Below are 57671 nucleotides of genomic sequence, written 5' to 3' on the forward strand. Positions count from 1 at the left end.
CGCATCAGCGTGCTGTTCGCCATGCTCCGCGACAGCACCCTCCACGAACCCCGAACCCCACGCCTCGCTTGACGAAAGACATAGAGGCACCCCCCGGGCCCCAACCGGCCCTTGCCGTACCCGAACGCTCAGTACCACGACCCCCGCCCCGGCGGCAGCGAGCCGATCTCCGCCAGGTCCCGCCGGTCCAGTACGAGCCCGGCCGCCGCCGCGTTCTCGGCGGCCCAGTGTTCCTTCTTCGTCCCCGGTACGGGCACGACGTGCGGCCCCTGCGCCAGTACCCACGCCAGCGCCACCTGCCCCGGTGTGGCCCCGTGCCGCGCGCCCACCCGGCGCAGCCCGGCCACCACCGGCTGGTTGGCGGCCATCATCTCGGCCGTGAAGCGCGGGTGCCGGGCCCGTATGTCCTCCGGTTCGAAGCCCTGACCGGGTGTCAGTGTGCCGGTGAGGAAGCCGTTGCCCAGCGGCATGGCGGCGAGGAATCCCACGCCGCGTGTGACGCACCATGGCAGCAGGGCCTCCAGCGCCTCCTTCGACCACACCGACAGCTCGGCCTGCACGCTGCTGACCGGGAACACCTGCTGGATGCGTTCCAACTGCCGCAGTGTCCCGTCGTACAGCCGCGTGCCCCGGCGGCGCCCGGCGCGCGCGCCCACCGCGCACAGTCCCAGTGACCGCACCTTCCCGGCCGCCACCAGCTCCGCCATCGCGCCCCAGGTCTCCTCGATCGGTACCTCGGGGTCGGTCCGGTGCAGTTGGTACAGGTCGATGCAGTCGGTCTGCAGGCGGCGGAGCGAGGCGTCGCAGGCCCGCTTGACGTAACCGGGACGCCCGTTGGCGACGATGTGCTGTTCGCCGACCAGCAGCCCGACCTTGGTCGACACGAAAGCTTCCGCGCGGCGCTCCTTCAGGGCCCGCCCGACCAGCAGTTCGTTGGTGAACGGCCCGTACATGTCGGCGGTGTCCAGCAGGGTGCAGCCCCGGTCGAGGGCGGTGTGCACGGTGCGCAGCGAGCTCTCGCCGTTGCGCTGCGACTCGGTGTACCCCCAGCTCATCGGCATACAGCCGAGTCCGATTGCACCCACTTCGAGCGCTGTAGCCCCGATTGTCCTGCGCTCCACGTGGCCGTGCCTCCATCCCCTCGCCCCCGATCAAGGGCCTGACCAAACTAACGTCTGAGGACGGAGAGGCATCGCATAGCCTCTGGCCATGGCACCTGCAGACCCGCGCACCGCCGCGAACGACGTATGGCTCCCGATCCCTCCCGACGAGGTCGGCGGACTGCCGGACGGCTTCGACTACGTCCATTGGGACGCCGGGCCGGAGTTCCCCGCCGACCCCGCGCGCTGCGCCTTCTACGTGGTCCCGTACATGAAAAGTCCGGAGGCGTGTGTACGCCCGCTGCCGGAGATGACGGGGCTGCGCGCCGTACAGACCTTGACCGCCGGCATCGAGCACATGCTGCCCGCGCTGCACCAGATGCCTCCCGGGACCCGGCTGTGCAACGCCCGCGGCCTGCACGACGCCAGCACGGCCGAGCTGGCGCTCACCCTGACGCTCGCCTCGCTGCGCGGCATCCCGGACTTCGTCCGCGGCCAGGATGCGGAGCGGTGGCTGGCCGGGTTCCGGCCCGCCCTCGCCGACCGGACGGTGCTCATCGTGGGTTACGGCTCGATCGGCAGTGCGATCGAGGACCGGCTCACACCCTTCGAGTGTGCGCGGGTGGCGCGCATTGCGCGCACCGCACGTGAGACCGTGCGCGGGCCCGTGCTTCCGCTCGCCGACCTGCCCGCCGAACTGCCCGGGGCGGACGTCGTGATCATCACCACGCCGCTCACCGACACCACCCGCGACCTGGTCGGTCGCGATTTCCTGGCCCGCATGAAGGACGGAGCGCTGCTGGTGAACGTCGCGCGCGGCGCCGTCGTCAACACGGAAGCACTTCTCGCGGAACTGAAATCCGGGCGGCTGCGGGCGGCCCTGGACGTCACCGATCCGGAACCGCTGCCCGCCGGGCATCCGCTGTGGCACGCTCCCGGCGTGCTCATCACTCCACACGTCGGTGGCCCCAGCTCTGCCTTCCTGCCCCGCGCGAAGCGCCTCGTGAGGGATCAGCTGGCGCGCTTCGCCTCGGGTGAACCCCTGGACCACGTCGTGGCTACGGCCGGGTGAAACCTTCCCGAACCCCTTGCGGGTAGCTCTACGGGGCCGTACGACTGCACTGGGTATCCGCATCCCGCCAACAGTCACGCTGCGTAGAGAGGCTATGTCCCTGAGTGACGAACCTGGTGTATCGTCCGAGCGGGGGCCGTGCCGGGCAGTGATACGGCGCAGCGCGAAAGACCGGAACCGAGGGGGGCGACGGGCGATGTACGGCCGATGGGCGATTCGCGAGACAGGCAATCCGCGATCTCCCGGGGGGACACCTCCGGGTCCCTGGGCGCGCCGGGCGCCGGGCGCGCACCGACCACCACGAGGTCGTGCGGTGGACGGGAGGAGAGGGCGGTGAGCGCCACGGGCGCGGTCCTCACCCGGCCGCCGGTGCAGACCGGCGGCGCACCGGGCGTGGTCCCGCAAGTCGTGCTCGCGGTGGTCTGCGGCGGCTATGCCGTCGGCGCCGCACTGGGCTGGGGCTCTCCCGAACTGGCGCTCTTCATGGGCGACTTCGGGCTCAGCGTGGCCGCCTTCGCCGCGGCCGTTTCCTGCTTCCTGTACGCCCGCAGGCACCACGGCCGGTTTCGACCCGCGTGGCTGCTGTTCGCCGCCTCCTCCACGATGGCGGGGATCGGCAACGGCGTCTGGGGCTGGTACGAAGTCGTGCTGCGCGAGCCGGTGCCGAGCCCGTCGCTCGCCGACTTCTGCTTCCTGCTCTTCGCCCCACCGGCCATCGTCGGCCTGCTCGTGCTCGCCAAGAGGCCCGTGAGCAAGGCCGGCTGGGTGTGCCTGGGACTGGACGCCTGGCTGATCGGCGGCTCGCTGCTGACGCTCTCCTGGAGCCTGGCGCTCGCGCACACCGCGCACTTCCAGGGCCAGAGCGTGCCGCAGGGCGCGCTCGCGCTGGCGTATCCGCTGCTGGACATCGTGCTGGTGAGCATGGTGCTCGCGCTGCACTTCAAGCGCTCCTCGGCGCACCGCTCGGCCATCAACACCGCCATCGCGGCGCTGGCCCTGACGGTGCTGTGCGACGCGCTGTTCAGCTCGCCGCTGCTGCGCGAGCACTACCGCTCCGGACAGATCCTGGACGCCGGCTGGTTCGCCGGTTCGATGCTGCTCACGTACGCGCCCTGGGTGGCCCGGCGGCTGCCCGGCGGCGACACCGCGGCCGCCGCTCCCGAGCGCGCCGCACCCCGCACGCCGCCGGCCACGGCCACTTCCGCGGCGGCGGCCGCCGCCACCCGGCCCATCGCCGGTTCGCTCGCGGCGCTCACCCCGTATCTGGCCGCCGCCGTCTGCACCCTGGGCATCCTGTACAACGTCCTGGACGGCCGCCGCATCGACCGCGTGGTGCTCTTCACCGGCTGCACGGTCGTCCTCGCCCTGGTCGTACGCCAGGGCATCATGCTCCTCGACAACATCACCCTCACGCAGGAACTGGCCCAGAAGGAGAACCACTTCCGGTCACTGGTGCAGGGCTCCAGCGACGTCATCATGATCGCCGCGCCGACCGGGATACTGCGCTACGTCAGCCCCGCCGCCGCGGGGGTCTACGGCCGGGACGCGGAGGATCTGGTCGGCTCCGAGCTGGCCTCCCTCATCCATCCCGAGGACCTGGGGCGGGTGGTGCACGAGGTGCGCAGATTCCTCGCCGCCCGGCCCGAGGACGAGCCGACCACGCGTATCGAGTGCCGTTTCCGTGCGGGGGAGCACCGTGCGGGCGGCGAGAAGTGGCTGAACGTCGAGTCCACGGTCAACCGCCACCACGGCGGCCTCATCTTCAACTCCCGTGACGTCACCGAACGCGTCCGCCTCCAGGCCCAGCTCCAGCACAACGCCTCGCACGACGCGCTCACCGACCTGCCCAACCGGGCCCTGTTCACCGAACGGGTCAGCCAGGCGCTGACCGGCCGCCGCGCCACCGATCCGGGCACCGCCGTGCTCTACATCGACCTGGACGGCTTCAAGCAGGTGAACGACACCATCGGCCACCAGGCGGGGGACGAGCTGCTGATCCAGGCCGCCCGCAGACTGGCCGAATCCGTACGGGCCGGGGACACCGCCGCGCGGCTGGGCGGCGACGAGTTCGCCGCGCTGATCATGGGCGACGGCTCCCGGGACCACACCGTCCGCGAGCACCGCATCCTGGAGGTCGCCGACCGGCTGCGCATCCGGCTCTCCGACCCGTACAAGATCGACGGCCGGGACGTACGGGTCGCCGCCAGCATCGGTGTCGCCTTCGCCGAGCCGGGCATCACCCCCGGCCCGCTGATGCGCAACGCCGACCTGGCCATGTACCGCGCCAAACAGGCCGGCAAGGGCTGCGTCAAGCTGTACGCACCCCAGATGCAGGCCGATGTGGTGCGCCGCGCCGAACTGGCCACCAAACTGCGCACCGCTCTGCACGACGGGGAGTTCGCGCTGCTCCACCAGCCCGTGGTGGAACTGGCCGGCGGCCGGATCACGACGGTCGCCGCACTGGCCCGGTGGCGCTCCGCCCAGGGCATACTCTTCACCCCCGCCGAGTTCCTGCGGGTCGGCGACCGCGGCCGGCTCAAGGAGGACGGCGACCGCACCGCCGAGCTGGGCCGCTGGCAGCTGGAGGAGGCGGTGCAGCAGGCCGCCGGCCGGCACCGGGCGGGCCATCCGGTCCCGGTCGCCGTCCGGATCTCCGCGCACCGGCTGCTCGACCGGGCGCTGCCGCCCAAGAGCATCGAGGCCCTGCTGTCCCGGCACGGCCTGCCGTCCGGGTCGCTGGTCCTGGAGCTGGCGGACACCGATCCGCGGATACCGCTGGAGGAGCTGGAGCGGCGCCTGGTCGCGCTGCGCCGCCTGGGGGTGCGGATCGCCCTGGACGGCTTCGGCAGCGGCGCGGCCGCCATCGGGGCGCTGCGGCGGCTGCCCGTCGACGTGCTGCGGCTGGACCGCGACCTGGTGGACGGGGTGGTGGACTCCGCCCGACTGCACAAGATCACTTCCGGCCTGCTGCGGATCGCCTCCGACCTCGGTATGCAGTCCGTCGCGGACGGCGTCGACCTGCCCGAGCAGATCGTCGCGCTGCGCTCCATGGGCTGCACGCACGGCCAGGGCATGGCCTTCTCCGGACCGCTGGACGAGCACCGGCTGCGCCGCGCGCTGACGCAGGGCGGCTATCCGGTGCCGGGTCCGGGGAGCGAGGGCCGGGCGGTGGTGCTCAGCGGTACGGGCCTGCCGGTACGCCACGTCAAGACGGGCCGCGAACCGGTGTCACCCGGACGGGTGCTGGGCGAACTGCCCAGGCGATTCGGGCCTGGTGACGGCCGGGACGGCGCGGAGGCGGCCATGGTGCGGCCGCCGCTGCGCCCAAATAGTGAGACCTCCGTCCCACCCACTTGACACTCCCCAGGCACCAGGGGGAGGGTCAGTTCCATGCGCACCCGAATTCTCGTACTTGGACAGCGCGTCGGCTGAAGCTGGGTCACCTGAGAATCCCAGCGCTCCGCACCGGCGCGCTCCCCTCGCTTGCCTCACGGCACGAGGGGTTTTTTGTTGCATAACCACCCCCATACCCCACCAAAACCCTCAGCTTCGAGAAGAGACGCAGATGACCGAGCAGGCCACCGGGGCCCACCATCCGCAGCCGCGGGCCCGTAACTCCGGCGGAGCACCCACCACCGCCGTGGAGCACGTCACGGGCGCGCAGTCCCTCATCCGTTCGCTCGAAGAGGTCGGGGCCGACACCGTGTTCGGCATTCCGGGGGGCGCCATCCTCCCCGCGTACGACCCGATGATGGACTCCTCGAAGGTCCGCCACGTCCTGGTCCGCCACGAGCAGGGCGCGGGCCACGCCGCCACCGGATACGCGCAGGCCACCGGCAAGGTCGGCGTCTGCATGGCCACCTCGGGACCCGGTGCCACCAACCTCGTCACCCCGATCGCCGACGCCCACATGGACTCCGTCCCGATGGTCGCGATCACTGGCCAGGTCGCCTCCAAGGCGATCGGCACCGACGCCTTCCAGGAGGCGGACATCTGCGGCATCACGATGCCGATCACCAAACACAACTTCCTGGTCACCGACGCCGCCGAAATCCCCCGCACCATCGCCGAGGCGTTCCACATCGCCTCCACCGGCCGCCCCGGACCGGTCCTGGTGGACATCGCCAAGGACGCCCTCCAGGCGCAGACCACCTTCTCCTGGCCGCCGCACACCGACCTGCCCGGCTACCGCCCGGTGACCAAACCGCACGCCAAGCAGATCCGCGAGGCCGCCCGGCTGATCACCGAGGCCCGCCGCCCGGTCCTGTACGTCGGCGGCGGGGTGATGAAGTCCGGCGCCACCGCCGAACTGAAGGTGCTGGCCGAACTGACCGGCGCGCCCGTCACCACCACCCTGATGGCCCTGGGCTCCTTCCCCGACACCCACCCGCAGCACGTGGGGATGCCGGGCATGCACGGCGCGGTCGCCGCCGTCACGGCCCTGCAGAAGTCCGACCTGATCGTGGCGCTCGGTGCCCGCTTCGACGACCGGGTCACCGGCAAGCTGGACTCCTTCGCCCCGTTCGCCAAGATCGTGCACGCCGACATCGACCCGGCCGAGATCGGCAAGAACCGCGCGGCCGACGTGCCGATCGTCGGCGACGCCCGCGAGGTCATCGCCGACCTGGTCGTGGCCCTCCAGGCCGAGCACGCCGCCGGCCACGCCGGCGACTACACCGCCTGGTGGAAGGACCTCAACCGCTGGCGCGAGACCTACCCGCTGGGCTACGACCACCCCGACGACGGCAGCCTGGCCCCGCAGCAGGTCATCCAGCGGCTGGGCGAGCTGGCCCCGGAGGGCACGATCTACGCGGCCGGCGTCGGCCAGCACCAGATGTGGGCCGCGCACTTCATCGACTACGACACGCCGTCCACCTGGCTGAACTCCGGCGGCGCCGGGACGATGGGCTACGCCGTCCCGGCCGCCATGGGCGCCAAGGCCGGACAGCCGGACCGTACGGTCTGGGCGATCGACGGCGACGGCTGCTTCCAGATGACCAACCAGGAACTGGTCACCTGCGCGCTGAACAACATCCCGATCAAGGTCGCGGTCATCAACAACGGCGCCCTCGGCATGGTCCGCCAGTGGCAGGCCCTCTTCTACAACCAGCGCTACTCGAACACGGTCCTGCACCGCGGCCCCGAGGACTGCCTGGCGACCGCGGAGGTCTCCGGCGGCGGCACCCGCGTGCCGGACTTCGTGAAGCTGGCCGAGGCGATGGGCTGCGTCGCGATGCGCTGCGAGGACCCGGCCGAACTGGACACGGTGATCGCCAAGGCGAACGCGATCAACGACCGTCCGGTGGTGGTGGACTTCATCGTCCACGAGGACGCCCAGGTCTGGCCGATGGTCGCGGCCGGCACCTCCAACGACGAGGTCATGGCGGCCCGCGGGGTCCGCCCGGACTTCGGCGACAACGAAGACGACTGAGACGCCGGGACGCGCGAGACACGCGGATAACAAGAGAGAAGACCGACCATGTCCAAGCACACGCTCTCCGTCCTGGTGGAGAACACCCCCGGCATCCTGGCCCGGATCGCCGCCCTGTTCTCCCGCCGCGGATTCAACATCGACTCGCTCGCCGTGGGAGTCACCGAGCACCCCGACATCTCCCGCATCACCATCGTGGTGAGCGTCGAGTCGCTTCCGCTGGAGCAGGTCACCAAGCAGCTCAACAAGCTCGTCAACGTGCTGAAGATCGTCGAGCTGGAGCCCGGCGCCGCGGTCCAGCGGGAACTGGTGCTGGCGAAGGTGCGCGCCGACAACGAGACCCGCTCGCAGATCGTGGAGATCGTCCAGCTCTTCCGCGCCAAGACCGTCGACGTCTCCCCGGACGCGGTGACCATCGAGGCGACCGGCAGCAGCGACAAGCTCGAAGCGATGCTCAAGATGCTGGAGCCGTTCGGCATCAAGGAGTTGGTGCAGTCCGGCACCATCGCCATAGGGCGCGGCGCCCGCTCCATCACGGACCGCTCGCTGCGGGCCCTGGACCGCTCCGCGTGAGTGGTCAGGCGCCCGCCGGACCGCATCGCGAGACCCCCGAACCCTTCCTTCCCCGCCCGACGTAATGTGTCGGGCAACCAGCTAGATCCAAGGAGATACCCGAAGTGGCCGAGCTGTTCTACGACGACAACGCCGACCTGTCCATCATCCAGGGCCGCAAGGTCGCGGTTCTCGGCTACGGCAGCCAGGGCCACGCCCACGCCCTCTCCCTGCGCGACTCCGGCGTCGACGTGCGCGTGGGTCTGCACGAGGGCTCGAAGTCGAAGTCCAAGGCCGAGGAGCAGGGGCTGCGCGTGGTCAGCCCCGCCGAGGCGGCCGCCGAGGCCGACGTCATCATGATCCTGGTGCCGGACCCGATCCAGGCGAAGGTCTACGAGGAGTCCGTCAAGGACAACCTGAAGGACGGCGACGCGCTGTTCTTCGGCCACGGTCTGAACATCCGCTACGGCTTCATCAAGCCCCCGGAGAACGTCGACGTCTGCATGGTCGCCCCCAAGGGCCCGGGCCACCTGGTGCGCCGCCAGTACGAGGAGGGCCGCGGCGTGCCGTGCATCGCGGCCGTCGAGCAGGACGCCTCCGGCAACGCCTTCGCGCTGGCCCTGTCCTACGCCAAGGGCATCGGCGGCACCCGCGCCGGCGTCATCAAGACCACCTTCACCGAGGAGACCGAGACCGACCTCTTCGGCGAGCAGGCGGTGCTCTGCGGCGGCGCCTCGGCGCTGGTCAAGGCGGGCTTCGAGACGCTGGTCGAGGCCGGCTACCAGCCGGAGATCGCGTACTTCGAGTGCCTGCACGAGCTGAAGCTGATCGTGGACCTCATGTACGAGGGCGGCCTGGAGAAGATGCGCTGGTCGATCTCCGAGACCGCCGAGTGGGGCGACTACGTCACCGGCCCGCGGATCGTCAACGACGCCACCAAGGCCGAGATGAAGAAGGTCCTCGCCGAGATCCAGGACGGCACCTTCGCCAACAACTGGATGGCGGAGTACAACGCCGGCCTGCCGAAGTACAACGAGTACAAGAAGGCCGACGAGGACCACCTGCTGGAGACCACGGGCAAGAAGCTCCGCAAGCTGATGAGCTGGGTCGACGACGAGCAGTAAGCCGTCCGGCACGGGGCCGTGGCAGCCGCCGCGGCCCCGTTCGCCATGACCGGCCACGTCAGCGGCCGGTCAGCGGTCCGTCAGCGTCGTACGCGACGTTGTCCATCCCGGCACACCACTACCGGGTGATCCTTCCGAAACGGCGGATGAACGGACGGGGGCCGCCACTACACTGCACACCACAAGCGCGTCAGGCTCACAGCGTCGTGCGTCTTCTCGCGGCTGCCCCCTTCACCGCCTTCGGCCGTCGGGACGGCCGTCCTCCCCCGTAGCCACAAGGGGCACGGGAGGGGCCCCCAGGACTAGTGAGGACTGAAGACCACGTGAGCTCGAAACCTGTCGTTCTGATCGCCGAGGAACTGTCGCCCGCCACCGTCGACGCCCTCGGCCCGGACTTCGAGATCCGGCACTGCAACGGCGCCGACCGCGCCGAGCTGCTGCCCGCCATCGCCGACGTCGACGCGATCCTCGTGCGCAGTGCGACCAAGGTCGACGCCGAGGCCATCGCCGCCGCCCGCAAGCTCAAGGTCGTCGCCCGGGCCGGCGTCGGCCTGGACAACGTCGACGTCTCCGCCGCCACCAAGGCCGGCGTGATGGTCGTCAACGCGCCGACCTCCAACATCGTCACCGCCGCCGAGCTGGCCTGCGGCCTGCTGCTCGCCACGGCCCGCAACATCCCGCAGGCGAACACCGCCCTGAAGAACGGCGAGTGGAAGCGCAGCAAGTACACCGGCGTCGAGCTGTCCGAAAAGGTCCTCGGCGTGGTGGGCCTCGGCCGGATCGGCGTGCTGGTCGCGCAGCGCATGTCGGCCTTCGGCATGAAGATCGTCGCGTACGACCCGTATGTGCAGCCGGCCCGCGCCGCGCAGATGGGCGTCAAGCTGGTCTCCCTGGACGAGCTGCTGGAGGTCGCGGACTTCATCACCGTCCACCTCCCCAAGACCCCCGAGACCGTCGGTCTGATCGGCGACGAGGCGCTGCACAAGGTCAAGCCGTCGGTACGCGTCGTCAACGCCGCGCGCGGCGGCATCGTGGACGAGACCGCGCTGGCCAGCGCCCTGAAGGAGGGCCGGGTGGCCGGCGCGGGCCTGGACGTGTACGCCACCGAGCCCTGCACGGACTCCCCGCTGTTCGAGTTCGACCAGGTCGTCGCCACCCCGCACCTCGGTGCCTCGACCGGTGAGGCGCAGGAGAAGGCGGGCATCGCGGTCGCCAAGTCGGTGCGTCTGGCGCTGGCGGGCGAGCTGGTACCGGACGCGGTCAACGTCCAGGGCGGCGTGATCGCCGAGGACGTCAAGCCGGGCCTGCCGCTGGCCGAGCGCCTGGGCCGGATCTTCACCGCGCTGGCCGGCGAGGTCGCGGTCCGCCTGGACGTCGAGGTGTACGGCGAGATCACCCAGCACGACGTCAAGGTGCTGGAGCTGTCCGCGCTCAAGGGCGTCTTCGAGGACGTGGTGGCCGAGACGGTCTCGTACGTCAACGCCCCCCTGTTCGCGCAGGAGCGCGGTGTCGAGGTACGCCTGACCACCAGCAGCGAGTCGGCCGAACACCGTAACGTCGTCACGGTGCGCGGCACCCTCTCCGGCGGCGACGAGATCTCCATCTCCGGCACGCTGGCGGGCAACAAGAACCAGCAGAAGATCGTCGCGGTCGGTGAGCACTCCATCGACCTCGCGCTCGCCGACCACATGGCCTTCCTGCGCTACGGCGACCGCCCCGGCGTCGTCGGCACGCTCGGCCGGATCCTCGGCGAGGCGGGCATCAACATCGCCGGGATGCAGGTCTCGCGGGCAGACGCGGGCGGCGAGGCACTGGTCGCGCTGACCGTGGACGACACGATCCCGGCGCCGGTGCTCGCTGAGATCGCGGACGAGATCGGCGCCACCTCGGCGCGTGCGGTCAACCTCGCGGACTGAGCCGCGGAGGACGCGTTCCACCACCGGGCCCGGGCCCCGCTGCGGCGGAGTCCGGGCCCGTTGCCGTGTGCGCCCGGCCACGGCGGGTGAGGGATGGCCCGTCACCCGTTCGGCGTAGTGCCCGCGGAGGCCGGGTGCCGCGCAAACTCGCCGTGGCGCCGGTGTTCCGGGGGTCTCGCGGGGTTTTCCGAGTCGCTGCGTGCCGCCAGGCGGCGCGCAATGGGAACTGCGCGTGCCCCCTGCCGGCGCGCGCGGAAGGAGAGCGACGCCATGAATGCACCCCTGGGTGAGAACCCTCAGGATCTGGCCGGCATGAATGTGGTCGACAAGGAGGGCACCAAGGTGGGCTCGGTCCAGCAGGTCTACCGGGACGATGCCACCGAAGCGCCCGAGTGGATCACTGTGCGCACCGGCCTGTTCGGCATGAAGGAGACCTTCGTACCGCTCGCCGGATGCCGGCGTGTGGGCGACGAGATGCAGGTCCCGTACACCAAGGACCAGATCAAGGACGCGCCGCGGATCGAAGCGGACGGCCATCTGGAGCCGGCCGAGGAGGAACGGCTGTACCGGCACTACGGCATGGCGCGGCCGGGCACCGCACCGTCCGGCACGGTCCCGGGACGCACCACGGCCACCGGCGCCGGGATGGGCACCGCCGGCGCGGCGGGCGCGGCCGGTATGCGCCGGCCCGAGGAGCGCCGCCGGGAGCGGACCGAGTCCGCGCCGCTGGCCGGCGCGGGTGCCGGTGCGATGGCCATGTCCCGCGGCCGGGACACGGACGCCAAGCGCGCCAAGGAGCAGAACCCGGAGATGCTCATCTCCGAGGAGCACGTGGAGCTGGGCACCGAGTCGCACGAGAGCGGCCATGCCCGGCTGCGCAAGCATGTGACGGCCGAGGAGGTGCACCGCTCCGTACCCGTCAGCCATGACGAGGCCCGCATCAGGCGCGAGAAGATCAGCGAAGAGGACCGCCGCAAGGGGCGCACCCAGCAGCCCGAGCTGGGCGACGGCGAGCTGGACGTCACGCTCTACGAGGAGCAGGTCGTCGTCCGCAAGGAGAACGTGCCGGTGGAGCGGATCCGGCTGGAGACCGAGCGGGTCACCGAGCAGCAGGAGGTCAACACCGAGGTCCACCGGGAAGAGGTGGAGTTCGACGACGGCAAGGGCACCGGCCGGCGCGACCGGCGGGGCCGGGGCGGCCAGGGGCCCGAGCGGGGCCGCGGCGGTCCGGGGCCCGAGCGGGACCGGTAGGCCGCAGGCATCCGCGGCGCCGCCGCTCTCTCGGCCGTCGCCGTATCACGGGCCCGGCCCGCCGCCTGTACAGCGCGGCGGGCCGGGTTCCGAACTGGCGGGGGGCCGGGAGCGAGCTGGACGTCTGTATGAGACGCCCGTCCGGTACAGCTGCCCGCCGGGCATAGGCTGACCGCATGGGACACCGTGAAGACCTGCTGGAAGGGGCCAAGCGCTGCCTCCTGGAAAAGGGGTACGCGCGCACCACCGCCCGCGACATCGTGGCCGCCTCCGGCACCAATCTGGCGTCCATCGGCTACCACTACGGCTCCAAGGACGTCCTGATGCGCAAGGCGCTGATGGAGTCCGTCGAGGAGTGGGGGACGGGACTCTCCGCCGCGGAAGAAGCCGGCGGCGGGGAACCGGCCGGTGACCCCGTGGAGCGCTTCGCGGCCGTGTGGGACCGGATCCTGCGGAGCTTCCTGGACCAGCCCGGTTTCGTCGCCTCCCAGGTCGAGGTGCTCGGCCTGCTGCCCCGCGACCCCGAACTGCGCGCGGCGCTGGCCACCGTCCTGCCGGAGGGCGGCGAAGGCCTGGTCGCGGTCTTCGAGAACGTACCGGACACCGAGGTGGACGCGGAGACGGCGCGGGTCGTCGGGTCCTTCTACCAGGCGCTGCTCACCGGCCTGATGGTGCAGTCCCTGGTCGACCCGGCGGCGCTGCCTTCGGGCGGCGAACTCGTGACGGCGATGCGGCGGGTGCTCTCCGGCACGGTGCTGGGGCCGGGTGCGGACGGTGCCGGGGACGAGGCCGGCGGACCGGCCGGTTCCTGACCGTACGCGGGCCGTCGGCCGGCCCGGTCCGTGTCCGTCTGCGTCGGTCAACCGGCTGAGAGCGTTCGGTATTTGACCGTTCAGCACTTGTCCGGCCGTGTCGCCGCGTTCTAGGCTCCCCGTACGGGACCAGGCAGCAGCTGCCGTCGGGCCCGGATCTCCCAGACCCAGAGGTCGCCGAGCACCACGCACCCAAGATCGGCCGGAGATCCGCGCCACGCAGCGAACAAGCGACTCCGGCCCCGCCCTTCCCGGCCTGTCCAGCCAGGGGTCCTCCCGCGCACCCCCGGCCCACCAGGAAGGGCGGCCACTGCCAGGCGAAGGGGAAGAGGAGCCCCGGCGTCCGGCAGCCGGTCGCCGCCGGTTTTCCGGTTCTTCTCCCGGCGGCGGCCGCACCCTCACGGGTACGCCGTGGCCCCACCGGGGCCCGGGTCCCCGCAGACTCATATGGTCCGTCCGGATGCGCCGTCTGTCCAGTACTCAACAACCGGCCTGTTGACGGCCGGAAGCGCGATGCCACGGTACGCGGGCGGACGCTCACAGACGTGCCGTCTTCAGCGCCATGTGGAGCAGCAGCCGGTCGCCCCCCTCGTCCAGATCGAGCCCGGTCAGCTTCTCGACGCGGCCGAGGCGGTAGTACAGCGTCTGGCGGTGGATGCCGAGCGCCTGGGCGGCGCGGCCCGCCTGTCCCGCGCAGTCCAGGAACACCTCGGCCGTACGGGCGAGTTCGCTGTGCGAGGGCGTCAGCAGCGGACGTACCGTCGCGTCGGGTTCGGCCGACGGCAGGCCCGTCAGCAGGCGGTACGAGCCGATGGCGCCCCACTCGGCCACCGGGCCCAGCCGGGGTTCCGCGCGCGCGGCGCGTGCCGCGGCCAGCGCCTCCTGCCAGGCGGCGGGCAGGTCGGCCAAGTCCCGTACCGGCGTGCCGAGTCCGGCGGCTCCCGGCAGGGTACGGGCTTCCGCCCCGGCCGGTGCCAGGCCCCCGACGGCGCGGGGCGAGCGCAGCAGGTGCTCGGCCACCGTGTGGGCCGCTGCGAGGGTGGACGGCGAACGCAGCCGTACGAGAGCCGCCAGCGACGGGGCGTCGGCGGTCGCGCGCGACGGCGCGGTGGGGGCGGAGCGCCGCCCTCCGGAAGCGGCCGACGCGGCAGCCAGGGCCGGGCCCTCCTCGGTGGCCCCGTTCGCGGCGGGCAGCGCGCAGGCTGCCAGCAGCCCCGGCAGGTTGGGCAGCGGCGCGTGATCGGATTCCGGGACGTCCCACGGCGTCACCGCCACCACCATCAGAGGCGCGTCCGCCGCGGACCGCAACCCGTCGCGCAGCGCGCCCGCCGCGGCGCCGCGCTGCGGGGTACGCGAGACCAGCAGCGCGCGCAGCAGGTCGCCCAGCTCGGCGCCCGCACGGGCCTCCGCCGCCAGCAGGGCGCCGATGCCCGCTGCCGACTCCATCGCCTGCTCGATACGGGGGTCCGGCGGCGCGCCGCCACCGCCCAGCTCCAGGTCGGTCAGATGGCCGTCGTCCAGCAGCCACACATACCCGTGCACGATGCCGCGGTGGCGCACGGGCAGGCAGATCCGGCCCTTGAAGACCCCGGCCGCCGGATCGGGCGGGATGCGCAGCGCCGTCTTGGCGCGGGCGATGCCGAACGCCTCGAACCAGGCCCGTACCGCCGCCGTCGAGCGGCGCTGGAGGATCGACCGGGTCCGTACCGGGTCCATGACCAGGTCGTCGTCGCCCTCGTGCGCGCCGAAGGCGATCAGCCCGAAGTCGCGGTCCTCCAGGGTCGCCGGGGCGCCGAGGGCGGCCGAGATCTCGTCCACGAGCTGCTGGTAATCGCCCCGCATCTGCCGCGTGGCTCCCTTCCGGTCGCGCGGCAGGCCCGTACGGCCGCCGGTGTCCGTGCGGTCACCGGGGGAGAGGGTCCCGCCGGTGCCGTTGTGGTCATTCCCCATTCTCATACATCTGTCTGAGATCCCGGCCACGAAGGCCAGACAGCTGTCGATGGCCGCGAAGTAGCGAGATCCTTAAGTTTCAGGTGGCTCATCTCGCCGTCGCGCCCGCCTGCCAGGCGCCCGCCCGGCTTGTCATCTTGAATCGTGGAGGTGCCCCGTGCTGGGTCCCGTGCTTCTCGCAGCAGCCCGCAGCGACAGCATCCGCCGTGTCGTCTCGGCCGCCCCGGTCACCCGTCCGGTCGTCGACCGGTTCGTGGCCGGTGAGCGGCTCGACGCGTCCATGGCCGCCGTGCGGTCCCTGGCCGACCGCGGCATGGAGGTCACCCTCGACCACCTCGGTGAGGACATCACCGATCCGGCCGAGGCGCTGCGCAACCGCGACGCCTACCTCCAGCTGACCGCCGCCCTCAAGGACCTGGGCCTGGGCGCGCGCGCCGAGATGTCCGTCAAGCTCTCCGCCTTCGGACAGGCCCTGCCCGGCGGCCACGAGCTGGCCCTCAAGAACGTCACGCCGGTCGTCGAGGCCGCCGCCGAAGCCGGCACGACGGTCACCCTGGACATGGAGGACCACACCACGGTCGACTCCACCCTGGCGATCCTCGGCGAGCTGCGCGCCCGCTTCCCGCAGACCGGCGCCGTGCTCCAGTCCTACCTCTTCCGCACCGAGGACGACTGCCACGCGCTCGCCGGGGAAGGCTCCCGCGTGCGCCTGGTCAAGGGCGCCTACAAGGAACCCGCGACGGTCGCGTTCCAGGACAAGCGGGAGGTCGACAAGGCGTACGTACGCTGCCTGAAGATCCTCATGGCCGGCAAGGGCTACCCGATGATCGGGTCGCACGACCCGCGCATGGTGGCGATAGGCCAGGAGCTGGGCCGCCGCTTCGGCCGCAAGCCCGCCGAGTACGAGTTCCAGATGCTGTACGGCATCCGCGAGACCGAGCAGCAGCGCCTGGTCGCGGAAGGCCACCGGATGCGGGTCTACATCCCGTACGGCACCGACTGGTACGGCTACTTCATGCGCCGCCTCGCCGAGCGCCCCGCCAACCTCGCGTTCTTCCTGCGCTCGCTCCTCACCAAGAGCTGAGCGGCGGCCCCGGCCCCGCCGGACCGCACGCGCCGGGCCGCCGTACGCGGCCGGGCGCCCACAACTTGACGCACCCGCACACCCCCGACCGAAGGAGACGGCCGACATGGACGCCGTGACCCACGTCCCCGCCCCGTACAACGAGCCGGTGCACGGCTACGCCCCCGGCTCCCCGGAGCGCGCCCGCCTGGAGGCCAAGCTCAAGGAGCTGGCCGGCAACCCGATCGACCTGCCGATGACCATCAACGGCGAGAAGCGGATGGGCGGCGGCGAGCGCTTCGACGTCGTCCAGCCGCACAACCACAAGGCGGTCATCGGCACGTACGCCAACGCCACCCGCCAGGACGCCCAGGACGCGATCGACGCCGCCCTGGCCGCCGCCCCGGCCTGGCGCGCCATGTCCTTCGACGACCGCGCCGCGATCCTCCTCAAGGCCGCGGACCTGCTGTCAGGACCGTGGCGCGAGACCATCGCCGCCTCCACGATGCTCGGCCAGTCCAAGACCGCCCAGCAGGCCGAGATCGACGCGCCCTGCGAGCTGGTGGACTTCTGGCGCTTCAACGTCCACTTCGCGCGCGAGCTGCTCCAGGAGCAGCCGCCCATGCAGCCGAACGGCGTCTGGAACCGCCTGGACCACCGCCCGCTGGAGGGCTTCGTCTACGCGATCACGCCCTTCAACTTCACCGCCATCGCCGGCAACCTGCCGACCGCGCCCGCCCTCATGGGCAACGTCGTCGTCTGGAAGCCGTCCCCCACGCAGACCCACTCCGCGATCCTGCTCATGCAGCTCCTGGAGGAGGCCGGCCTGCCCAAGGGCGTCATCAACCTGGTGACCGGTGACGGCAAGGAGGTCTCCGAGGTCGCGCTGCCGCACCCGGAGCTGGCCGGCGTCCACTTCACCGGCTCCACCGCCACCTTCCAGTACCTGTGGAAGGCGGTCGGCGAGAACATCACCAACTACCGCTCGTACCCGCGCCTGGTCGGCGAGACCGGCGGCAAGGACTTCATCGTCGCCCACCCGACCGCCGACCCGGCGATCCTGAAGACCGCCATCACCCGCGGCGCCTTCGAGTACCAGGGCCAGAAGTGTTCGGCGGCCTCCCGCGCCTACATCGCGCGCTCCACCTGGGACAACGGCTTCAAGGACGACCTGGTGGCCGAGGTCGAGGGCCTCACCATGGGTGACGTCACCGACCTGTCGAACTACATCGGCGCCGTCATCGACGACCGCTCCTTCGCCAAGAACAAGGCCGCGATCGACCGCGCCAAGCAGGACCCGACCTGCGAGATCGTGGCCGGCGGCACGTACGACGACTCGGTCGGCTACTTCGTGCGCCCGACCGTGATCGCCTGCTCGGACCCGGAGAACGAGGTCTTCAAGACCGAGTACTTCGGCCCGGTCATCGCCGTCCACGTCTATGAGGACGCCGACTTCGACACGATGCTGGAGCAGATGGAGTCCGCCTCGGCGTACGCCCTGACCGGCGCCGTCCTCGCCAAGGACCGCCAGGTCCTGGCCGCCGCCTCCGAGAAGCTCCGCTTCGCGGCCGGCAACTTCTACCTCAACGACCGCCCCACCGGCTCGATCGTCGGCCAGCAGCCCTTCGGCGGCGGCCGCGCCTCGGGCACCAACGACAAGGCGGGCTCCAAGTTCAACCTGATCCGCTGGATGTCCCCGCGCGCCATCAAGGAAACGATGGTCGCCCCGACGGACTACCGCTACCCGCACATGGGCTGATGCGATAGCCGTACGACGCCGACGGCCCGGCGCCCCCACCGAAGGGGGCGCCGGGCCGTCGGCGTACCGGCGTCCGATCAGCCGTCGCCGCGTGGCGGGCCGGTGATCGAGGCATCGATGACGAAGCCTTTGGCGGGGCCTTCGGGGATGGCGATGCCGGTGCCGTAGGGGACGCGGTGTTCGGCGGCGTAGCCGGCTTCGCGGGGGCGAGGGGTGGTGAATACGGTGACAGTGCCGCGACGGTCGTGGGTGTCCAGGAGGACATAAACGGGGATGCCCGCTCGCGCGTAGGCCCGGCGCTTGCGGTCGCGGTCGCGGGTGATGCCGTCCTGGTCGGGGGCGACCGCTTCAGCGATCACGGGCACGGCGGACGCACGGATGCCGATGTCGTCCTGGACGTCGTCCTCATCGGTGTCCCTGAGCGCGATCAGGACGTCCGGGATCCAGGCATCGCGGCGGTGCACCACGTACATGCACTGGTAGGGCACGTACAGGGTGCCGGCCAGGTGCTCGCTGAGCGCATCGCGGAGCCTGTTGGCTCTCCCGGCCTGCGCGAGGTGCCCGGTCCGCCACACTTCGATGAACCCTTCGACGATCTCCGTGCGGAAGCCTTCGGGGGTCTCCAGAGCTTTCCACGCCTGCCACCGGGCCTCTTCGAGTTCCGAGGGAACGTCGGGGTCGAGCAAGGCCATGGCGTGGCTCCTCCGTGCGTCGGGCGCGCCCGGCCCCATGGCACAAGCCACGCCGCCACGCTACGGAGCCGTGTCCCCGGGCCGCCGCCCGACCTCGACCGATCACTCGAATGTGCACCTCAGGCCAGAGCTTGTCTCAAATAGTAGGAAGCCCAAGTAATTGTGCAGACATCACGGCTCCGCTGGCCTAGCTTTGTAGGAGCTGAACGTTCCGCTCCATCGAGCGGTGGCGGGTGCGGCCCGGTGTGTGCGTGCAGGTGATCCCTGCTGATGCCGTGGCCCCCGCCGATGTCGGCCGATTCCGGAAGGACGCTTCCGTTCATCTCTCTCGGAGCTTTGGCGTTGGAGGCGCATCATGACCAAGACCGCTGTCCGCAGGATCCGGCACTCCGCCCGTGCGACCGGCGAGGCCGACCGCAAGAACGCCGCCGCCGCGCTCCAGCGGGCGCTCGACCGCCGGGACAACGGCGGCTCGACCGGGCACTGAGCCCGGGAGCCGTCCGTGTGGGCGGGGGCGCGGCGCGCGACCGCGCGCCCGCGCCCGCCTCAGCCGCGCCGGGTGACCTCGAAGCGGTCGATGCTCTCGCCCGACTCGGCGAGCGCGGTGACCTTCATCCGGGGCCGGTGGCCCGGCAGCACCTCGACCGCGATGAAGGAGTAGCCGGTGTAGCGCACCCGCGACCACTGCACGGCTTCCTTGACCTTCACCTTGCCCTTGGCCCAGTGGTACGTGTCCACGTGGTCGAGGTCCTTGACGTGGCCCTCGTAGCTGTCCGGCACCGGGAAGTCGTACAGCGACTTGCCCGCGCCGCCGGCCGTGACGTACACGATGCCTTCGCGCGAGGAGTCCACCGTCTCGCCGATGGGCATCTTCTTGGAGACCCGGCCGCCCTTGATGGCGTCGGTCCGCTCGTAGACATGGTTGTGGCCGTTGACCACCAGGTCCACCTGGTGCTTCTCGAAGAGCGGCAGCCAGGCGTCGCGCACTCCGCCCTCGGAGGCGTGCGAGTTGGTGGTGGAGAAGGCGCAGTGGTGGAAGAAGACGACGATGAAGTCGATGCCCTTGGCGGCGCGCAGTGCGGCCAGCTTCCGGTCCAGCCACTTGGTCTGCTTGCCGTCGGTCACGCCCAGGTTGGCGGGGATCTCGTACGAGACGTCGTTGGCGTCGAGCGCGACGACGGCGACGTTGCCGTACGTGAAGGAGTAGACGCCCGGCGCCTTCTCGGCGTCCGGGCCGTTGTCCGGCAGGCTCCAGCGGGCGTTCTGGCCGCCGTATCCGTTGGGGGAGTACCAGGCTTCCATGTCGTGGTTGCCGGTGGTCACCATCCACGGCACGGTCTTGGCCACCGACTCGGTCTGCGCGAGGAACTGGTCCCACTGGCGCGCGTCGTAGGTGTCGTGGTCGGTGCCGGTGCCGTCCGGGTCGGCGTAGCAGATGTCGCCGGCGTGCAGGTGGAAGGACGGGTTCTGGCCCAGGATGAGCTGGTCGTTGGCGAGTGCGTGGTAGCTGACGCCCTGGTCGCCGAAGGCGGTGAAGACGAACCGTTCGGCACGGGCCGGGGCGGTACGGAAGGTGCCGAGGGTGCCGAAGTGGCGGGAGTCGGCGGGGTCGAAACCGTCGTGGCCGACGCCGTAGTAGTACGTCGTGCCCGGCCGCAGGCCGTCGAGCGCGGCGTGCAGGTAGTACTGGTCCACCGCGGGCAGCTTCTTGCTCAGCGCCGGCGTGTGCAGCTCCCGTACCTCGGCGTGGATCTTCCGGCTCAGGTCCCAGGGGCGCAGCCCCACCCGCAGGAACGGCCGCTTGACCGCGAACGGCACCTGCCAGGAGACGCGCATCTGGTGCCTGGGGTCCGCGCCGAAGGCGAGGTGCCGGCCGAACGGCGCGACCACCGAGCCGTGGACCGCGCCGGTGGCGGGGGAGGAGAGCAGGGTGGGGGAGGCGGCGGCCTGGGCCGGGCCCGCCAGCAGGCTGCCGCCCGCGACGGCGCCGGCGGTGGCGGCGGAGGTGCGCAGCAGTCCGCGGCGGGTCAGTTTCGTACGGAGGTACTCGTGCTGCTCGGGCATGCTCATACGGCTCGCGAGCGGTTCGGGAATGCCCACGCGTGGTGTGTCCATGAAGCGCAACGTCGCATTCTCGTTCGACGGGCCGGGGCCTTGCGGGTGAACGGCAGGTGTCCGCCTGCTCATGTGTCCGCATGCCGGACGGCACGTGTCAAGAAATGGGACGGAGAGTAGGGTCCAGACATGTCTCGCAGCATTCGCCTCGCAGTGATCCCCGGTGACGGTATCGGCCAGGAGGTCGTGGCCCAAGGACTGAAGGTCCTCGGCGCGGTCCTCCCGCAGGACGTCAAGCTGGAAACAAAGGAGTACGACCTCGGGGCCCGGCGATGGCACGCCACCGGCGAGACCCTGCCGGACGCGGACCTGGAGTCCCTCAAGGAGCACGACGCGATCCTGCTCGGCGCGATCGGCGACCCGTCCGTACCGTCCGGCGTCCTGGAACGCGGCCTGCTGCTGAAGCTGCGCTTCGCCTTCGACCACTACGTCAACCTGCGCCCCTCCAAGCTCTTCCCGAACACCGCGACGCCGCTCGCCGGCCGTCCCGACATCGACTTCGTCGTCGTCCGCGAGGGCACCGAGGGCCCGTACACGGGCAACGGCGGCAGCCTGCGCACCGGCACCCCGCACGAGGTCGCCACCGAGGTCAGCCTGAACACCGCGTACGGCGTGGAGCGGGTGGTCAGGGACGCGTACGAGCGGGCCGACGCGCGGCCGCGCAAGAAGCTGACGCTGGTCCACAAGAACAACGTGCTGGTGTACGCCGGCCACATGTGGAAGAAGATCTTCGACAAGGTGGGCGAGGAGTACCCCGAGGTCACCACGGACTACCTGCACGTGGACGCCGCGACGATCTTCTTCGTCACGCAGCCCGAGCGGTTCGACGTGATCGTCACCGACAACCTCTTCGGCGACATCCTCACCGACCTCGCCGCCGCCGTGACCGGCGGCATCGGCCTGGCCGCCTCCGGGAACATCAACCCCACGGGCGCCTTCCCGTCCATGTTCGAGCCGGTGCACGGCTCGGCGCCGGACATCGCGGGCACCGGCAAGGCCGACCCCACGGCCACCGTCCTGTCCACCGCCCTCCTCCTGCGGCACCTCGGGTACGACGCCGAGGCGGCCCGTATCGAGGAGGCCGTCGCCGCCGACCTCGCGGAACGGGGCGAGACCCCCCGCACCACCGGCGAGACCGGCGACGCGCTCGCCGCCCGAGTAGCCGGCTGAGGCCCGCCGCTCGCCGAGCGAACAACCGCTGACCCACAGCGCCGGGCCGTTCCCAGCCCGGCGCTGTACGGCATTTCTGCGACTGTGCTACCGCCGGGTTGGGTGCGACCATCGACCCCTGGCAGGCGCACACGGAACCGCCTTCGGCACCCCGGCGTCCCACCCTCCCCGCACCACGGCATTTCCGTCCCCGGTACCTCGGGAGCGATAATCGAACGTGGAGCCGCTGTACGAGGGGAATACCGGACGTCCTGTACCGACAAGGACTCCGTGAGCGCGGCCCCACAACCTCACCGGTGAAGGACACGCACTCATGACGACGCCCACGATCGAGCTCAAGCCCTCCTCCCACCCGCTCTCCGACGCGGAACGGGAGCGGGCCCTGGCCAGCCCCGGCTTCGGCCGTTACTTCACCGACCACATGGTGACGATCAAGTGGACGGAGGGCCGCGGCTGGCACGACGCCCAGCTGGTGCCGTACGCCCCGCTGTCCATGGACCCGGCCAACATGACGCTGCACTACGCGCAGACGATCTTCGAGGGCCTCAAGGCCTACCGCCAGCCCGACGGCACCGTCGCCACCTTCCGCCCGGACGCCAACGCCCGGCGCTTCCAGGCATCCGCGCGCCGCCTCGGCATGCCCGAGCTGCCCGTCGAGACGTTCATCGAGGCCTGCGACGCCCTGGTCAAGCAGGACAAGGACTGGGTGCCGACCAACGGTGAGGAATCCCTCTACCTGCGCCCCTTCATGATCGCGAGCGAGGTCGGCCTGGGCGTCCGGCCCGCCAACGAGTACCTCTTCATCGTGATCGCCTCGCCGGCCGGCGCCTACTTCACCGGCGGCGTCAAGCCGGTCTCCGTCTGGCTCTCCCGGGAGTACGTGCGCGCCGTGCGCGGGGGCACCGGCGCCGCCAAGACCGGCGGCAACTACGCCGCCTCCCTCGTCGCCCAGGCCCAGGCCGCCCAGCACGGCTGCGACCAGGTCGTCTGGCTGGACGCGATCGAGCGCCGCTGGATCGAGGAGATGGGCGGCATGAACCTGTACTTCGTGTACGGGAACAAGATCGTCACCCCGGAGCTGTCCGGCTCCCTCCTCCCCGGCATCACCCGTGACTCGCTCCTGAAGATCGCCACCGATCTGGGCTACGAGGCCGCCGAGGGCCGGATCTCCGTCGAGGACTGGAAGGCCGCCACCGAGGACGGCTCGCTGACCGAGGTCTTCGCCTGCGGCACCGCCGCCGTCATCACCCCCGTCGGCTCCGTCAAGTCCGAGGCCGCCTCCTGGACCGTCGGCGACGGCAAGCCCGGCGAGGTCACCATGAAGCTCCGCAAGGCCCTCCTGGACCTCCAGACCGGCGCCACCCCGGACACCCACGGCTGGATGCATCCCCTGGGCTGATCCCGGTACCTGATCACTGAACGGCCGCCCGGCACTGTGCCGGGCGGCCGTTCAGTGTTTGGGGAGCGGTTGTTCGGCGGGTGGGGAGCGGTCTTGGGTGACGAGTGCACGTATTTGAGTGCTGATCAAAAAATGAGGGCTAGGTATCGTCAGACTATTGGCAATAAGGGCCCTACTAGTTAGAGTGACGCACCAAAGTGCGCCGCATCGAAACGGCGCCACCGCGCCGCGCACGAACCGCGGGGCGGCCCGGACGGGGGCCGCCCCGCCCCGCTCCGCCCCGGCCTGCCGCCCCGCCCCGAGTCCGGAGGACCCCATGACCACCCCCGCCGCCGACGGCTTCCGTATGCCCGCCGAGTGGGCGCCGCACGAGCGGACCTGGATGGCCTGGCCCGGGCCGAACGCCACCTTCGGGGAGGAGGACGGCGAGGCGCTGGAGCGGGCCCGCCGGGCCTGGGGCGCCGTCGCCCGTGCCGTGCGCCGGTTCGAGCCGGTCACGGTCGTGGCGGGCGCCGGGCAGGCGGACGGGGCGCGGCAGTTGGTCGGGCCGGGGATCGAGGTGGTCGAGCGGGCTCTCGACGACGCGTGGATGCGGGACATCGGGCCGACCTTCCTGACGGACGGGAAGGGGCGGCTGGCCGCCACCGACTGGGTGTTCAACGGGTGGGGCGGGCAGGACTGGGCCCGCTGGGAGCGGGACGCCGGGGTCGGCGGGTACGTGGCCGGGCTGGCCGGGGCCCGTACGTACCGTTCGTCGCTGGTCAACGAGGGCGGCGGGCTGCACGTGGACGGCGCGGGAACGGTCCTGCTCACGGAGACCGTGCAGCTCGACCCCGGGCGCAACCCGGGGCGGACGAAGGAGGAGGTCGAGGCAGAGGCGCATGCCTGCCTCGGAACGACGAAGGCGGTCTGGCTGCCGCGTGGACTGACCGCCGATTACGGGCAGTTCGGCACCCGCGGGCACGTGGACATCGTCGCCGCGTTCGCCCGGCCCGGCGTCGTCGTCGCGCACACCCAGCCCGACCCGGCCCACCCCGACCACGAGGTGTGCAAGGAGATCGTCGGGCTGCTGCGCTCCTCGACGGACGCGTGCGGCCGGCCGCTGGAGGTGGTCGAGGTGCCTGCGCCGACCGTCGTGGAGGCGGACGGCGAACCGGTGGACTACTCGTACATCAACCACTACCTGTGCAACGGCGGTGTGGTGCTGTGCGCGTTCGGCGACCCGCGCGACGAGGAGGCCGTCGGGATCTTCCGGCGACTGTTCCCGGAGCGGACGGTGACGCCGGTCGACGCCCGTACGATCTTCGCAGCGGGCGGTGGCATCCACTGCATCACCCAGCAGCAGCCCAAGGTGGGCACCGTGTGACGATCCCGGAGGTTCCCGTGCCCGGACCGGCCCGCCGACCACGGCGGCGGCTCAGCCAGCCGCGCGAGCAGGTTCTCGCCGCGGCCATGGCCACCATCGCCGAAGCGGGCCTGGACCGGCTGACCATGGCCGGGCTGGGCCGCGAGGTCGGGATGAGCAGCGGGCACATCCTCTACTACTTCGGTACGAAGGACGAGCTGCTGCTCCAGACCCTCCAGTGGAGCGAGGAGCAGCTCGGCGTCCAGCGCCGGGCCACGCTCGCCCGCCGCGTCCCGGCCCGCGAACGGCTCGACGCGCTGGTGGAGCTGTACCTCCCGGCGGGGCCCCGGGATCCGCGCTGGACCCTCTGGCTGGAGGTGTGGAACCGCTCGCAGTACGCGGACGACGACGCCCGCGAGCGCCAGCTCGACCTGGAACTGGCCTGGCACCGCGACCTGGTGGCACTGCTGGCCGAGGGCGCTTCGAAGGGCGAACTACGGGCCGTGGACGCGGACCGCTTCGCCACCCGTACGCGCGCGCTGCTGGACGGCTTCGGCACGCACCTCGTCGTCGGTCTGCCGGGCCTGGACCGGGAGCAGGTGCTACGGCACGTGGGGGAGTTCCTGGACGAGGCGCTGCGGCCCGCGGAAGGGCCGTGAGCGCAGACGCCCGACGCCCGGCCCAGGTTGTACGGAAAAGAGCGCGTTGACCCTGTCGTGGCTGATGCGGTTGTATCCCCTGGCGCTCCGGCGCAGGGCCGGAGGCGGGTGTTTCCGGGGGGAAACATGGGCGTGGGGACGACGGACAGCGGCAGACGCCGGCTCTTACCCGGGGCCGTCGTGGCCGCCGCCCTCATCGGGGCGGTGGCACTGAGCGGTATGGACGCGCCCGCGGTGGCGGCGGGCGGCCACGGGCCGCGCACCGAGCGGGTGAACACCGCGCCCGACGGATCGGAGGCGGTCGGCGGCGGTTCGTTCAACGCCGCGATCAGCCCCGACGGCCGGTACGTCGCCTTCGACTCGGAGGCCGACAACCTCGCGCCGGGCGACGACAACGACGGCACCCTCGTGCACGACGTCTTCCTGCGGGACCGCCGCACCGGCACCACCCGCCGCCTCAACGCCCCGCTCGGACCGGGCAACGCCGACTTCGCCACGATCAGTGCGGACGGCCGCTACGTCGCCTTCAACGCCGAGACGAACGGCACGTACCACGTCTACGTCCACGAGATCCGCACCGGCCGCCTGGAGCGCGCCGACCTGGACATGGACGCGGGCTTCACCGGCGGCGAGACCCCCGCGCTCAGTGCCGACGGCCGTTACGTCGCCTTCCTGGGCCGGCAGGCCACCGACCCGCCGCCGAACGAGGAGTTCGGCCGGATCTACGTACGCGACCGCCGGACCGGGACCACGCGCCGCGCCAGCAGGGTCCCCGCCAAGGAGGGCCGCGGCTACGACTCGCCGCGCATCAGCGCCGACGGCGGCAAGGTGGCCTACCGGGAGCGCAGCCGGCGCGGCGGCGGCCCCGGCGGCGAGCGCGACTGGGCCGACATCCACCTCGCCGACCTGCGCACCGGCGAGCAGCGCCAGATCGACACCACCGCCGACGGCCTGCCCGCCACCTCCGGCTCCACCGACCCGCTGATCAGCGCCGACGGCCGTACCGTCGCCTTCAACTCCGCGGCCAAGAACATCGTGCCGGTGCCCGACGAAGCCCGCTCCTACGTCTTCGTACGCAACGTCCGCACCGGCGCGGTCCGGCGCGTGGACGGCATCAACGGCGACCAGTACGCCACGGCGGACGCGATCAGCCCGGACGGCCGGCGTCTGCTGCTGCACTCGTACGGCGCCGAGTACGGGCTGTACGTCAAGGACCTGAGGACCGGGCAGGACACCCTGGTCAGCCCCGGCACGGACGGCAAGCCCCGGGCGGCCACCGCCGGGCCCGACGCGATGACACCGGACGGCCGCGAGGTCGTCTTCGAGTCGCACCTCGACGACCTGGTGGCCGGTGACACCAACTACGAGACCGACGTGTTCCTGCGGCACGTCCGCTGAGGGGTGGCGCCATGCCGTACGCATCCGGGCGCGGCGCGGTCCTGACCGCCGCGCTGACCACCGTGACCGCCATAACCCTCACCGGCGCCAGGCCCACGCCACCCGCGACCGCCGCTCCCGTACCGCCACCCGGCTACCGCATCGCCTTCGCCTCCGACGCGGCGAACCTCGTGCCCGGCGACACCGACAAGCTCCGGGACGTGTGCGTCCGCGACTCCCGTACGGGTGAGCTGACCAGGGTGCACGCGGCGTCCGCCGGAGCGCCGGCGGGCTCCTGGGCCCACGAGCCCGCACTGAGCGCCGACGGCCGTACGGTCGCCTTCACCGCGTCCCACCGGGTCTGCGACGGCCACGGCCCGTGCGGCGAAGCCTCCACCGTCCACGTCCGCGACCTGCGCACCGGCCGCACCGAACGGGCCGACGTGGACCTCGAACCGGGCTTCGGCATCGCCTCGTACCAGCCGGCGGTCAGCGCCGACGGCCGCCACGTCGCGTACCGGACCAGCGTCCCGAAGGTCTCCGGCAAACCGCAGACGGACGTGTACGTCACGGACCGCGCGACCGGCGCGGCGCGCCAGGCCGACGTGCCGTACGACGGCACCCCCTCCGACCGCTACTCGACACTCGACGACATCAGCGCCGACGGCCGGTACCTGGCTTTCCAATCCGCCGACGGGCTGTCCGTACGCGATCTGCGCGACGGCGGTACGCGGATCGTGCAGCCCGCCACCGACCTCCGCGACGCCGCACTGGACGCGCACGCCCGCACCGTCGTCTTCGCCTCGTGGGCGGACGGCCTGGTGCCGGGCGACACCAATGGGCGCGGGGACGTGTTCGTACGCCGTTCGCGCGCATCCCCCGCAGGTAACGAAGCGTGATCGTTGCCCGCCGGGCTCTTGCCGCGGCGGGCGCCGTCGGAGAGCGTGATCCCTCATGGGACGAGAGCAGTGGAAGAAGATCTGGGTCGGCTCGGCCGGCAACATGGTCGAGTGGTTCGACTGGTTCGTGTACGCCAGCTTCGCGGTGTACTTCGCCGACTCCTTCTTCCCGAAGGGGAACGACACCGCCAACCTCATGAACACCATGGGGATCTTCGCGGTCGGCTTCTTCATGCGGCCGGTGGGCGGCTGGCTGCTCGGCCGGGTCGGTGACCGCAAGGGCCGCAAGGCCGCACTGACCCTCACCGTCACGCTGATGTCCGCCTCGGCCGTCCTCATCGCCGTCGCACCGACCTACGCGGCGGCCGGGTACGGCGGCGTCGCCGTCCTGCTCATCGCCCGCATGCTGCAGGGGCTCTCGGTCGGCGGCGAGTACGCGGCCAGCGCCACCTACCTCACCGAGGCGTCCGCACCCGGCCGGCGCGGCTTCGCCTCCAGCTTCCAGTACGTGTCCATGACCGCGGGCCAGCTCCTCGGCCTCGGCCTGCAGATCCTCCTCCAGCGCACCATGTCCGAGGAGGCGCTGCACAGCTGGGCCTGGCGCATCCCGTTCATCATCGGCGCGCTCGGCGCGGCCGTCGTCTTCTACCTGCGGCGCAACATGCTGGAGACCGAGGTGTACGCGCAGGACGACAGCGCGCACAGCGACCCGGCGCGCGGCACGATCAAGGCACTGTGGGCGCACAAGCGCGAGGCGTTCCTCGTCATGGCCCTCACCATGGGCGGTACCGTCGCGTACTACACCTACACGACCTACCTCACCAAGTACCTCTCCGGCAGCGCCGGGATGGACAAGCCGACCGCCTCGATGGTCAGCTTCTGCGCGCTGTTCGTCTTCATGTGCATCCAGCCGCTGGCGGGCCGGCTCTCCGACCGCATCGGGCGCCGCCCGCTGCTGATCACCTTCGCGGTCGGCTCCACCTTCCTGACCGTCCCGATCATGACGCTGCTCAAGCACGCCGGCAGCTTCTGGCCCGCCCTCGGCCTTGCGCTGCTCGCGCTGCTCGTCGTCACCGGCTACACCTCGATCAACGCCTGCGTGAAGGCCGAACTCTTCCCCACCGGCATCCGCGCCCTCGGCGTCGCCCTCCCGTACGCCATCGCCAACGCCCTCTTCGGCGGCACCGCCGAATACGTCGCCCTGTGGTTCAAGAAGGGCGGCATCGAATCGGGCTACTACTGGTACGTGGCCGGCTGCGCGGCGGTCTCCTTGATCGTCTACATCACGATGCGCGAAACAAGGACCATCGACCTGAACCGGGTGAAGCAGGCGGAGGAGCAGAGCACGTCCGTGCCCGCACAACCGGCCGAATCAAGCCCGTCCGGGGGCACCTCCCAGCGGTAGCTGGGGGAGATTGAGGACACAGGAACGGTCACCCCCGGCGGCCCGCACTGTGAGACACCCGGCCCCCCTCCGGGAACGTATGGCAAGATGCCCCCATGCTCCCGTTCGCCACGATTATTGGCAGCAGGCGCGCCGGTCCGCAGTGACCGCCCCGTACGCACCGAGTACGGCGCGGTCACCGTCGCCCCAGACCCGCGCGCAGACCTCTCGCATCCGCGAGGGGTTTTTTCGTTTCCGGCCCACCTTCCGCCGGAGGCGGAGCGCGCGGGACCACGAGGGGGCGGTGGAACCGGTCATTCCGGTAAACCGAGACCCCGACAGGAGCCAGACCAGCCATGACGGACGCACCCGAACCCGAACCCGCGTTGTCCGACGCCTTCCACGTCTTCGACACGACGCTGCGCGACGGGGCCCAGCGCGAGGGCATCAACCTGACCGTCGCGGACAAGCTGACCATCGCCCGGCACCTGGACGACTTCGGCGTGGGCTTCATCGAGGGCGGCTGGCCCGGCGCCAATCCCCGGGACACGGAGTTCTTCGAGCGGGCCCGTGCGGAGATCGGTTTCCGGCACGCCCAGTTGGTCGCGTTCGGCGCGACCCGTAAGGCGGGTGTGCGGGTCGAGGACGATCCGCAGGTCGCCGCGCTGCTGGAGTCGCAGGCGCCGGTCGTCACGCTGGTCGCCAAGTCGCATGTGCGGCATGTGGAGCTGGCGCTGCGCACCACGCCGGAGGAGAACCTCGCGATGGTGCGGGACACCGTCGCCCACCTGCGCGCCCAGGGCCGCCGGGTCTTCCTGGACTGTGAGCATTTCTTCGACGGGTACGCCCTCGACCCGGCGTACGCCAAGGAGGTCGTCCGGACCGCGAGCGAGGCGGGCGCCGATGTGGTGGTGCTCTGCGACACCAACGGCGGCATGCTCCCCGCGCAGGTCGCGGCCGTCGTGCGGACCGTGCTGGCGGACACCGGGGCGCGCCTGGGCATCCACGCGCAGGACGACACCGGCTGTGCGGTGGCCAACACTCTCGCCGCCGTGGACGCGGGCGCCACGCACGTGCAGTGCACCGCGAACGGGTACGGCGAGCGGGTCGGCAACTCCAACCTCTTCCCGGTCGTGGCGGCTCTGGAACTGAAGTACGGGCGCCGGGTGCTGCCCGAGGGGAAGCTGGCCGAGACCACCCGCATCTCGCACGCCATCGCCGAGGTCGTCAACCTCACGCCGTCCACGCACCAGCCGTACGTCGGGGTCTCGGCGTTCGCGCACAAGGCCGGGCTGCACGCCTCCGCCATCAAGGTCGATCCGGATCTCTACCAGCACATCGATCCGGCGCTGGTCGGCAACAGCATGCGGATGCTCGTCTCCGACATGGCGGGCCGCGCCTCCATCGAGCTGAAGGGCAAGGAGCTGGGCTTCGACCTGAGCGGCGACCGGGAGCTGGTCGGCCGGGTCGTGGAGCGGGTCAAGGAGCGTGAGCTGGCGGGGTACACGTACGAGGCGGCCGACGCCTCCTTCGAGCTGCTGCTGCGCGAGGAGGCGGAGGGGCGGCCGCTCCGGTACTTCCGGGTGGAGTCGTGGCGGGCGATCGTCGAGGACCGGCCGGACGGTACGCACGCCAACGAGGCGACGGTGAAGCTGTGGGCCAAGGGCGAGCGACTGGTGGCCACGGCCGAGGGCAACGGTCCGGTGCACGCGCTGGACCGGGCGCTGCGGGTGGCCCTGGAGCGGATCTACCCGCAGCTGGCCGGGCTGGAGCTGGTGGACTACAAGGTCCGCATCCTGGAGGGCCGGCTGGGCACCGGTTCGATCACCCGCGTCCTGGTGTCCACCAGTGACGGGCAGGGGGAGTGGTCGACGGTCGGCGTGGCCGAGAACGTCATCGCCGCGTCGTGGCAGGCGCTGGACGACGCGTACGCGTACGGGCTGATGCGGGCCGGGGTCGAGCCGCAGGAGTAGACCGCGCTGCGCGGGAGTGACCGCGGCCCCGTACCGGTCCTTGGGGGAGGAGCCGGTGCGGGGCCGCGGGGTTTCGGGGCGGTGGGCCGCCGGGCGGGACGGTCTCAGGCGGCCGCCTTGACCGCCGAGATGTCGAAGGTGAGCTTGACCTTGTCGCTGACCATGACGCCGCCGGTCTCCAGCGCCGCGTTCCAGGTCAGGCCCCAGTCGGAGCGCAGGATCTCGGCGCTGCCCTCGAAGCCGACGCGCTCGGCGCCGTACACGTCGGTGGCGGCGCCCTGGAACTCCAGGTCGATGGTGAGCGGCCGGGTGACGTCCTTGATCGTCAGGTCGCCGGTGACGCGGTAGGTGTCGGCGCCGGCCCGCTCGGCGGCGGTGGAGCGGAACGTCATCAGCGGGAAGGCGTCGGCGTCGAAGAAGTCGGCGCCGCGCAGGTGGGCGTCGCGGTCGGCGATGCCGGTGTCGACGGAGGCGATCGTGACGTCGACGGCGGCGGTGGAGCGGGCCGGGTCGGCGCCGTCCAGGTGCAGGGTGCCTTCGTGGGTGCCGAAGGAGCCGCGGACGTTGGTGACCATGGCGTGCCGGACGGTGAAGCCGATCCGGCTGTGTGCCGGGTCGATGGTGTAGTCGCCGGTCAGGGCGGCGAGGGCCGGGTCCGCGTCGAGGACGGCGGTGGCGTGGGCGGTGGTGGCGTGGCCGGCGTCGGCGGCTGCGCTGCGCTTGCGGTGGAACAGAGCCATGGCTCCTCCTCGAAGACGGATTGTTTAACCTTCAACGAGAACGAGCGTAGCGGGATCTAGTTCAAGTTTCAACATTTGATCCGCGGGGGAGTGATGCGGATGTCCCGCGGTGGGCGTGTCATGGGCATTGTCGGAGCGCGGTGGCCCGTGGCAGGGTCTGCACCGTCGGGCACCGTTCAGTGACTGTGTGATGCAACCACCCCGCACCCGTACGCAGTTGACGTTCACGGAGAGGACCGACCGTGCCGCCTTCCCCCGCCTGGTCCCGCCGGGGCTTCCTCGGCTTCTCCGGAGCGGGCGCGCTCGGCCTGGCGCTGACCCCCGCGCTCACCGGCCCGGCCCCCGCCGCACACGCCGCCGACGGCGACCCGTACGAAACCCTCCGCCGCCGCTGGCTCGGCATCCAGCTCGGCACCGGCTACGACCCCGCCGCCGAACCGTACGCCACCCGCCTGAAGGAGACCGGCGAGCTGGCCCGCGGCTTTCGCGCGACCATGCGCCCGGCCGCCGGCTCGCTCTGGCCCGACAGCCCCTTCGACCCGCCGGCCGGCATCACCCGCAGCTACAACCGGCTCGCCACCATGGCCCGCGCCCACGCCCAGCCCGGCACCGGCCTGACCGGGGACGCCGCCCTCGCCGCTGACATCGTCAAGGGCCTGGACCACGTGCACGACACGGTCTACCACTCGGGTACGGCGCGCTACGGCAACTGGTGGGAGTGGCAGATCGGCAGCCCCCGCCTCCTCCTGGACACCGTCGCGATGCTGTACGAGCAGCTCGGCGCGGACCGGCGGGCCCGCCACCTGGCCGCCGTCGACCACTTCGTCCCGGACGCCATGCTGGGCGACTACACCGGCACCAGCACCGGCGCCAACCGCGTCGACCTGTGCCGTGTCGTGGCGCTGCGCGGCATCCTCGGCCGGGCCCCGGCGAAGATCGCACTGGCCCGCGACGCGCTGTCCCCGGTCTTCCCGTACGTCACCAAGGGCGACGGCCTCTACGCCGACGGCTCCTTCATCCAGCACACCTGGGTCGCCTACTCCGGCACCTACGGCTTCGTCCTCCTCGACGGACTCGGCCGCCTCTTCACCCTGCTCGGCGGGACCGACTGGGCCGTCACCGACCCGAAGCGCCAGATCATCTTCGACAGCGTGGAGCACGCCTACGCGCCGCTGCTCTACAACGGCCTGATGATGGACAGCGTCAACGGACGCGCCATCAGCCGCGGCTACCAGCGCGCCGACGAACGCCGGGTGCTACGCGGCGACCATTTCCACGGCCACGCCCTGGTCGCCGCCGTCGCCCTGCTGGCGGAGGCGGCCGGTGCGGGGGAGCGGGAGCGCTGGCAGGCGATGGTCCGGGGCTGGATCCGGCGCGACACGAGCTACCCGGTGCTCGCCGACCGGCAGTTCGAGGCCGCCGACCTGGCCCGTCTCAAGGGACTCGCGGACGACGGCGGCCCGGTCGCCCCCGAACCCGTCGCCCACCGGCTCTTCCCGGCCATGGACCGGGCCGTGCACCGCCGCCCCGGCTGGGCCGCGGGCCTCGCCATGGCCTCGGACCGCATCACGTACTACGAGAACGGCAACGGCGAGAATCCGCGCGGCTGGCACACCGGCGCCGGAATGCTCTACTGGTGGGGCCGCGACTTCGCGAACGGCCAGTACACGGACGCCTTCTGGCCCACCGTCGACCCGTACCGCCTGCCCGGCACGACCGTGTCGGCCAAGCGGCTGGCGGACAACGAGGGCGGCGGCTGGGGTGAGCCGAAGCCCGCCGCGCGCTGGGTGGGCGGCACCACGGACGGGGAGTTCGCCGTGGTGGGGCAGGACGTGCGTGGGCTGTCCTCCACCCTGCGCGCCAAGAAGTCGTGGGTTTTCGCCGCGGACTGCGTCATCTGCCTGGGCGCCGGTATCACCTCCCGCGACGGCGTGCCCGCCGAGACGGTCGTGGACAACCGCAACCTGGGCGCGTCGGGCACGCAGGCGCTGACCGTCGACGGCGTACGGCAGCCCGCGGCGTGCGGCCGTCCGCCGGCCTTCCCACGCGCACGCTGGATGCACCTGGCCGGGCACGGCGGGTACGTCTTCCCCCGCGTCCCCGGCGCCGGGGAAACGGTCCTGCACGCGCTGCGCGACACCCGTACGGGCGCATGGAGCGACATCAACACCGGCGGCTCGCCCGACCCCCTCACCCGCCGCTACCTGACCCTCTGGATCGACCACGGCACCGACCCGGCGGACGCCGCGTACGCGTATCTGCTGATGCCCGGAGCGGGCCCGCGCGCCCTCGCTGCCCGGGCCGCCGACCGCCGCTGGCTGACCGTCCTCGCCAACACCGGCGAACGGCAGGCGGTCGCCGTCCCCTCGCTCGGCCTCACCGCCGCCACCTTCTGGCAGGCCGGGTCGGCCGGCGGGCTGACCGTCTCGGCGCCCGCGAGCGTCCTGCTGCGCGAGCGGCCGGAGCACACCGCGCACGGGCGGCACGGCGGCCGGACGGCGTCACTGTGCGTGTCCGAGCCGCCGCGTACCGGCAAGCCGTTCGAGGTGGTCTGGAACCGTCCCGTCCGCGCCGTGCTCACCGCCGACCCCTCCGTCACCGTCCTGGCGACGACCCCGGCGCTCCGGCTGCGCATCACTCCGGGCACCGCCTGCACCACCCACACCTGCACGGTCGCCCCGCGCTGACCGGCCGTTCCGCCTGATCGGGGCGCCGCACGGCGCCTGATCGAGCCCTGGCGGCGCCCGGCCGGGGTGTGGACTGCCACAACGCCACGCGGGGTCGCTTTGTAGGGCCCATACATACCGTTGCGGCCGTCCGGCGTGCCCAGGAGGGCATACGCAGGCCGCGTCCAGCGCGCTTCTGTCCTGCCTGCCCACCAAATCGCTTCCGACGTTGTACGAAACCGACATCGGTTCCGGAGGGTCCGGCCACGTACCGTCGATACATGACCACTGTCGAAGATGTGCCCGCCGAGGCGAACGACGCCCGCGGGCGGGTCGCCGAGCTGCACGCCATCCGTGAGCAGGCCCGGCGCGGCCCCAGCGAGCGGGCGACCGAGGCGCAGCACGCCAAGGGCAAGCTGACCGCGCGTGAGCGGATCGAGCTGCTGCTGGACGAGGGTTCCTTCCGGGAGGTGGAGCCGCTGCGGCGGCACCGGGCCACCGGATTCGGCCTGGAGGCCAAGAAGCCCTACACCGACGGTGTGATCACCGGCTGGGGCACCGTGCACGGCCGGACCGTGTTCGTCTACGCCCACGACTTCCGGATCTTCGGCGGGGCGCTGGGCGAGGCGCACGCCACGAAGATCCACAAGATCATGGACATGGCCATCGCCGCCGGGGCCCCGCTCGTCTCGCTGAACGACGGCGCCGGGGCCCGTATCCAGGAGGGCGTCTCGGCGCTGGCCGGTTACGGCGGCATCTTCCAGCGCAACACCAAGGCCTCCGGCGTCATCCCGCAGATCTCGGTGATGCTCGGCCCGTGCGCGGGCGGCGCGGCCTACAGCCCGGCGCTGACGGACTTCGTGTTCATGGTCCGCGAGACCTCGCAGATGTTCATCACCGGCCCCGACGTGGTGCGCGCGGTGACCGGCGAGGAGATCACCCAGAACGGGCTGGGCGGCGCCGATGTGCACGCCGAGACCTCGGGCGTGTGCCACTTCGCCTACGACGACGAGACCACCTGCCTCGAAGAGGTCCGCTACCTCATCTCCCTGCTGCCGTCGAACAACCGGGAGAACCCGCCGTCGGTGGCCTGCGAGGACCCCGCCGACCGCTCCGGCGAGGCGTTGCTGGACCTGGTGCCGGCCGACGGCAACCGCCCCTACGACATGCGGGCGGTGATCGAGGAGCTGGTCGACGACGGCGAGTTCCTGGAGGTCCACGAGCGCTGGGCCACCAACATCATCGTGGCGCTGGCGCGGATGAACGGCGAGGTCGTCGGCCTGGTCGCCAACCAGCCGCAGTCGCTGGCCGGGGTCCTGGACATCGAGGCGTCCGAGAAGGCCGCCCGCTTCGTGCAGATGTGCGACGCGTTCAACATCCCCATCGTCACGCTGCTGGACGTGCCCGGCTTCCTGCCCGGCGTCGACCAGGAGCACGGCGGCATCATCCGGCACGGCGCCAAGCTGCTGTACGCGTACTGCAACGCCACCGTCCCGCGGATCTCGGTGGTGCTGCGCAAGGCCTACGGCGGCGCGTACATCGTCATGGACTCGCAGTCCATCGGCGCGGACCTGACCTACGCCTGGCCCACCAACGAGATCGCGGTGATGGGCGCGGAGGGCGCCGCCAACGTCATCTTCCGCAAGCAGATCGCGGAGGCGGACGACCCCGAGGCGATGCGGGCGCGGATGGTCAAGGAGTACAAGTCCGAGCTGATGCACCCGTACTACGCGGCCGAACGCGGCCTGGTCGACGACGTCATCGACCCCGCCGAGACCCGCGAGGTCCTCATCCGCTCCCTGGACATGCTCCGCAACAAGCACGCCGACCTGCCCGCCCGCAAGCACGGCAACCCGCCCCAGTAGGCGCGGCAGCCCACCGACCGGCCCCCGACCGGACCTTTCGCAGACCGGAGAAACGACGTGACCACTTCCGTTCAGACCAGCCCCATCCGCGTGGAGAAGGGTGACGCCAGCGAGGAGGAACTGGCGGCGCTGACCGCCGTCCTGCTCGCCCGCGCCGCCCACCGCCCGGAGGCCGTCGTGCCGGGCCGCCGGCGCGCCACCGCCGCGCGCTGGCGCCGCCTGGAGCGGCAGCACGGCTTCCGCGGTGCCGGCAGCTGGCAGCGCTGAGCACACCGTCACCACCGGGCCCGGTACTCGACCTGAGTACCGGGCCCGACTGCTTTCTTCGCGCGTCGTACGGCGTTGCTGCGACGGCCGAAACAAGGCGTAGGTTCGCACCGACTCCGGGGCCGGGAGCTGTCCAAAACGTGATCCCCGTGCTGACATGCGCTCGTCATCGCGCTCCCGGCGACCGCCCCCGGACCCCGGGAGCCGACCGCAGGACGACCGGAAGGAAAACCCATGTTCCGCACACTGGGTGTCGGTGCCGCCGCGGCATCGCTGCTGCTCCTCGCCGGGTCGGCGTCCCCCGCCTCCGCCCAGGCGCCCCGGTACGGCGAGGAGGCGCCGCCGACCGGCCAGATCACCATCACGGTCGCCACCGTCAACGGCTCGGGCTGCCGCCCCGGCAGCGCCGCGGTGGCCGTCGCGCCCGACAACACCGCGTTCACCGTGACGTACAGCGAATACCTCGCTCAGGCGGGCAAGGACAGCAGACCCACGGACTCCCGCAAGAACTGCCAGATCGCGCTGAACGTCCATGTCCCCCAGGGCTTCACCTACGCCATCGCCAAGGCCGACTACCGCGGCTACGCCCAGCTCGCGCCCGGCGCCGTCGGCCTGGAGCAGGCGGGCTACTACTTCCAGGGCAGCTCCGAGACGGCCCGCAAGAGCCACCGCTTCACCGGTCCGTACGACGCCAACTGGCAGTCCTCGGACGAGACCGGGATCGATGCGCTGGTCTACGCCCCCTGCGGGGAGAAGCGTTACTTCAACATCAACACCGAACTGCGGGTGGACGCCAAGGGTTCCGACCCCAAGCTGACCAGCTACATGGCGATGGACTCCACCGACGGCAGCATCAACACCAAGTACCACTTCGCATGGAAGCAGTGCCCTAGGTAGCAGAAGCGGCCGCGTCGGCAGGCGCTCCAACGGCCATGGGTCCCGCGTGCACCGGTGTGCGCGGGACCTCCGGCCGGTCCGGCAGCTTCAGATACAGCGTCAGGACGGCGGAGACGACGTACAGCGCGGCGAAGACGATGACGACCCCGGCCGGGCCGAGCGGGCCCAGGAAGACGCTGACGATGGCCGGCCCGACGAAGGCCGCGCCGCCCGCGCCCAGGTTGAGCAGCGCCATCGCGCCGCCCTTGTTCTCCGGCGCGAGAGCCGGGACCAGGGCGGAGACGGGCACGAATCCGGCCAGCGTGATGCCGTACAGCATGCCCATGATGATCGCCACCGTGTAGTTGCCGCCGACGGCCTTCGGCACGAAGTAGAGGGTGAGCGTGGTGACCGCGCAGCCGAGGCCGCCGAAGGAGGCGATGGTCCGCCGCCAGCCGATCCGGTCGCCGATCGCGCCGAAGAGCAGGTTGCACAGCACGTTGGTGCCGTAGATGACGGCCAGCAGGGTCAGCCAGCGGCCCTGCCCGAAGCCCAGCTCGGTGCCGAAGAAGGTCGGCAGGAAGACCAGGAAGCCGAACTCCGGCGCCGTGTTGATGATGCGCACGACACAGCCGACGGCGACCCTCGGGTGCGTCCAGGCGATGGACAGGCTGGACAGCAGCGACTGCACGGGACGCACCTCCGGCGGCGCCAGCCGCGCGAACCCGGTGCGCTCCCGGACGCCGAGCAGACAGCAGGCGCCGCCGAGGGCGATGACGCCGAGCGCGACCCACAGGGTCCCGAACTGGCCGAACCACGGGTTGGTGACCCCCGCGACGAGCGAACCGAGGGTCGGCAGCCCGCCGGTGAAGGCGACGTAGAACCAGCCGACCGCGGTGCCCATCCGGGCCGCCGGCGCCGTCGCAGTGATCCACACGAGGAAGCCGAAGGCGAAGAGCGGGTAGCCGAACCCGCGCAGACCGTAGAAGACCAGCATCAGCGGATAGTTCTCCGGGCCCAGGGCGAAGACCAGGAAGAGCACGTCGAAGACGACCCACACGGCCAGGCCCAGCTGCATGACACGGCGCGGGCCCCACAGGTCGGACAGGGCGCCGGAGAGCCAGGACGCGAGCATGACGGTCACGCCGTACGCGGTGATGACGTACGAGGCATGCACCTCGGTGCCCGCGCCGTGGCCCGCCATGTACGGGGCGATGAAGCCCGACTCGACGCCGTCCCCCACCATGAACAGCAGCACGCCGAGATAGCCGAGGACCAGTGGGCCGGGGATGCCCAGCCGGTCGGGGAGCGGGAGCTTGGGTGGGGCCATGGCCTGCCTCCGTGCGGTGCGGTGCGGTACTGCGGTACCTGCGGCGGTGCGGTGTGATGCGAGCAGCATGAATCCTGTGAACTTCACATGCAAGATGTGATGCGAGCTATTCTCGGGCGCCTTTCGCGCACCTTGGGCCGCCATTTACGTCAGAAGGGGTGACGGATGTGTGATCTGGGTGTTAAATCCAACAGGGACGAAACAAAGGAGTGAGCCCGATGACCACCACCCCCGCCGCCGGCCTCGGCCACGACCCCGGAACCTTCCGTGAGGACTGGCTGGAGGGACTGGCCGACGCCTACGCCCGCACCGTGCGCCGGGTCCCGGACACGTACGGGGTCGTCGGGCGGCACGCGCCGCGGCCCGGCAAGGTCGCGGTCGTCATCGGCGGCGGCTCCGGCCACTACCCCGCCTTCGCCGGGCTCGTCGGCCCCGGCCTCGCCGACGCCGCGGCCGTCGGCGACGTCTTCGCCAGCCCCAGTGCCGAACAGGTCCACCGCACCGCGCGCGCCGCGGACGGCGGCGCGGGCGTGCTCTTCAGCTACGGCAACTACGCCGGTGACGTCATGCACTTCGGCCTCGCCGCGCGCCGCCTGGCCGCCGAAGGCGTCGACGTCCGCACGGTCCTGGTCACCGACGACGTGGCCAGCGGCCCGCCGCCCGTCGAGGGCCGGGCGATCGACCCAGCCCGCGACCGGCGCGGCGTGGCGGGCGACTTCTTCGTCTTCAAGGTGGCCGGTGCCGCCGCCGAACGCGGCGACGACCTGGCGGGCGTCGCCCGGGCCGCCGAGCACGCCAACGCGATGACCCGCACCTTCGGCGCCGCGTTCGCCGGCTGTACGCTCCCGGGCGCCGGCGAACCGCTGTTCAGCGTCGACGCCGGGACCACCGAACTCGGCATGGGCATACACGGCGAACCCGGCCTGCGCACCACCCGTCACCTCACCGCGGCCGAACTCGCCGACGAACTCGTCGACAACCTCCTGCGGGAACTCCCCGAGCCGCCCGCCGGGAACGACGGCCGGGCCGCCGTCCTCCTCAACGGGCTGGGCCGCACCAAGTACGAGGAGATGTTCGTCGTCTACCGGCAGGTCAACCGCCGCCTGCGCGCCGCCGGACTGCGCCCGCACCGCCCGGAGGTCGGCGAGTTCGTCACGTCCTTCGACATGGCGGGCGTCTCCCTGTCCGTCATGCTCCTCGACGACGAACTCGCCGCGCTCTACGACGCACCCTGCGACACCCCCGCCTTCCGCAGCCTCCCCGGCGGCCACACGGAGTCCGACGACGTGCGCCCGCCGGTCTCCGTACCGGCCGCCTCCGTGCCCACGCCCCGGACCGTCGCCCCGCCCGCCGCCGACCTCCCCGCCACCGCCGCCCTCCAGGCCGCCCTCGGCCTGGTCGCCGCCAACGAGGACGAACTGGGCCGCCTGGACGCCGTCGCCGGGGACGGCGACCACGGCATCGGCATCGTCCGGGGCCTGCGCGCCGCCGTCGACGCGGCCCGCGCGGCCGAACCGGGACCGGCCGCGGACCCCCGCTCGGCGGGCGCCGCGCTGCTCGCCGCCGGTCTCGCCCTGGCCGACGCCTCGGGCGGCGCGTCCGGCGCCCTGTACGGCACGCTCCTCGCCGAGACCGGCGCCGTACTCACCCGGGCCGACGGCTGCTCCACCGCCGTACTCGCGGACGCCGCCGAGGCCGCGCAGCGTGCCGTATCGGATCTGGGCGGCGCGCGGGTCGGCGACAAGACCATGCTCGACGCGCTGGACCCGTTCCGGGCCGAACTGCACGCCCGCGCCGGCGAACCCCTCCCTGGCGCCTGGAAGGCGGCCGCCGAGTCCGCCACCCGCGCCGCGGCCGCCACCGCCCACCTCACCCCGGCCCGCGGCCGCGCCGCCCGCATGGGCGCGATGGGGCACGGCCACCCGGACCCCGGAGCGGTGTCGCTGGCGCTCCTGCTCACGGCGATCGCGGACCACCTGAACCGTTAGCACCGGTGCCGCCCGGGTCCAGGCAGCACGAAGCCCCCGCACCGGACAGTGCGGGGGCTTCCTTCGTGCTGTGCGTCGGCGGCCGGCTAGCGGAGACGGGCCATGAGGGCGTGCTCGACCAGGGTGATGAGAGCGCTCTTGGCTTCGCTGCGGTGGCGGGCGTCGGTGGTGATGATCGGCGCGTCGGGGCCGATCTGGAGTGCCTCGCGTACTTCGTCCGGGGTGTACGGCTGGTGTCCGTCGAAGCCGTTGAGGGCGATGACGAAGGGCAGGCCGCTGTTCTCGAAGTAGTCGACCGCGGGGAAGCAGTCGGCGAGACGGCGGGTGTCGACCAGTACGACGGCGCCGATGGCGCCGCGGACCAGGTCGTCCCACATGAACCAGAAACGGTCCTGACCGGGCGTACCGAAGAGGTACAGGATCAGGTCCTGGTCCAGGGTGATGCGGCCGAAGTCCATCGCCACGGTCGTCGTGGTCTTGTCCGGCGCGTGCGTGAGGTCGTCGATGCCGGCCGACGCCGAGGTCATCACGGCTTCGGTGCGCAGCGGGTTGATCTCTGAGACGGCCCCGACGAACGTGGTCTTGCCCACGCCGAAGCCGCCCGCCACCACGATTTTCGCGGAGGTGGTGGAGCGGGCTGCACCGCTAGAGCTTGCGAAGTCCACTGAGCACCCTTTCGAGCAGTGTCACATCTGGCTGTCCGCCGGCGGTCTCGTCCCCGCCGGGCTGATGAATGGCGACGAGGCCGGCCTCCGCCAGGTCGGCGACGAGGATTCGGGCGACGCCGAGGGGGATGGAGAGGAGGGCCGAAATCTCGGCCACTGACTTGATCTCGCGGCAGAGGTGGCAGATGCGCTGGTGCTCCGGCAGCTGGCCCTGCAGCCTGGCCGGGTCGGCGGTCGTGCTGACCAGTGCCTCGATGGCGAGCTGGTAGCGCGGCCGGGTCCGGCCTCCGGTCATCGCGTACGGGCGCACGAGCGGGTTGTGCGTGCCCCCGGCGGAAGCCGACGGGCCGGGCGCGCGCCGCCTGGGCTGCGCCGGCTGGTTGCGGGGCGCCCGGGGCTGGTCGTACGGCGACGGCTCGTACGGCTGCCGGGAGTCGTACGGCGGCTGCTGGTACGGCTGCCGGGACTGCGGCGGCTGTGGGGGCCGCTGCTGCCGGCGGCTGGGCGCGGAAGGAAAGTTGAAGCGGTTGTGATGGTGCTCGCCCTGTGGCTCGGACTGCTGTCCGGGACCGTACGGGTATCCGCTCGGGGGCGTTGCCACGTCTCCTCCTCCAACTTGCCAATCTGACGCCGGTCGCGCCACCGCACCCTATGGCGCGGTGGCGGGAAACGCACTGCCTGTCTGCTAGTTGAGAAGGCTGCCCTGCAGTTCCGCGCGCAGGTCGGGCGTCAGCACCGTGCCCGCGCGGTCGACCAGCAGGGCCATCTCGTAACCGACGAGGCCGATGTCGCACTCGGGGTGCGCCAGCACGGCCAGCGACGATCCGTCGGAGACGGACATGATGAAGAGGAAGCCGCGCTCCATCTCCACCACGGTCTGGTTGACACTCCCGCCTTCGAAGATGCGGGAGGCGCCGGAGGTCAGCGAGGTGAGGCCGGAGGCCACCGCCGCCAACTGATCGGCTCTGTCCCGAGGGAAGCCCTCGGACATGGCGAGGAGGAGACCGTCCGCGGAGACCACGACCGTGTGGGACACACCGGGGGTGTTGTCCACGAAGTTGGTGATCAACCAGTTCAGGTTCTGCGCCGCCTGGCTCATCGGGCTCACACTAACGCTCCTGATCGTAGGTGCTGCCGGGGCCGAAGCCCTGTTGGTCATTCTGGGGGACCTCCGGGTGGTCCGTGCCCACGTTGCGTCCTTGCTGGACCCCGCGCCGCAGGTTGCTCAGCCGGCCGCGGACGTCCTCCGGGGCGCGGGAGACCTGCGGGCCGCCCTGCGGGCTCTGCTCCGCCGTGCCTTCGACCAAATTGGCCTTGGGCACCCGCCGGGGCAGACCGGAGGAGGTGACTCCGCCCGCCTTCGGCTCGCGCAGCCGCTCCGCCCGCTGCCAGCGCTCGTCGTTGGCCGAGCGCCATTCGGAGTCGTCCGTACCGGGCTCCGGCGCGTTCCCCTGCGGGGCGGCCGCCGGGTCCTCCTGGGCACGGGGCCTGGAGGACGCCTCCTCGAACGGCTGCCACTGCTGCTGCTCAGCCTGCGGCCTGCCGGCGGCTCCGCGGCGCGGAAGGCCAGCGTCGGTCAGCGACGGCGGGTCGTTCGGGGTGGGGTCCGGTCGGTCGAATGCTACGCGGTCCGGACCGTCCGCGGGAGCGGGCCACTGATTCCGGTCGGATTCCGTTTCCTGGCCGAAGTAGCCGGTGTGCGCCCCGTTTTCGGGCCGGCCGTCCTGCTGCAGCGGCTCGTACGGGGCGTACGGCTGCTGGCCGGCGGCCTCGCCGTATCCGACTTCGGCAAGTCCCTGGACCTGCGGCGCAGCATCCCCGTAGGCGCCCTGGGCCGGTTCCGCATATGCGCCCGGGTGGGTTCCGTACCCCATGTCGGGCTGCTGTGCCTGGTCCTGGAAGAACGGGTCCGAGGGGTCCTGGTACGGCCCCTGCGCGGGGTGGTGCGGCTGGGCGCCCGCGCCGCCGGTCTGCGCCTCCAGCGCCGCCCGGCGCTCCTCGCGCATCAGCGAGCGGTTGACCGGGTCGAGCTGCGAGGCGGCGCCGTGCTGCCCGTGCCCCAGGCCCATCTCGTCGAAGCCCAGCTCGGCGGCCGAGCGGCCGTCGCTCTCGTACGCGCCCTGCTCGTGCTCGGGGACGATGCGGGAGACGGTGAAGTCGTCGTCGTAGCCCTCTTCGCCGCCACCGCCGTGGGTGATGGGCTCGGGGAGCATGACCAGGGAGGTGGTGCCGGCCTGCTCGCCGGAGGGGCGCAGCTGGACGCGGATGCCGTGCCGGTCGGCGAGGCGGCCGACCACGAACAGGCCCATGCGCTGGGAGACCGAGGCGTCCACGGTCGGCGGGTTGGCCAGCTTGTGGTTGATGTCCGCGAAGTCCTCGGGGGTCAGCCCGATGCCCTTGTCGTGGATCTCGATCATGACGCGGCCGTCCGGCAGCCGGGTGGCGGCGACCCGCACCTTGGTCTGCGGCGAGGAGAACGTGGTGGCGTTCTCCAGCAGCTCGGAGAGCAGGTGGACGAGGTCGGTCACGGCGGTGCCGTGGATGTCGCCGTCCGGCACGCCGGACAGTTCTATTCGCTCGTACGACTCGACCTCGGACGTCGCCGCGCGCAGCACGTCGATCAGCGGTACCGGCTGGTTCCAGCGCTGGCCCGGCTCCTCGCCCGCGAGGATGAGGAGGTTCTCGCCGTTGCGCCGCATGCGGGTGGCCAGGTGGTCCATCCGGAAGAGGCTTTCCAGCTGGTCCGGGTCGGCCTCGTTGTTCTCCAGCTCGGTGATCAGGGTGAGCTGGCGTTCGATCAGGCCCTGGTTGCGCTGCGAGAGGTTGGTGAAGATCGCGTTGACGTTGCCGCGGAGCAGCGCCTGCTCGGCGGCGAGCCGGACGGCCTCCCGGTGCACCTGGTCGAAGGCGCGGGCGACCTCGCCGATCTCGTCGGTGGTGTGGATCGGGATGGGCTGTACGCGGGTGTCGACGCGGCCCGGGTCCGTACGGGAGAGCTGGTCGACCAGGGTCGGCAGCCGCTGCTCGGCGATGCCGAAGGCCGCGGTGCGCAGCTGGCGCATGTTGCGGCTCATCCGGCGGGCCATCATGCCCGCCACCAGGAAGGCGACGACCAGCGCGGCGATCACGATCGCGGAGTCGGTGAAGGTGGACTGCCGGGCGTCCGAGGAGATCGCGGCGGCCTCGTCGACCGCCTTGTCCGCGAGGTCCTTCTCGATGGCGCGGTACATGTCGAACGGGCCGGTGGCCGCGGCGAACCAGGTCTCCGGGGTGATGCCCTGCGCGGCGAGCTGCTGCGGGGACGCGCCGGAGCCGATGATGGTGGCCATCGAGTCCAGGGACGGCGGGGCCTTGAACTGCCGGCCCGCGTTCTCGGCGCGCTGCTTGGCCTTGGCGGCGGACTCCTCGGCCTGCTTCGTGAGCTTGGCGGCGTCGTCCTTGAGCCGCTGTACGTCCTCGGGCGTGCCGCCGGAGGTGTACTCGCCGATGGCGATGTTCTCCAGGTACTTGTACGAGGCGAACGAGGTGAGCTGCTGCTTGTGCTCCTTGCCGCCCTGCGGGGACGCGGGGGCGACCAGCAGGTGGGTGCCGATGGAGCGGGTGAGCGACTCGGCGGCCTTGGCCAGCGAGACGGCGTAGACCGTGCGGCCGTAGGAGGTGATGTTGCCGGTGCCCAGGCCCAGCTCGTTGGCGAACTCCATCAGCGGGTGCTGGATGGCGACGTAGCCCTCTTCGGTGCGTACGCCGGTCAGCTGCGGGGTGTACGCGGCCTCGCGCAGCTTCTTCAGGTTCGGTTCGACCTTCTCGAAGGCGGCCAGCCGGCGCTTGAGGCCCTCCTTGGCGGGCATCTCCCGCACCGCGGCGTGGAAGGCGTCGGCCGCGGTGTCGGTGGCCCCGCGGGCCTCGCTCACCGCCGGGTCGTCGCGCTTGCCGGCCAGCAGGGGCTCGGCGGTGCGGTCACGCTCGTCGATGATGGCGTGGCTGTAGGCGGCCGCGGCGCGCACCAGCTTGGCGGTGGCCTCGGCGTCCTGGGCCTCCTGCCAGGTCTCGACGGAGTTGTTCACGCGCAGGCCGCCGAAGACCAGGGCGACGAGTACGGGGATGAGCAGGATCGCGTTGAGCCGGGTGGCCACCCGCCAGTTGCGCGGGGAGAACCGTCCGCCGCTCACGGGAACGGTGGCGACCGGACTTTCGGGCGCGCCCGCGGCCGGTGCCGCGCTGTGCGACGGCGGCGTGAAGTTGCCCCGCCGCGCTTCCTGCGGCTCGGGGCCCGACTTGCTTCGCCTCACTCGACCAACAACCTCTCGGCGCCGGCACCGCACCCTTTTGCGCTGTGCCGTTTTCTTCAGGGCGTTACTACTCCGGAGTTCAGCGAATTTCAGCACGTCAGGACCGTGCGTTCCAAACACTGGGGAAAGGCGGAGCAGCGCGCTGAGCGCGTTAGATAAAAGGGGCGTTAAGGGCGAGGAGCGGCAAAAGGCGAGAGAAATGTGAGCGCAGCGGAGCCGCGTGTGCGCGCCGGGTGTCGACGGCGGGTGAATTCTCTGTCGAAACGTTATGAACGCGACCGGCGGCGTGGCCAAGGACACAGATCCACTGGCGCCGTGCGGGAACCGCCGCCGGGCCGCGGCCTTTCCGGCGCCCGGGTGGCGCCGGTCCGGCTACTCATTGCCCGAGGCAACTTACTTTCGGGCGAGGCGACTTGCGGACGTCACCTCAGACGGGCCATGAGAGCGTGCTCGACGAGCGTGATGAGAGCGCTCTTGGCTTCGCTGCGGTGGCGGGCGTCGGTGGTGATGATCGGCGCGTCGGGGCCGATCTGGAGTGCCTCGCGTACTTCGTCCGGGGTGTACGGCTGGTGTCCGTCGAAGCCGTTGAGGGCGATGACGAAGGGCAGGCCGCTGTTCTCGAAGTAGTCGACCGCCGCGAAGCAGTCGGCGAGACGGCGGGTGTCCACGAGCACCACGGCGCCGATGGCGCCGCGGACCAGGTCGTCCCACATGAACCAGAAACGGTCCTGACCGGGCGTACCGAACAGGTACAGGATCAGGTCCTGGTCCAGCGTGATACGGCCGAAGTCCATCGCCACCGTGGTGGTGGTCTTGTCCTGCACATGGCTCAGGTCGTCGATCCCCGCCGAGGCGGAGGTCATCACGGCCTCCGTACGCAGCGGATTGATCTCCGAGACGGCCCCGACGAACGTGGTCTTGCCCACGCCGAAGCCGCCCGCCACCACGATCTTCGCGGATGTGGTGGACCCGCCGCCCTGACCCGCGGCGGGTCCGGCGCCGTCAGAGCTTGCGAAGTCCACTGAGCACCCTTTCCAGCAGCGTCACGTCGGGCGTTCCGCCGGCCTCGGTGCCACCGCCCGGCTGGTGGATCGCCACCATGCCGGCCTCCGCCAGGTCCGCGACCAGGATCCGGGCCACGCCCAGCGGGATGTGCAGCAGCGCCGAGATCTCGGCGACCGACTTCACCTCGCGGGTCAGATGGCAGATGCGCTGGTGCTCCGGCAGCAGGCCGGGCAGCTGGGACGGGTCGGCGGTCGTGCTGACCAGCGCCTCGATGGCGAGCTGGTAGCGCGGCCGGGTCCGTCCCCCGGTCATGGCGTACGGGCGGACCAGCGGCTGGTCACCTTCGCCCCCGTACGGCGCTTGGCTGTAGGCGCCATACGGGCCGGGCGAGGCAGGTGGCGGGGTCATGGGGTCCTCCGGACGGGACAACTGACTGTCGTCGGGTTGGGCCGGTGGGGGGTGCGGCACGGTGGTCGGTGGGTCGGGTCGTGACGTTCGGCGGGACTCAGTGCAGCAGGCTGCCCTGGAGTTCGGCGCGCAGGTCGGGCGTCAGTACCGTGCCCGCGCGGTCGACCAGCAGGGCCATCTCGTAACCGACGAGGCCGATGTCGCACTCGGGGTGCGCCAGCACGGCCAGCGACGATCCGTCGGAGACGGACATGATGAAGAGGAAGCCACGCTCCATCTCCACCACGGTCTGGTTGACCACGCCGCCCTCGAAGATGCGGGACGCACCGGAGGTCAGCGAGGTCAGCCCCGAGGCCACCGCCGCCAACTGGTCGGCGCGGTCGCGGGGAAAGCCCTCGGACATGGCGAGGAGCAGTCCGTCCGCGGAGACCACCACCGTGTGGGACACACCGGGGGTGTTGTCCACGAAGTTGGTGATCAACCAGTTCAGATTCTGCGCCGCCTGGCTCATCGGACTCAACTAACGCTCCTGCTGGTGAGTGGGGTCGACAATGCCGTGGTTGCCGGTGGAGGCGTTCTCCTCGGCCCGGTAACGGCCTTGCTGGATACCCCGACGAAGATTGGTCAGACGGCCGCGCACGTCGTCGGGCGCACGCGAGACCTGCGGACCCGTCTGGTGGGACTGCTGCTGCGCGGTGCCGGCGACCAGATTGGCGCGCGGCACCCGGCGGGGCAGTCCGGAGGTGGTGACGCCGCCGGCGGCGGGCTGGCGGATCTGCTCCGCCTGCCGCCAGCGCTCGTCGTTGGGGGAGGCGCGCCACTGGCCCTGCTGGGCCTGCGCACGGTCGTCGGCGGCGGCGCCGCTCAGGAGGCCCGGGCCGGACGCAGCGCCGGACGCGCCGCCCGTGGCGGCACCGGGCTCGCGGCGCGGCAGCGGCGGCGCCTCGGAGCGCTCCGCCGACGGGGCCGGGGGCTCGTCCGCTGTCTGCTCCGGAACGGAGGCCGCGCCGGACGCCGGGTGGCTGAACCAGTTCGACTCGATCGTGTCGAAGATCGGCGTACGGCCGTCACCGGGGCCGGCCGGCGAACCGCCGCCCAGCAGGTCACCGGAGCCGCCGTCCTGGCGCTGCCGGTCCTGTACGGGCAGCTCGAACTCGCCGGTGCCCTGCGGCGACCCGTTCTGCAGGTCGGCGGGGAGCGCGAACTCGCCGGTGGTGCCGGCGCCCTGCTGCGGCGCGCCGCCGAAGGCGTTGCCGCCCTCGAAGACACTGCCCGCGTTCGGGGCGTAGCCATTGTTCTCGTACCGGGTGTCGGCGTACTCGCCGAAGCCGTCGCGTTCGGTGCCCGGGCGGGCGAACTGCCCGGTGTCGCCGGGGCCCTGCGACGGCTCGCCGCGCAGGTCGGCGGGCAGCTCGTACTGACCGGTGGTCCGGTCGCCGTGCTGCGGCGCGCCGCCACCGAAGGCGTTCGGCTGCGCGAACTCGCCGGTGTCACCCGGGCCGCGGTCCGCACGGGCGCGGTCCGCGCCGGGCGGCGGGGCGTCGAAGTCGGGACGGGCGAACTCCGCAGTGTCACCGGGGCCGCCGGGCGCCGGAGCGGCGAAGGTGCCGGTGGTCTCCGGCTCCTCGTGGCCGCGCGGCTGGTCCTGCGCCTGGCGGGGCGTCATCGGCCAGTCGTCCGAGGCGCCGCGCTCACGGCGGGCACCCCAGCTCGTGGTGCCGGGCTGCGACGGACCGCCGGCGGCGTCCGCGCCGCCGGTCAGCTCGCCGGCCGCACCGCGCTGCGGAAGCTGCGGGCGCTCGTCGCGGCGGGGCGCGCCCGTCGGGGGTGCGACCGTCGGCATCTGCGAGGTGTCACCGGCACCGGCGCCTGCGCCTGCGTTGGCGCCCGCGTTCGTACCGGCCGGCGCGCCACGCGTCGGCAGCGCCGGACGTCCGCCGTCCTGCCGGCCGCCCGCACCCGGGCTGCTCTTCGCGGGGCCGGTGGGCGCGTTGCCCGTACGGCCACCCGGCGCGCCGAACGCACCGGCACCCGGTCCGCCCTGGCCGCCCGGACCGCCGCGGCCCGGCAGCGCCGGACGCGCGCCGCCCGCGCCGACCTGGCCGCGCGGCTGCAGGCCGGCGAGGCGGTTGGCGGAGGCGTTCGGAGTGTTCGGGATGCTCGGGGCGCTGTCGACGGGTCCGGCGCCCGGCCCGCCCTTGCCGCCCGGCTGCGGCTTCTTGCCGCCCTGCGCCACATCGACCGGCAGCATGACCAGCGCCGTCGTACCGCCCGAGTCGGACGGCCGCAGCTGGATCCGGATGCCGTGCCGCAGCGACAGGCGGCCGACCACGAACAGACCCATGCGGCGGGAGACCGAGACGTCCACCGTCGGGGGGCTGGCCAGCCGCTCGTTGATCGCGGACAGGTCCTCCGGCGACAGGCCGATGCCGGTGTCGTGGATCTCGACCAGCACGCGGCCGTCGGGCAGCGCGTGACCGGTCACCTTGACCTTGGTCTGCGGGGAGGAGAACGACGTGGCGTTCTCCAGCAGCTCGGCGAGCAGGTGCACGAGGTCGTTGACGACGCGGCCGGCGACCTCGGTCTGCGGTACGGCGCTCAGTTCGATGCGCTCGTACTGCTCCACCTCGGACGCGGCGGCACGCAGCACGTCGACCAGCGGCACCGGGCGCGTCCAGCGGCGGCCCGGCTCCTCGCCCGCGAGGACGAGGAGGTTCTCACCGTTACGGCGCATACGGGTCGCGAGGTGGTCCAGCTTGAACAGCGAGGACAGCTGGTCCGGGTCGGCCTCGCGGGACTCCAGTTCGGAGATGAGCGAGAGCTGACGCTGGATGAGGCCCTGGCTGCGGCGCGAGAGGTTGGTGAACATCGCGTTGACGTTGCCTCGCAGCAGTGCCTGCTCGGACGCCAGCCGGACGGCTTCGCGGTGCACGTCGTCGAAGGCCGCGGCCACCTTGCCGATCTCGTCCCGGCTGTGCACGCCGACGGACTCCACGGAGGTGTCCACGTCCTGCGGGTCCGTCTCGGACAGCTGCTTGACCAGCTCGGGCAGCCGCTCCTGGGAGACCTTCTGCGCGGTGTCCTGCAGCCGGCGCAGCGAGCGCACCATGGACCGGGAGACGACGAACGCGCCGACCAGCGAGATGCCGAGGACGAGCAGGATCAGCGCACCGTTGAGGATCGCTTCCTGCGTCGCGTCGTTGCGCAGTTCACGCGACTTCTGCTCCATCTGCGAGAGCAGCGAGCTCTCGATACGGCCCATCTCGTCGATCTTGACGGTGTCCGTGTCGTACCAGTCGAGGTACTTGTAGTCCTCGCTGTGGATGCCGCCGTCGCTGGCGAACGCCCGGTGCGCGAAGGCGACGGCCGCCTTGATGTCGTCGTTGTTGCCGTCCAGACCCTTGGTGAGGTCGGTGGCGCCGGTGAAGATCTGCGAGAAGCGGTCGCGGGCCGCCTTCTCGTTGTCCTCGGCGGTACGGCCGGCCAGCCGGTCGTTGGAGGACAGCTGAGGGCCGCCCTTGTGCGCGAGGCCGGCACTGACCAGCGCGCGCTGCATCGACGCGTATTCCTTGGCGGAGGAGAACGCCGCCAGCGCGCGGGTGCTGCGGATCATCTCCGGGTTGCTGGTCGCCTGCGCCATATCCTGGGACAGCGCGAGCAGCGAGGTGATCAGCTGGTTGTAGCTGCTGACCGTACGGGCGGCGTTGTCGCCGTCCTTGTACGCGTTGTTGCGGATCTCGTTGAGGGTGTTGAGCTGACGCCCGATGTCCAGCAGGGTCGCCTGCACACCGGCCATCGTCGGGTCGTCGCGCTGGACGTCACCGGTGGCCTTGTTGAACGCCTGCTTGGCCCGGTCGGTCGCCTCACGCGGGGCGACGACGCTGGCGTCGTCCTTGACGTTGCCGGTGCCGGCGATCGGGCCCGCCGACTTGTCCCGCTCGACCTGGAGCGCGTCGGCCAGCTCGGTGGCCTGCCGCGTCATCTCGGTGAGCAGCTGCATCTTGTCCAGCTGCTCGATGTTCTCCATCGAGTAGGAGATACGCAGACCGCCCAGCGTGGTCGCGGCGATGACGGGGAGCGCCAGCAGGGAGACCAGGCGGGTGCTGATGCGCCAGTTGCGCATGGCTATTCGGGCGCCGGGGCCGCTCGGCTCCTTGGCGCCCTTCGACGGCTTGGGCGTGGCGCCGTCGGCGGAGTCACCTCCGGCCGTCGGACCGGTGCCCGGGCCATGCTGGGGCGAGGAGGCGCGGTCGCTCCCGCCGCGCAGCTCCGGGTCCGCCGCAGCTTCCCCTTGGCCCTGGCGGGCCTGGGGAGACCCCATGCCATCCCTCTTGAAACGTCCCTGCACTAGCGTCGCAACCTCTGGACCAGGCGTCCCCCCGCGTGAACGGCGGGACGGTTGTCGAGTCGTAGGGGACCGCGGCCCCCGTTTGGCGGTCGTGAGTGACCGGCGAGCTGCCCTCTCTGGCCGAGAGAGCGGCACCACCGCGCGGCGCTTCGCTGCGCCCCCTGCGCGCCGTCCGGCTGAAATCCGCGGCGGTCCGTGGAATTCCAGCACAGTGCCGGATCTCCAACAAGGGCGGTGCCGTCGGCCGTGACAAGCATGACGCAATGTACGGAACACGTCACAACGGGTAGAGGGTGACGCAGTTGATAACGGACTTATGCCCGCGAGTCGCTCACGTGTGCCCCCTGTCCCAGGTGCGGTGATCGGGAGCGGAACATGGGCTTCAATCCAGCAATGTCCGTTTCGCCCCTGGATGTTGATCATGAGAAATGCGGCATTTGTCACACACTTCGTGAGCAAACTCACAGCCACCCGGTCGACTTTCCCGAAGCCGCGTGGGGAATAGCGCGCATAGCCTGACGCTTTACACAGTTGCCCGAAACGACAAGGCCGTAACCCCGCGCACGCCGGAGGCGGCCTTGTCTCCCGACGTCCTTACGCGAGGCACCAGCAGTGAAGACCACGATGATGTTCCGGAACATAGCCAACCCGCGCCGCACCACCCTCGCGCACCTCAAGGACGCCGACGACCTGCAGGGCGCCGCGGCCGAGGCACCGGAGCACGCCGTCGAGCTGCCCACCCAGACCGCCAACCCCCGCCGCACGGTCCTGATGGACGCCCCCGCGCCGCAGACCGTTCCCGCGCAGGCCGGCGCCGCGGACGCGGCCGTATAACCAAGGGGAAGCGGGCCGGCCGCGGCCCCGCGATAGCCTGGAGTGTCAACTCCGGCCAGTGATCAATGAGGGGCAGCGGCAACCCGTGCGCATCGCCAGATTCTCCATCGACGGCAACGTCGGCTTCGGCGTCCTCGACGGCGACGACATCGACGTCATCAAGGGACATCCCTTCGCGGAATTCGAGCGCTCGGGTCACAAGGTCCCCCTCGACAAGGTCCGCCTGCTGCCGCCGGTCCTTCCCAACAAGGTCGTCGCGGTCGGCCGCAACTACGCCGAACACGCGCGCGAGCTGGGCAACGAGGTCCCGGACGTGCCGGTCACCTTCTTCAAGCCCTCCACCTCGGTGGTCGGCCCCGGTGACCCCGTCCTGTACCCCTCCTTCTCACAGGAGGTGCACCACGAGGCCGAGCTCGCCGTCGTCATCGGCCGCATGTGCCGCGAGGTCCCCCGCGAGCGCGTCAAGGACGTCATCCTCGGCTACACCTGCGCCAACGACATCACCGCGCGCGACGTGCAAAAGCGCGAGGCGCAGTGGGCACGGGCCAAGGGCTTCGACACCTCCTGCCCGCTCGGCCCCTGGGTCGAGACGGAGCTGGACCCCAGTGACCTGACGATCATGTGCACCGTCAACGGCGAACAGCGCCAGCTCGGCCGCACCAGCGAGATGGTCCGCTCCGTCGAGGACCTGATCGTGCACATCACCGAGGCGATGACGCTGCTCCCCGGCGACGTCGTCCTCACGGGCACCCCAGCCGGGGTCGGCCCCCTCCAGGACGGCGACGAGGTCGCCGTCCACATCGAAGGCATCGGCACTCTCACCAACAAGGTGATCAAGCGTGGCTAACGCGACCCCCGTCCGCGTCCGTTTCTGTCCCTCCCCGACCGGCAACCCCCACGTGGGCCTGGTCCGCACCGCCCTGTTCAACTGGGCCTTCGCCCGGCACACCCGGGGCACCATGGTCTTCCGCATCGAGGACACCGACGCGGCCCGCGACTCCGAGGAGTCCTACAACCAGCTGCTCGACTCGATGCGCTGGCTGGGCCTGGACTGGGACGAGGGCCCCGAGATCGGCGGCCCCCATGAGCCGTACCGCCAGTCGCAGCGCATGGACCTCTACAAGGAGATCGCGCAGAAGCTGCTGGACGCCGGCCACGCGTACAAGTGCTACTGCTCCACCGCCGAGCTGGACGCCCGCCGCGAGGCCGCCCGCGCCGCCGGCAAGCCCTCGGGTTACGACGGTACGTGCCGCGCCCTGACGGCCGACGAGATCACCGCGTACGAGGCCGAGGGCCGCGAGCCGATCGTCCGCTTCCGGATGCCGGACGAGCCGATCACCTTCACGGACCTGGTCCGCGGCGAACTGACCTTCACCCCGGAGAACGTCCCGGACTACGGCATCCTCCGCGCCAACGGTGCCCCCCTCTACACGCTCGTCAACCCGGTCGACGACGCCCTGATGGAGATCACCCACGTCCTGCGCGGCGAGGACCTGCTCTCCTCCACCCCCCGCCAGGTGGCCCTTTACAAGGCCCTGATCGACCTGGGCATCGCCAAGTACGTCCCCCTCTTCGGCCACCTCCCGTACGTCATGGGCGAGGGCAACAAAAAGCTCTCCAAGCGCGACCCGCAGGCATCCCTCAACCTCTACCGCGAGCGCGGCTTCCTCCCCGAGGGCCTCCTCAACTACCTCTCCCTCCTCGGCTGGTCCTTCTCCGCCGACCAGGACGTCTTCTCCATCGACGAGATGGTCGCGGCCTTCGACATCGCCGACGTCAACGCCAACCCGGCCCGCTTCGACCTGAAGAAGGCCGAGGCGATCAACGCCGACCACATCCGCCGCCTGGACCCGAAGGCCTTCGCCGAGGCCTGCCGCCCCTGGCTGCAGGCCCCCCACGCCAACTGGGACCCGGCCGACTTCGACGAGACCGCCTGGCAGGCCATCGCGCCGCACGCGCAGACCCGCCTCACGGTCCTCTCCGACATCACCGCCAACGTCGACTTCCTCTTCCGCAAGGAGCCGGTCGAAGACGAGGCGTCCTGGACCAAGGCGATGAAGGGCGACCCGGTGGCCCTCCTCACCACCGCCCGCGAAAAGCTGTCCGGCGCCGACTGGTCCAGCCCCGACTCCCTCAAGGAGGCCGTCCTGGCCGCCGGCGAGGCCCACGGCCTCAAACTCGGCAAGGCCCAGGCCCCCGTCCGCGTCGCGGTCACCGGCCGCACCGTCGGCCTGCCGCTCTTCGAGTCCCTGGAGATCCTGGGCAAGGAGCGGACCCTGGCCCGCATCGACGCGGCACTGGCGAAGCTGGGCGCGTAACCGCGCGGCTTCCACGTCGTACGGCGAAGGGGCGGCCACCGGGTTCCGGTGGTCGTCCCTTCGGCGTGTCAGGGCCGGATCACGCGGCCACGAGATCGATGACGTTGATCGCGACGTGCGTGTTGGACACCACGTACTGGATGAAGCCGCCCTCGAACGTGGCCGACCAGCTGTTGTCCCGATGGCTCTTGGCGGGCGCGCCGAACGGATTCAGGCTGAGCTGTTTCTCCAGCTCCTCCAAGGAAGCCCGTTGCGCGGCGCTCAGGGCCGCCTTGCACCGCGCGGCACGGTCTGCGTACCTGATCACGTAAGCGGTCATGGACACCTGCCGACGTCGATCGGATTGTTCTCGGCGTCGTACGCGTTGCCCTCGGCGTCCCGGAAGACCATGCCTTCCGTGTCCCCCTCCGCCAGGCGCTTGGCCATCTGCTCCACCTGATCCAGATAGCCGGGCGTCGCGCACGCGCACGCGAAGGGGAACCACTTGTCGACCACCCGGTCCAGCTCCGCACGGTCGAACTCCGCCGCCGCGCTGAGCCAGTCCTGCTCGAAGTACTGCAGCCAGTCCGGGCGCCGCTGCAACGCCGTACGAATGGCGTCCGGAGTCCGCTCGCAGGCGTTCCGGTCCACTTCGATTTCTCTGTCCATGGCCGGCGACCTCCGGTACGTGTAGGCAGGGCGGGACCCACGGTAGGCGGCGGTGGGGCACACATCCAGGAAATCCGGGCTTCCGTGCCCCGACGGACGGATCGTGACCGGCGACGGTCGAATCGGTCCGTTCGGTCGGGCCCTCATGCCCTCGGCCAGATGACACTGCCGAGGCTGCCCGGTCGCAACGAGATGAACCGGGCCGCGCGGTCCGGGCCCGTGACAGACATGCGAAATCCGCCGCCCACGGCGGCGACGTCCGCACTCCCGTCCTCGTAGACGAGTCCCCAGGCGGCAACCTGCGCGTCCCGAAACCCGCCGACGGCGTACTCCTCGGCGACGGCGAAGAGACGGGGCGCGCTGGCGTCGACAAGGTCTTGGATCTCCCGGGTGAAACCGTCGGGCGGGTCGGGGAGCGGTGGGGGTGGGGATACGGTGGCCATGTGAAGTCTCCTGGCTGTGGGCGGAGTTGCGGAGCTGTTGGTGAGGAGACTAGGGCGGTTGCTGGTATGCAGACCATCGGTTGGTTGGATTCCGTACCGCTACCACTCCTGTGAGTGAAAGGCAGAAGGTATTGGTCCGTGCCAAGGTTCCGCCGACGGTCAAACAGCGTCGGCTCGGGGCTGAGCTGCGCCGTCTCCGGGAGCACGCAGACCTGTCCGCAACGCGTGCCGGGGAGCTGTTCGGTGCCCCGCAATCACGCATCAGCAATATCGAGGCAGGCAGCTACGCGGTCAGTGCGGACCGTGTCAGGGCGCTGGCCCGGCTCTATGAATGCTCGGACGATGCCCTCGTCCAGGCACTGGCCGCGATGACCGGCGGCCGTACGCGCGGCTGGTGGGACGAATACCGTGAGTTGTTGCCCGCGGCGCTGGTCGAGGTCGCCGAGTTCGAACACGAAGCCACAGCAGTGCGGGTGGCCGTGCTCGTGGCGATGCCCGGTCTCCTGCAGTCCGCCGAACATGTCCGTGCCGCGTACAGCCAGAACGTGCCTGCGCTGCGCCCATTCGAGATCGAACACCGCACTGCGTTCCGCGTCAGGCGCCAGGGCGTCCTGCACGGGGAACCTCCGTTGCCCTACGCCGCGATCATCCACGAAGCCGCCCTGCGGATGGGGATCGGCGGGACGGACGTCGTGCGCGCACAGCTTCGGCATCTCATGGACATGGGCGAGTACGAGCACATCACGATCCAGGTCATTCCGTTCGGGCGGGCGGATTTTCCCGCAGCGGGCGGCCAGCCGATCACCTATGTGTGTGGGTCCGTACCTCAGCTGGACACCGTCCTGCTGGACACCGACCACGGCCTGGAGATCCTCCACGTGGAGGACCAGCTCGCCCGTTACCGGGAAGTGCTGGACCGCATGAGTCGGTGTGCACTCGATCCCGCTGAGAGCCGCAACTTCATCCACAAGATCGCGAAGAGTCTGTGAGGCCCCGGAGATGCACGACTACCAGTGGCAGAAGTCCTCGTACAGCAACGCGGCGGTGAATTGCGTGAACATCGCTGCCGCCCCCGACGGCACCCTCCGTCTCAGGGAGAGCGACGCTCCGGAGGTCATTCTCGCGGTCACCCGCGACGGCCTGGCCGCGTTCCTGGCCGTGATCAAGGGGTAAGGCGCGTGCTCACCGTACGCGGTCGCCGAGCACGCGCGTGGGGCCCGGCGAGCCGGACCCCACGTCACCTTCGGCGCGCGAGCGCGCCTCAGCAGACCTCGACGCGCTTGTACTTGCCCCGCTCGCTGTGGTGGCGGTAGCTGGCGCCGTTCTTCAAGGTGTGGCAGTCGAACGGGCCGAACGAGCCGACCACGCGGACACGCATCGTCTTGCCGCAGTTGTTCTGCACGCGCGCCTCCCGGTAGCGGCCCACCACGGTGAAGACGTTGCGCTTCACGCACTCGGGCGCCGTGCCGTTCGCGGACGCCGGTGCGGCGGTCACCAGGCTGTCGATTCCCAGGCCGGCCACGGCCAGCCCCACCACGGCGGCACGCTTCATGTCGATCACTGGTCGATCACTCCCCGTTGGATTCCGGACGGGGCGTGAAGAGCGCCCCGGCAGGGCGACAGCATGCCACGGCCTTGACGTGCGCAGGGCAAAAAACTCGGGCACTCGCGTGGCCCGCCCGGGTACCGTCGGTTTCATGACCATCGAGGCCGTCCTCTGGGACGTGGACGACACCCTCTTCGACTACACCGGCTCCGACCGCGCGGGAGCGCTTCGGCATATGGAGGCCGAGGGGCTGCTCGGGCGGTATGCGGACGCCGAGTGTGCGCTTGGGCGGTGGCGGAAGTGTATGGAGGTCGCCTTCGCGCGCTTCCTCGCCGGGGAGGTGGGTTTCCTGGAGCATCGTCGGGAGCGGGCGCGGACCTTCCTCGGGACGG

General features: G+C 71.3%; 48 protein-coding genes (1 of these 48 running past the window's edge). 30 read left to right on the forward strand and 18 right to left on the reverse strand.

Going from position 1 to position 57671, the window contains the following annotated elements; genetic code table 11:
- Positions 1 to 128: 128 nt before the first annotated feature.
- Complete coding sequence (locus ACZ53K_RS28495) at positions 129 to 1121, reverse strand: aldo/keto reductase (RefSeq protein WP_468841861.1); 993 nt, start codon at positions 1119 to 1121, stop codon at positions 129 to 131.
- Between the two features lie 88 nt (positions 1122 to 1209).
- Here ACZ53K_RS28495 and ACZ53K_RS28500 point away from each other — a divergent pair, with 88 nt between their 5' ends.
- The 8 genes from ACZ53K_RS28500 (at position 1210) to ACZ53K_RS28535 (ending at position 13258) form a co-directional block, all read left to right on the forward strand.
- Positions 1210 to 2172: a 2-hydroxyacid dehydrogenase gene (locus ACZ53K_RS28500; RefSeq protein WP_468841863.1), complete on the forward strand. Its 963-nt coding sequence runs from the start codon at positions 1210 to 1212 to the stop codon at positions 2170 to 2172.
- Positions 2173 to 2505: 333 nt separating this feature from the next.
- On the forward strand, positions 2506 to 5529 hold the full coding sequence (locus ACZ53K_RS28505) for a putative bifunctional diguanylate cyclase/phosphodiesterase (protein WP_468841865.1): 3024 nt from the start codon (positions 2506 to 2508) through the stop codon (positions 5527 to 5529).
- Positions 5530 to 5737: 208 nt separating this feature from the next.
- On the forward strand, positions 5738 to 7603 hold the full coding sequence (locus ACZ53K_RS28510) for an acetolactate synthase large subunit (protein ID WP_468841867.1): 1866 nt from the start codon (positions 5738 to 5740) through the stop codon (positions 7601 to 7603).
- A 48-nt stretch (positions 7604 to 7651) separates the two neighbouring features.
- Entirely contained in the window at positions 7652 to 8176 is a 525-nt protein-coding gene (ilvN, locus tag ACZ53K_RS28515) for an acetolactate synthase small subunit (protein ID WP_030018315.1), read from the forward strand.
- Positions 8177 to 8280: 104 nt separating this feature from the next.
- Complete coding sequence (ilvC, locus tag ACZ53K_RS28520; protein ID WP_030018316.1) at positions 8281 to 9279, forward strand: ketol-acid reductoisomerase; 999 nt, start codon at positions 8281 to 8283, stop codon at positions 9277 to 9279.
- A gap of 323 nt (positions 9280 to 9602) precedes the next feature.
- Complete coding sequence (gene serA, locus ACZ53K_RS28525; protein WP_468841871.1) at positions 9603 to 11195, forward strand: phosphoglycerate dehydrogenase; 1593 nt, start codon at positions 9603 to 9605, stop codon at positions 11193 to 11195.
- Positions 11196 to 11465: 270 nt separating this feature from the next.
- Positions 11466 to 12446, forward strand: a complete 981-nt coding sequence (locus tag ACZ53K_RS28530; RefSeq protein WP_468841873.1) for a PRC and DUF2382 domain-containing protein — start codon at positions 11466 to 11468, stop codon at positions 12444 to 12446.
- Positions 12447 to 12622: 176 nt separating this feature from the next.
- Positions 12623 to 13258 carry a TetR/AcrR family transcriptional regulator gene (locus tag ACZ53K_RS28535; RefSeq protein WP_468841876.1) on the forward strand — a complete coding sequence of 212 codons (636 nt, stop codon included), beginning with the start codon at positions 12623 to 12625 and terminating at the stop codon, positions 13256 to 13258.
- A 537-nt stretch (positions 13259 to 13795) separates the two neighbouring features.
- Here the strand turns inward: ACZ53K_RS28535 and ACZ53K_RS28540 are convergent.
- Entirely contained in the window at positions 13796 to 15100 is a 1305-nt protein-coding gene (locus ACZ53K_RS28540; protein ID WP_468842107.1) for a PucR family transcriptional regulator, read from the reverse strand.
- A 265-nt stretch (positions 15101 to 15365) separates the two neighbouring features.
- On the opposite strand from ACZ53K_RS28540, the gene ACZ53K_RS28545 reads away from it, so the two are divergent.
- Together ACZ53K_RS28545 and pruA are read left to right on the forward strand one after the other, a co-directional pair.
- Complete coding sequence (locus ACZ53K_RS28545) at positions 15366 to 16292, forward strand: proline dehydrogenase family protein (RefSeq protein WP_468841879.1); 927 nt, start codon at positions 15366 to 15368, stop codon at positions 16290 to 16292.
- Positions 16293 to 16398: 106 nt separating this feature from the next.
- A complete protein-coding gene (gene pruA / locus ACZ53K_RS28550; protein ID WP_468841882.1) occupies positions 16399 to 18030 on the forward strand; it encodes an L-glutamate gamma-semialdehyde dehydrogenase in 1632 nt (543 codons plus the stop codon).
- Positions 18031 to 18107: 77 nt separating this feature from the next.
- Here pruA and ACZ53K_RS28555 read toward each other — a convergent pair whose 3' ends face one another.
- Positions 18108 to 18722, reverse strand: a complete 615-nt coding sequence (locus ACZ53K_RS28555; protein WP_468841884.1) for a Uma2 family endonuclease — start codon at positions 18720 to 18722, stop codon at positions 18108 to 18110.
- Between the two features lie 355 nt (positions 18723 to 19077).
- Here ACZ53K_RS28555 and ACZ53K_RS28560 point away from each other — a divergent pair, with 355 nt between their 5' ends.
- Entirely contained in the window at positions 19078 to 19209 is a 132-nt protein-coding gene (locus tag ACZ53K_RS28560; protein WP_274535863.1) for a hypothetical protein, read from the forward strand.
- Between the two features lie 59 nt (positions 19210 to 19268).
- Here ACZ53K_RS28560 and ACZ53K_RS28565 read toward each other — a convergent pair whose 3' ends face one another.
- Positions 19269 to 20837, reverse strand: coding sequence for a purple acid phosphatase family protein (locus ACZ53K_RS28565; RefSeq protein WP_468841887.1), 1569 nt, complete (start codon positions 20835 to 20837; stop codon positions 19269 to 19271).
- A gap of 129 nt (positions 20838 to 20966) precedes the next feature.
- On the opposite strand from ACZ53K_RS28565, the gene ACZ53K_RS28570 reads away from it, so the two are divergent.
- The 8 genes from ACZ53K_RS28570 (at position 20967) to cimA (ending at position 31043) form a co-directional block, all read left to right on the forward strand.
- Positions 20967 to 22007, forward strand: coding sequence for a 3-isopropylmalate dehydrogenase (locus tag ACZ53K_RS28570; protein WP_468841889.1), 1041 nt, complete (start codon positions 20967 to 20969; stop codon positions 22005 to 22007).
- A gap of 313 nt (positions 22008 to 22320) precedes the next feature.
- Complete coding sequence (locus ACZ53K_RS28575) at positions 22321 to 23406, forward strand: branched-chain amino acid aminotransferase (RefSeq protein WP_468841892.1); 1086 nt, start codon at positions 22321 to 22323, stop codon at positions 23404 to 23406.
- Between the two features lie 316 nt (positions 23407 to 23722).
- Positions 23723 to 24772 carry an agmatine deiminase family protein gene (locus ACZ53K_RS28580; RefSeq protein WP_468841895.1) on the forward strand — a complete coding sequence of 350 codons (1050 nt, stop codon included), beginning with the start codon at positions 23723 to 23725 and terminating at the stop codon, positions 24770 to 24772.
- Between the two features lie 17 nt (positions 24773 to 24789).
- Positions 24790 to 25410 carry a TetR/AcrR family transcriptional regulator gene (locus ACZ53K_RS28585; RefSeq protein ID WP_468842110.1) on the forward strand — a complete coding sequence of 207 codons (621 nt, stop codon included), beginning with the start codon at positions 24790 to 24792 and terminating at the stop codon, positions 25408 to 25410.
- Between the two features lie 180 nt (positions 25411 to 25590).
- Positions 25591 to 26808: a TolB family protein gene (locus ACZ53K_RS28590; protein ID WP_468841897.1), complete on the forward strand. Its 1218-nt coding sequence runs from the start codon at positions 25591 to 25593 to the stop codon at positions 26806 to 26808.
- A gap of 11 nt (positions 26809 to 26819) precedes the next feature.
- Entirely contained in the window at positions 26820 to 27686 is an 867-nt protein-coding gene (locus ACZ53K_RS28595) for a TolB family protein (protein WP_468841899.1), read from the forward strand.
- A 55-nt stretch (positions 27687 to 27741) separates the two neighbouring features.
- Complete coding sequence (locus ACZ53K_RS28600) at positions 27742 to 29091, forward strand: MFS transporter (RefSeq protein ID WP_468841902.1); 1350 nt, start codon at positions 27742 to 27744, stop codon at positions 29089 to 29091.
- A gap of 335 nt (positions 29092 to 29426) precedes the next feature.
- On the forward strand, positions 29427 to 31043 hold the full coding sequence (gene cimA / locus ACZ53K_RS28605) for a citramalate synthase (protein ID WP_468841905.1): 1617 nt from the start codon (positions 29427 to 29429) through the stop codon (positions 31041 to 31043).
- A gap of 104 nt (positions 31044 to 31147) precedes the next feature.
- Here cimA and ACZ53K_RS28610 read toward each other — a convergent pair whose 3' ends face one another.
- Positions 31148 to 31783, reverse strand: a complete 636-nt coding sequence (locus ACZ53K_RS28610; RefSeq protein WP_468841908.1) for a YceI family protein — start codon at positions 31781 to 31783, stop codon at positions 31148 to 31150.
- Between the two features lie 242 nt (positions 31784 to 32025).
- On the opposite strand from ACZ53K_RS28610, the gene ACZ53K_RS28615 reads away from it, so the two are divergent.
- The 4 genes from ACZ53K_RS28615 (at position 32026) to ACZ53K_RS28630 (ending at position 37478) form a co-directional block, all read left to right on the forward strand.
- On the forward strand, positions 32026 to 34470 hold the full coding sequence (locus ACZ53K_RS28615) for a polysaccharide lyase 8 family protein (RefSeq protein ID WP_468841910.1): 2445 nt from the start codon (positions 32026 to 32028) through the stop codon (positions 34468 to 34470).
- A 260-nt stretch (positions 34471 to 34730) separates the two neighbouring features.
- Positions 34731 to 36314 carry an acyl-CoA carboxylase subunit beta gene (locus ACZ53K_RS28620; RefSeq protein ID WP_468841913.1) on the forward strand — a complete coding sequence of 528 codons (1584 nt, stop codon included), beginning with the start codon at positions 34731 to 34733 and terminating at the stop codon, positions 36312 to 36314.
- A gap of 57 nt (positions 36315 to 36371) precedes the next feature.
- Positions 36372 to 36581 (forward strand): acyl-CoA carboxylase epsilon subunit, encoded by a 210-nt coding sequence (locus ACZ53K_RS28625; RefSeq protein WP_468841916.1) that lies wholly within the window; start codon positions 36372 to 36374, stop codon positions 36579 to 36581.
- Positions 36582 to 36815: 234 nt separating this feature from the next.
- Positions 36816 to 37478, forward strand: coding sequence for a DUF4360 domain-containing protein (locus ACZ53K_RS28630; protein ID WP_468841918.1), 663 nt, complete (start codon positions 36816 to 36818; stop codon positions 37476 to 37478).
- Here ACZ53K_RS28630 and ACZ53K_RS28635 read toward each other — a convergent pair.
- Positions 37471 to 38787, reverse strand: a complete 1317-nt coding sequence (locus tag ACZ53K_RS28635) for an MFS transporter (protein ID WP_468841921.1) — start codon at positions 38785 to 38787, stop codon at positions 37471 to 37473. The genes ACZ53K_RS28630 and ACZ53K_RS28635 overlap by 8 nt on opposite strands.
- Before the next feature lie 218 nt (positions 38788 to 39005).
- Between ACZ53K_RS28635 and ACZ53K_RS28640 the strand changes: the two genes are divergently transcribed.
- Positions 39006 to 40775 (forward strand): dihydroxyacetone kinase family protein, encoded by a 1770-nt coding sequence (locus ACZ53K_RS28640; protein ID WP_468841924.1) that lies wholly within the window; start codon positions 39006 to 39008, stop codon positions 40773 to 40775.
- A gap of 86 nt (positions 40776 to 40861) precedes the next feature.
- Here ACZ53K_RS28640 and ACZ53K_RS28645 read toward each other — a convergent pair whose 3' ends face one another.
- The 8 genes from ACZ53K_RS28645 to ACZ53K_RS28680 all read right to left on the reverse strand — a co-directional run bounded on the left by ACZ53K_RS28645 (position 40862) and on the right by ACZ53K_RS28680 (position 51463).
- The gene (locus tag ACZ53K_RS28645) at positions 40862 to 41440 is read right to left on the reverse strand and encodes a GTP-binding protein (protein WP_073447656.1); all 579 of its coding nucleotides are present in this window, start codon (positions 41438 to 41440) and stop codon (positions 40862 to 40864) included.
- Positions 41421 to 42041, reverse strand: a complete 621-nt coding sequence (locus ACZ53K_RS28650; RefSeq protein ID WP_468841927.1) for a DUF742 domain-containing protein — start codon at positions 42039 to 42041, stop codon at positions 41421 to 41423. The genes ACZ53K_RS28645 and ACZ53K_RS28650 overlap by 20 nt, the downstream gene beginning before the upstream one ends.
- An 84-nt stretch (positions 42042 to 42125) precedes the next feature.
- A complete protein-coding gene (locus ACZ53K_RS28655; protein ID WP_018087204.1) occupies positions 42126 to 42539 on the reverse strand; it encodes a roadblock/LC7 domain-containing protein in 414 nt (137 codons plus the stop codon).
- 10 nt (positions 42540 to 42549) lie between these two features.
- Positions 42550 to 45729: a sensor histidine kinase gene (locus tag ACZ53K_RS28660; RefSeq protein WP_468841929.1), complete on the reverse strand. Its 3180-nt coding sequence runs from the start codon at positions 45727 to 45729 to the stop codon at positions 42550 to 42552.
- A 422-nt stretch (positions 45730 to 46151) separates the two neighbouring features.
- Positions 46152 to 46751, reverse strand: a complete 600-nt coding sequence (locus ACZ53K_RS28665; RefSeq protein WP_468841932.1) for a GTP-binding protein — start codon at positions 46749 to 46751, stop codon at positions 46152 to 46154.
- Complete coding sequence (locus ACZ53K_RS28670; protein WP_468841935.1) at positions 46732 to 47142, reverse strand: DUF742 domain-containing protein; 411 nt, start codon at positions 47140 to 47142, stop codon at positions 46732 to 46734. The genes ACZ53K_RS28665 and ACZ53K_RS28670 overlap by 20 nt, the downstream gene beginning before the upstream one ends.
- Positions 47143 to 47239: 97 nt before the next feature.
- Entirely contained in the window at positions 47240 to 47653 is a 414-nt protein-coding gene (locus ACZ53K_RS28675) for a roadblock/LC7 domain-containing protein (protein ID WP_468842112.1), read from the reverse strand.
- Positions 47654 to 47662: 9 nt separating this feature from the next.
- Positions 47663 to 51463 (reverse strand): sensor histidine kinase, encoded by a 3801-nt coding sequence (locus ACZ53K_RS28680; protein ID WP_468841938.1) that lies wholly within the window; start codon positions 51461 to 51463, stop codon positions 47663 to 47665.
- A 639-nt stretch (positions 51464 to 52102) separates the two neighbouring features.
- Here ACZ53K_RS28680 and ACZ53K_RS28685 point away from each other — a divergent pair.
- From ACZ53K_RS28685 to gltX, 3 genes are all read left to right on the forward strand, one after another.
- The gene (locus tag ACZ53K_RS28685) at positions 52103 to 52324 is read left to right on the forward strand and encodes a hypothetical protein (protein ID WP_468841940.1); all 222 of its coding nucleotides are present in this window, start codon (positions 52103 to 52105) and stop codon (positions 52322 to 52324) included.
- Between the two features lie 85 nt (positions 52325 to 52409).
- Entirely contained in the window at positions 52410 to 53171 is a 762-nt protein-coding gene (locus ACZ53K_RS28690; protein ID WP_468841943.1) for a fumarylacetoacetate hydrolase family protein, read from the forward strand.
- Positions 53164 to 54642 carry a glutamate--tRNA ligase gene (gene gltX / locus ACZ53K_RS28695; RefSeq protein ID WP_468841945.1) on the forward strand — a complete coding sequence of 493 codons (1479 nt, stop codon included), beginning with the start codon at positions 53164 to 53166 and terminating at the stop codon, positions 54640 to 54642. Before ACZ53K_RS28690 ends, gltX begins: the two co-directional genes overlap by 8 nt.
- A gap of 79 nt (positions 54643 to 54721) precedes the next feature.
- Here gltX and ACZ53K_RS28700 read toward each other — a convergent pair whose 3' ends face one another.
- The 3 genes from ACZ53K_RS28700 to ACZ53K_RS28710 all read right to left on the reverse strand — a co-directional run bounded on the left by ACZ53K_RS28700 (position 54722) and on the right by ACZ53K_RS28710 (position 55733).
- A complete protein-coding gene (locus ACZ53K_RS28700) occupies positions 54722 to 54949 on the reverse strand; it encodes a hypothetical protein (RefSeq protein ID WP_468841948.1) in 228 nt (75 codons plus the stop codon).
- Positions 54950 to 54957: 8 nt separating this feature from the next.
- The gene (locus tag ACZ53K_RS28705) at positions 54958 to 55290 is read right to left on the reverse strand and encodes a DUF6247 family protein (protein WP_365844805.1); all 333 of its coding nucleotides are present in this window, start codon (positions 55288 to 55290) and stop codon (positions 54958 to 54960) included.
- A 143-nt stretch (positions 55291 to 55433) separates the two neighbouring features.
- Positions 55434 to 55733 (reverse strand): hypothetical protein, encoded by a 300-nt coding sequence (locus ACZ53K_RS28710; protein WP_468841951.1) that lies wholly within the window; start codon positions 55731 to 55733, stop codon positions 55434 to 55436.
- A 131-nt stretch (positions 55734 to 55864) separates the two neighbouring features.
- Between ACZ53K_RS28710 and ACZ53K_RS28715 the strand changes: the two genes are divergently transcribed.
- Together ACZ53K_RS28715 and ACZ53K_RS28720 are read left to right on the forward strand one after the other, a co-directional pair.
- Positions 55865 to 56722 (forward strand): helix-turn-helix domain-containing protein, encoded by an 858-nt coding sequence (locus tag ACZ53K_RS28715; protein ID WP_468842114.1) that lies wholly within the window; start codon positions 55865 to 55867, stop codon positions 56720 to 56722.
- Between the two features lie 10 nt (positions 56723 to 56732).
- On the forward strand, positions 56733 to 56906 hold the full coding sequence (locus ACZ53K_RS28720; protein ID WP_468841954.1) for a DUF397 domain-containing protein: 174 nt from the start codon (positions 56733 to 56735) through the stop codon (positions 56904 to 56906).
- 88 nt (positions 56907 to 56994) lie between these two features.
- Here ACZ53K_RS28720 and ACZ53K_RS28725 read toward each other — a convergent pair whose 3' ends face one another.
- Positions 56995 to 57294, reverse strand: a complete 300-nt coding sequence (locus ACZ53K_RS28725; protein ID WP_468841956.1) for a hypothetical protein — start codon at positions 57292 to 57294, stop codon at positions 56995 to 56997.
- A 136-nt stretch (positions 57295 to 57430) separates the two neighbouring features.
- On the opposite strand from ACZ53K_RS28725, the gene ACZ53K_RS28730 reads away from it, so the two are divergent.
- Positions 57431 to 57671, forward strand: the beginning of a protein-coding gene (locus ACZ53K_RS28730; protein ID WP_468841959.1) for an HAD family hydrolase. 485 nt of this gene lie beyond the right edge of the window; only the first 241 of its 726 coding nucleotides appear in the window; its start codon is at positions 57431 to 57433; its stop codon lies off the right edge, out of view.

It is taken from the genome of Streptomyces sp. NPDC033221 (assembly GCF_055577005.1).

Bases quoted from the DNA above. Each gene is read 5' to 3' on its own strand.
- ACZ53K_RS28500 (WP_468841863.1), top strand. From the start codon at position 1,210: ATGGCACCTGCAGACCCGCGCACCGCCGCGAACGACGTATGGCTCCCG.
- ACZ53K_RS28510 (WP_468841867.1), top strand. From the start codon at position 5,738: ATGACCGAGCAGGCCACCGGGGCCCACCATCCGCAGCCGCGGGCCCGT.
- ilvN (WP_030018315.1), top strand. From the start codon at position 7,652: ATGTCCAAGCACACGCTCTCCGTCCTGGTGGAGAACACCCCCGGCATC.
- ACZ53K_RS28530 (WP_468841873.1), top strand. From the start codon at position 11,466: ATGAATGCACCCCTGGGTGAGAACCCTCAGGATCTGGCCGGCATGAAT.
- ACZ53K_RS28535 (WP_468841876.1), top strand. From the start codon at position 12,623: ATGGGACACCGTGAAGACCTGCTGGAAGGGGCCAAGCGCTGCCTCCTG.
- ACZ53K_RS28540 (WP_468842107.1), bottom strand. From the start codon at position 15,100: ATGCGGGGCGATTACCAGCAGCTCGTGGACGAGATCTCGGCCGCCCTC.
- pruA (WP_468841882.1), top strand. From the start codon at position 16,399: ATGGACGCCGTGACCCACGTCCCCGCCCCGTACAACGAGCCGGTGCAC.
- ACZ53K_RS28555 (WP_468841884.1), bottom strand. From the start codon at position 18,722: ATGGCCTTGCTCGACCCCGACGTTCCCTCGGAACTCGAAGAGGCCCGG.
- ACZ53K_RS28560 (WP_274535863.1), top strand. From the start codon at position 19,078: ATGACCAAGACCGCTGTCCGCAGGATCCGGCACTCCGCCCGTGCGACC.
- ACZ53K_RS28565 (WP_468841887.1), bottom strand. From the start codon at position 20,837: ATGGACACACCACGCGTGGGCATTCCCGAACCGCTCGCGAGCCGTATG.
- ACZ53K_RS28570 (WP_468841889.1), top strand. From the start codon at position 20,967: ATGTCTCGCAGCATTCGCCTCGCAGTGATCCCCGGTGACGGTATCGGC.
- ACZ53K_RS28575 (WP_468841892.1), top strand. From the start codon at position 22,321: ATGACGACGCCCACGATCGAGCTCAAGCCCTCCTCCCACCCGCTCTCC.
- ACZ53K_RS28580 (WP_468841895.1), top strand. From the start codon at position 23,723: ATGACCACCCCCGCCGCCGACGGCTTCCGTATGCCCGCCGAGTGGGCG.
- ACZ53K_RS28595 (WP_468841899.1), top strand. From the start codon at position 26,820: ATGCCGTACGCATCCGGGCGCGGCGCGGTCCTGACCGCCGCGCTGACC.
- ACZ53K_RS28600 (WP_468841902.1), top strand. From the start codon at position 27,742: ATGGGACGAGAGCAGTGGAAGAAGATCTGGGTCGGCTCGGCCGGCAAC.
- cimA (WP_468841905.1), top strand. From the start codon at position 29,427: ATGACGGACGCACCCGAACCCGAACCCGCGTTGTCCGACGCCTTCCAC.
- ACZ53K_RS28610 (WP_468841908.1), bottom strand. From the start codon at position 31,783: ATGGCTCTGTTCCACCGCAAGCGCAGCGCAGCCGCCGACGCCGGCCAC.
- ACZ53K_RS28620 (WP_468841913.1), top strand. From the start codon at position 34,731: ATGACCACTGTCGAAGATGTGCCCGCCGAGGCGAACGACGCCCGCGGG.
- ACZ53K_RS28630 (WP_468841918.1), top strand. From the start codon at position 36,816: ATGTTCCGCACACTGGGTGTCGGTGCCGCCGCGGCATCGCTGCTGCTC.
- ACZ53K_RS28635 (WP_468841921.1), bottom strand. From the start codon at position 38,787: ATGGCCCCACCCAAGCTCCCGCTCCCCGACCGGCTGGGCATCCCCGGC.
- ACZ53K_RS28640 (WP_468841924.1), top strand. From the start codon at position 39,006: ATGACCACCACCCCCGCCGCCGGCCTCGGCCACGACCCCGGAACCTTC.
- ACZ53K_RS28655 (WP_018087204.1), bottom strand. From the start codon at position 42,539: ATGAGCCAGGCGGCGCAGAACCTGAACTGGTTGATCACCAACTTCGTG.
- ACZ53K_RS28670 (WP_468841935.1), bottom strand. From the start codon at position 47,142: ATGACCCCGCCACCTGCCTCGCCCGGCCCGTATGGCGCCTACAGCCAA.
- ACZ53K_RS28675 (WP_468842112.1), bottom strand. From the start codon at position 47,653: ATGAGCCAGGCGGCGCAGAATCTGAACTGGTTGATCACCAACTTCGTG.
- ACZ53K_RS28680 (WP_468841938.1), bottom strand. From the start codon at position 51,463: ATGGGGTCTCCCCAGGCCCGCCAGGGCCAAGGGGAAGCTGCGGCGGAC.
- ACZ53K_RS28705 (WP_365844805.1), bottom strand. From the start codon at position 55,290: ATGGACAGAGAAATCGAAGTGGACCGGAACGCCTGCGAGCGGACTCCG.
- ACZ53K_RS28710 (WP_468841951.1), bottom strand. From the start codon at position 55,733: ATGGCCACCGTATCCCCACCCCCACCGCTCCCCGACCCGCCCGACGGT.
- ACZ53K_RS28720 (WP_468841954.1), top strand. From the start codon at position 56,733: ATGCACGACTACCAGTGGCAGAAGTCCTCGTACAGCAACGCGGCGGTG.